The organism is Bacillus sp. 2205SS5-2 (assembly GCF_037024155.1).
GTDB lineage: Bacteria > Bacillota > Bacilli > Bacillales > Bacillaceae_K > Bacillus_CI.
On sequence record NZ_JAYKTS010000024.1, the window covers coordinates 1 to 57,671 of the forward strand.

Genomic DNA, 57,671 nt, shown 5'->3' on the forward strand with positions numbered 1-57,671 from the left:
GGATGAACAGTTTAATGCATCATTAAACCGCTAGACCCCATTTTCATTCATTGCGGTGTCTGACAGGACATGGGGTTTCGTATACATTGTTGCTCTTGACACAAAGAAAAAACAGGCAGTAGGGTTTTTTCGATTGATTTCTTCCTTTTTATGTAGAAATGAAGAATTTTTCATTAGGAAAAGAGCACGAAATCATATAAGTCAAGGGATTCCTTCATATTCGAAAAGCCACAATCTTTGCGAAAACAGCCTCTCTAAAATATCACTTTTTCAGTGGCCTACATCTAATATGGCTTTTTCTATTTTTTAAGCACAATGTGGTTACGATTGGCATAAATGGCGGCTTGTGTTCGATCAGAAACACCTAATTTACTCAAGATATTGCTCACATGCGTTTTTACTGTTTTAACGCCAATAAATAGCTCTTTTCCTATATCTTGATTCGATAAGCCTTCGCCAAGACAACGTAGTACGTCCATCTCTCTCTCTGTTAAAGCATGATGTGGTTTCTTATCCGGGCTACGAAACATATTCATCATCTTACTAGCCACCTTTGGTTCGATAACAGCTTCGTCTTTCATTGCTTTATAAATAGCTGCTGTGACCTCTTCCGCACTTGCCGTTTTTAACAAATAGCTAAAAGCTCCGGCTTCTAAAGCTGGAAAAACCTGTTGATCATCATAATAACTTGTCAAAATAATGATTTTACAAGATGGAAGAAAATTCATAATTTCTTTAGTAGCATCGATACCGGTTCCATTTTCCATTAACAAATCCATCAGGATGACCTCTGGCTTATATTGTTTGGCAAGATTAACTGCCTCGTGTCCACTTTTTCCTTCACAAACAAATTCAATCCCCTCTTCAGTAAGCAAGTAGGATTTCATTCCTAGACGAACCATTTCATGATCATCCACAATCATCACTTTTACTTTTTCCATCACTTACTCTCCTCATCAAATGGGATTTTCATTTTTATATACGTCCCCTCATTTTCTTTTGAACGCAATTGAAACAAACCACCAAGCTCCTCGCAGCGCTCTTTCATAGATTGAACACCGTAAGAAGTCATTTTATGCTGATTAACTGAAAACCCTTTCCCATTATCACTAATATACAAAAGAAGGTGATTTTCTTTTTTTTCTGATAAAATTTGAATTTCCGTAGCATTGGCATGGCGTAGAATATTAGATAAGGCTTCTTGGACAATTCGAAATAAATGGGCTTCCTTTCCCTTCGATACGCCATCCAGCCCAACTAATTTTTCTACAAAATTAATTGGTGTGCGACCTCTTAATTCTGAAACCAACTTTTGAATTCCTTGCTCTAACGTTTCTCCCCTTAAATCGATTGGACGTAAATGAAGGAGAAGGGCTCTCATCTCTCCTTGGGCTTTTGAGGCTATTTCTGCTACTTGTTTGATTTGAGTTTCGGCATGCTCACTTTTTTTTTCTACCGCTTTACAGGCAGCAGCAGATAACATATTGAGAGCAAATAATTGCTGACTCACTGAATCATGTAAATCACGAGCTAAACGCTGCCGTTCTTCAATAACCGCTGCCTGGTGGGCTTTGTCTAATAGTTGTGATTTTTCATCTGCTAAGCGTTGAAGAGATTTCACTTGATCTTGCATATAGGAAGCCAGTTCATTTAATTCCTCTGTTAAGATAGGAAACTGACCTCCTCCCTCAGAATTCATTCTTTCTGAAAATTTGCCACTGCGTAGGATAGAGACAAAGGTTAAAACATCCTGAAAAGAATGTTTTAATGACGTTCCAAATCGAAAGCCTACAATGATATTCACAGTGAGTAAAACAAGAAATAAGCAAACAGTTAACCAAAGAGACTCCACAAGCGAAACCATCGGATCTTGAGCTAGATACAAGAATAATTGTAGGAAAACAAAGAATACCACTGTTCCAAATAAGGCAAGAAATAAATACTGTTTCAGTATCCAAATAAACAAATTTTCAGTTCTCATCACCTTACCTCCTACACTTTATCCACTCGGATGGATCCGATGTTTAATTGTAATGTCAGTTGAATTTTTTTTACTGCCTCATCATAATTAGGAGAGCGATAATGAATTTTCGGTTTCACATCAGAAGATTTCAAATGCAGTAGTTTAATATCTCCCAGATTTACTTTAGCGAACACTTCTACTCCAATATCTTCTGGGATTAATATTTTGATATCTCCTATCCAACTTTTCACTTCAATCGGTGTTTCTCCATCAGGGATATAAGCCTTACCAAAATCAACAAATACATCACCAATAAAATGAGAAAGTGACATCGGTTCTAATGACCAATTATCTTCATTATATTTCAAATCCCCTATAAAGCCATTGTGGTGATTTTCTCGAATTTTTTTGGATTTCATTTTGTAAATATCCGACGATTTTTCATTTGTATCAATCACAATATTTATGTTTTTTTTATGAGGACTATATTGAAAATCATCCTTTTTTTGACTGAAAAATATACCTTTAACAGCAATGAAAATGATTAATAATGGCCATAATTTGAGCCAATGCGCATAAGAAAATGTCATGAGCTCATACAAATCCAAAAGAAGCAAACCACCGTAAGTACTTAATACCATTCCAATGAAGAGTTTAGTAGATGACCGCTGCCTAAATGCATTAAGAAAAAGGTAGACGCCTATGAAGGTGATGAAATATGGAAGTCCCCCCTTAAATATTTCTTCTAGTCCAAAAGAAATGACACCAATATTCAATAGTAATAGCACTACTCCTACTACTAATAGTAGAAGTAAAAAAAAACCATGTTTTCTTGATTTCTTTTTCATAATATCCTCCCACTTTCACTTTTCGCTACTTAAAAGGTTATACCTTTATTTTATTATAGTTTACTAATCTCTCATGGAAGAGAATCATTGGGTTGATTTTCTCTCCGTCTTGAGACTGAAATGAGAAAAATCACGTTCAAATCCTTGTTTAATTGCATTCAGGCTGAATTTCCTCTAGAATTATCAATACACATGCAATTTTTTCCGTTAGCAAGGAGTGGAATTTTGTTTTTATCCATCATAAAGCCATTACTAGTAAATTATACAATTATTTTTTCGTTGGCGATAAATATGAATCTTATCCTTCCATTTAAAGATCGTCAGTCCCCAAGTTCTAATATCAATTTTTTCTATGGAATAAGCTTTGGATTTACAGCCATTCTGTGCATGGTAAATCCAATCGAATCATTAGGTGAGACAAATTTCGACTTGCGCATGGTGTTAATAATAGTTTCCACTCTCTATTTTGGGTGGGCGGTTGGAGCTATCACTACAATTGTCGTCTCAATTGGCCGATATTTAATTGGCGGTGAATTTTTTCTTGTCGGAATTATGATTAACTTAATCGCGTTTTTCCTAGCCATACTCTTTCGAAAAAGCTTTATGAAGAGCGAAAAGAAATTCCAATATTGTATCGTTCTCTTCATTCCATACGTCATCATGACTACGCTTATCTTAAAAGCTACTATTGACTTTCTTGATAACGCCTTTTATTTTGTTTATAACTTTCTTTTTCTTCTCACTTTTGTAGCACTTGTCTATTTAATAGAGAAGTTACTGCAAGGAAACAAGCAAATTGATGAGGCCGCTTATTTTGAAAGATTGCAAACGGTTGGGCATATGGCTGCAGCCTTTGCTCACGAATTACGAAATCCACTCACTACAGTGCGAGGCTTTATTCAGCATTTAAGCGAAGCGGACAATCATCAGAAATTACCTGAATTTTCACCGCTGATTTTAGAAGAACTAGATCGAACTAACCGGATCGTTACAGACTATCTTTCCTTAGCGAAGCCTGGACAAATGAAGCATGAACTATTTCATGTTCAACTTGCTACCTTTGAAACCATTCAGCTATTAAAACCTGTTGCAAACCTACATAATGTTTCTTTACAATATCAAGATTCAAATGAAGATTTCATTTTAGGGGATAAGCATTATTTCAAACAATGCCTTCTTAATATCCTAAACAATGCAATGGAAGCGATAGAAGACCAAGGTAAGGTGACTGTTGAAACGAGGGCTGACAAATCACTAGACATGCTTACCATTACAGTAACGGATAATGGCGTAGGGATGAGTGCTAATGAACTTGAAAAAATAGGTCTTCCTTACTACACAACTAAAACGAAAGGCACTGGCATTGGCTCGATGGTCGTGAATAAAATCATACGAGACATGAATGGGTCGGTCCATTATTATAGTGAAAAAGATAAATGGACTCGTGTAGAGCTAACCCTTCCCCTTTCAAAAGAAAAGCCATTACAGTAATTAGAAACTCCCTCTCCCAAAAGAGGATGGGCCAAAAGTATTTTAACCAAAGGAAAACCCGAACTATCATGCGAATTTCTAATTTAGAATTTCGCATGATAGTTTGGGTTTTTTATTTATACCGCTTAATTAAATTTAAAATTATTCGGCTTAAAACTAGTCAATTTAGTTATGCCCCAGCCTCATTTTTGACCAACATTATTTTATTAGCATATTATCTTAAAAGGATATCCACCTACCTTTTGCTGTATACTCCTTAGTAAGTCTCCCTAGATTCAATCCATTAATTATCTATCACAAATAATGGATCCCCCTTCCCCGCTCGCATTCATATCATTTTATGACTGAAATTGCTCTATAAATTACCAAACTATAATGTTATACTATTCTAAATTTTACATCCATTAATCATTGGAGGACGATAAATTGAAAAAATTGTTTACTTTACTAGATTGTCGATACGAAGAAATGGTGCAAATCCGCCGACACTTGCACCAACACCCGGAACTGTCGTTTAAGGAAGACCAGACTGCTGCTTATATTGCGAATTTCTATCAAAAACTGGGTATACCTTTTCAAAAGAACGTAGGGGGAAACGGTCTAGTTGCAAGAGTGTCAACTGGTAGACCAGGAAGAACAGTCGCTTTACGTGCTGATTTTGATGCATTACCTATTCAAGACCAGAAAGATGTTCCCTATAAATCAACGGTTCCAGGAGTCATGCACGCGTGTGGGCATGATGGACACACAGCGACTCTTTTGGTATTAGCAAAAAGCATTCATGATCTAAAGGATGAATTGTTTGGCGACTATGTGTTCATCCATCAACATGCTGAAGAGTATGCGCCAGGCGGAGCTAAGGCCATGATTGAAGATGGTTGTTTAGACGGAGTGGATGCTATTTTTGGAACTCATTTATGGGCGACCGAGCCACTCCATTCAATCCTCTACCGATCCGGACCTATAATGGCCGCCGCTGATCGTTTTGAAATCAAAATTAAGGGATCAGGTGGTCATGGAGCACAGCCACATAAAACAAAAGATAGTTTACTTGTTGCTTCTCAACTTGTCGTACATCTTCAACAGATAGTCTCCCGAAGAGTTGATCCAATCGATGCAGCTGTGTTAAGTGTAGGGTCCTTCGTGGCCGATCATGCCTTTAATGTAATAGGGGATGACTGTAAACTAACTGGTACAGTGAGAACGTTCAAAAAAGAAACTCAAAAACTAATAATGGAAGAAATGGAAAGAATGATTAACGGTATCTGCAGTGCCTCTGGATGCGATTTTGAGTTTTCATATGAAAGTGGATATCCGACAGTCATCAACACGGAATCAGAGACACATCATTTGTCTTCTAATGCTGCAAAAATCAAAGATGTCCGATCCCTTGCCGAAGTGGAACCTCAAATGGGTGGAGAGGACTTTGCCTATTATCTTCAGCATGTACCAGGTTCATTTTTCTTTACAGGAGCAAAACCAGACGACGTGGAGATTGCATTCCCTCATCATCATCCCCAATTTGATATTAATGAGAAAGCGATGTTAATTGCTGCAAAGGTCCTTGGATTAGCAGCAGTAGATTACCAATAAGATACATTCAGCGGGCTCTAATTTTTAGAGCTTTTTTTTGCGTAAACCAATTCGAGAACATCGTTTAATGAAACATCTTTCATAGACTGGATGAGGTGAGTGTGTCCTCTAAATGCTAATTCTCTTGTCACGTTATTTGGGACAACAACACAAGATAAATTCGCTTTAACCGCCGCGTTTAATCCATTGAGTGAATCCTCAAAGACCATGATTTGCTCCGGTTGTACCTTGAGAGCTTCTATTGCTTGTAAATATAACTCTGGGTCCGGCTTCACTTTTTTGACATCATCTTTTGTTTTGATAACCTCAAAATAGTGACGAATATGAAACCTTTCGAGAAATCCCTCGACCCAGCTTTTGCTTGAACTTGAAGCTAATGCAATTCTTAACCCGCTTCTCTTCGCACTTTCAAGATATTCTTGAACTCCTTCTCTTAGGGTTAGCTCTTCCATTCTTCGGAAATATAATTGTTCTGTTCTCTCTTTAATCGACTCTCGATTTAGAATTTTCCCTGATTTTTTTTGAAGAGATTCAAACAAGATATCGTCAGTAGTTCCTATGCATGTTGCAAATTCACTCAAGCTTAGATCGACCTGATAATCTCTTAATACTTCTACAAATACGTCAAACCAAACCGATTCAGTGTCTACTATTAGCCCATCAAAATCGAAAATAATCGCTTTAATCATGGATATCATCCTCTTTAATCTAGCTTCTCTATTGAGAGCCTATTTTTGCAAAGATTGTTGCTTTTTGAACTAATCGATAAATTTTGATATGACTTCATTTCACAGCATTTTCTCTGAACGAAATTACTGAAAAAATGATAGTTTGTTTTGGACAATAAATTAATTAGAAAAAAGGTATGTGAAAAGTCCCATTATCATAGGCACTTTAAAATTAGCCAGTCTCTAAAAAATATCGTATCCGAAAGGCGTGTATAGCTGTTTCTCCTAGATGATCTAATAATTGATAATTTGCAATAGCACCTACAACGGCACCAAAACCGGGTAGCATCTGGAACATTTTAACAAGATCAATGTGATCCCGGTATTCTTGTTGCAATACTTGCCAATCCATGGAAATTAGCTCTGCTTTTTTCTCTTCCCATCCCTCTATTTGCCTTAAGGTTTCCAAACGATGTTCACCGTTTGAAAACGCTAATTGAAATACGAACAACAAAAACAAACGTTCTTCATAACTCTTAAAGGAATAGCCATATATTGCACTCACATGAAATAAGTATTTCATTTTAATGGCCAATAATAGCGGAAAATCCGCTAAACCTAAAAGAATACCTCCGGCACCAGTTCCAGCTCCTTCTAAGGCGGCTGTTTTTTGATATTTTTGTAAAGCCGATAACATCCTTCTTTCTTTCCCTTCAAGGGACATCGGAATGCTTTCAAGTGACTTCGTTGTGTATTCAGATCCAAATAATGTGACTTCAATCATTTTCTTTATACTTTCCGTTACCATGTCCTGCGCTTTTTCTGGAATCACTTTATGCATGGAAGATTGAACTTGTTTTGTATAGCGAGAAATCATTCCTGGTTTTTTCGTTATCCGCTTCTTCCAAGCATCGGTCTCCAATTTCGCCTTTTCTTCAAAATAAGTTTGCATAATTCCCTTTCTTAATCTTGAATTTTTTTCATTCGTTTCGGAATATAAACCGATATCATGACCACGACAACTACTAGATTGATGATAAGCACCATAATGCTGTGCTGCCATTGTCCCATTAGTGCGGGAATAACTGAAAACAAAATCGCTTGACCAACTAATAGTTTTTGCACAAGAGCTAAAAAAGCTTCTCTCTTTGCTCCCTTAGACAACGGATATAAGGTTAACCAAATAACATAGTTGTGTTTTTTTAGTAAAGGTATAAGCTGGAATCCAGTTAAATAAAGAAAAAGAACACTAATAAACACTTGAAAATAAATCCAGTCATTAACGTACAATAACAGCATAGACAGAAGGGTTAACCTTATATATAGACCAAAATATTCGCTACTTCGGAGAAATGTTCTGGTATACAAAAACGGATAAGACGATTCTTGTGTAAAGGTTTCTTTCTTCAAGAATGGATCTAACCATTTTCTTCTGTGAACTTGTCCTTTTAACTTTGGTACATCTGTAAACAGGTTTGCCAGGCGATAAAATCGTAATAACCTAGAGGCTTCCATATTAATTAAGCGCTCCCACTTTAAGGTTCTTCCCTTGGAGGCTAGGTAAAAATAGAGACCGTATGTAATGAATATAATGCCTGTTGCCAGAATAAAAAAAGTACCTGATTTCACAAAAATAAAGAACAATAAAATAATATTCAACATTGTCCTAATCAAATTATCCATCCAGATAATTTCGGTTTCTTGGAACTTCAACACATTCCACTTAATGAAGAGATTCCATCCTTTTATGACTAAAAAGATAAGTAAAATTGTAAAGAAAGTTGAGAATGAACCGTTTGTTACTTGAACATACATCGGCATAAATCCAGCTAGTACGAGTAACGGAATGTAAGCTTGAAAGAGAAAAGAAATCAGTATGCTTTTTCGGAAATATCCTTTCATTCTTCCTTCGATTGGCAGTAAGTATACCGAATCTGCCTCTTCTAAAAACGTATAAATTGGGGTGAATACTAAAAGACCACCTAAAACAACGGCCATGATTATTTCAGCAGGAAAAGTATGATCTAGAGTAGCAACCCATTCATTATATGTGTATGCCCCTCCTCCAAGAGCGAAGATGAGGACAAAAAGCAAATGGTCATTTAACATATAACGCAAATATTTTTGGAGTTCTCGATTATATTGAGTGACTCTTTGTTTCCATATGGATTCTATTGACTTCATTCGGTTTCGTCCTTTGTTAAAGCAATGTAGATATCATCAAGCGTAGCTGATGGCATGTTGAATTGAACTTGAAGTTGTTCTAACGTTCCCTTCGCTTTTACCTTTCCCTCATGCAAAATTACAAACGAATCACAATATCTTTCAGCAGTAGCTAAAATATGTGTGCTCATTAAAATCCCCGCACCTTTTTGTTTCATTCGTTCCATCCATTGAAGTAAGGACTGAATGCCCAGCGGATCAAGTCCAACAAACGGCTCATCGATAATATATAAATCAGGTTGTGTTAAAAAAGCACTCATAATCATTACTTTTTGTTTCATGCCCTTAGAAAAGTGAGAGGGAAACCACTTTAATTTTTTTTCTAAACGATATTCTTTTAATAAAGGGAAAATACGTTCTTCGTATTCCTTTTCACTTAAATCATACGCCATCGCGGTAAGCTGTAGATGTTCTTCTAACGTTAATTCTTCGTATAAAATGGGCGTTTCAGGAATAAAGGAAAATTGCTTTCGATATGCATCAGGATTATTTTTCAACTCAACATCGTTAATGGTAATACTCCCTGATCTCGCTTCCATTAACCCTATAATATGTTTGATAGTCGTACTCTTCCCAGCTCCATTTAAGCCAATTAATCCAACAATTTCTTTATGATTGACTGAAAAAGATACATCATTCAACACTGGTTTTCTCGTATAACCACCAGTGATACTTTTCAATTGAAGTAAGCTCATCTTCTACGCCCTTTCCAAAATGGTCTTTCCACCATTGTAGCAAAATTGAAAGCATTCCTCATTTTCTTTTCGTTTTTTCATTTTCTTGTATATTTTTTTCCGGCTTGGTTATCATAATATTCGAAGGGGACAACAAATTGCAAAACGGGGTGGTTGTTAAATACCAGGACCATTGCATTTCGTAGTATCAACAATAAGGGGATGGTTATTATGCACGAAGAAACCCTAGTTTATACACCATTTTTCTAAAATAAATTGAAAAATGAGGTGTTTGTCTCAGACTCTTTACATTTTTTTAAGCTAAAGTAGCTAAGAAAAACGAAAAGGGGATGGTCGCGTTGAACAAAGGTCAAATTCATTCTCAAAACACTATTTCTGCACATAAAATTATGAGCGAATGAGGTGTTTGTTAAAGAGAAGTTTGTATAAAAACTAAACCTTATGTTAACCCCTTCAAGGGCAGGATGTCATCGTCATCCTGTCCCTTTTTTTGGTTCTCTTTCATCCTTATGGTAAAATTAATATATTAAAAAGAGAGGAGATCGAATTATGAGTGACTGCATTTTTTGCAAAATTTTAGCAGGAGAAATCCCTTCCGCCAAAGTTTATGAAGATGAGCATGTTTACGCCTTTTTAGACATAAGTCAAGTAACAAAGGGACATACTCTGGTTATTCCTAAAATACATAAAGAGAATGTTTATGAATTGACGGGTGAAATTGCAGCCCACCTTTTCCAGGTTGTTCCAGAGATTGCGAAAGGAATTAAAGAAGCTTACAATCCAGTTGGACTAAATATTCTCAATAATAACGGAAAAGAAGCTGGACAAGCTGTCTTTCATTATCATCTCCATCTTCTTCCTCGCTATGGAAAGAATGATGGTTTTGGAGCGGTTTGGAAGACCCATACGAGTGAATACACCTTAGCTGATCTTCAAGAAATATCCACAACGATTTCGGAAAATATTCAATAACACCAACAAATGAGTTGGTGTTTCTTTTTTGTTTTTTCATATAGCTGTTTTCCTAGAGGGGTTTCTATTCGAATTCGTCTGTATATCAAGATAAAAAAGTCGTTGGACTTTTTTCGTATCAATTCAATAAGGATGTAGTTACCGATGAAAATAATTGAAGACATCTATTTTTGTTTTAATCGTCAATAACATTCACCCTATTGGCAGTAACTTCTACAAATAACAAAGAAGATTCCGAGAAACATATTTTTCAACATTTCATACACATCCGCTAAACCCTGCAACTTCGCTTGCAAAAATCCTTTGTTAAAATCTACATTATATTTTGGCTTTTCTCTACTAGTAAGTTGTGGTATACTATTGTAAACTTTTCGCCAACGATCAAAGGGTACGTTGGGAGAAGCAAAGTATAGTTTAGTTGAGAAGAGGAGAGGCAGAAAATGAATACGAAAAATTTGGTTACTTTATCCCTGTTTATAGGTATAGGAGCAGTACTGCACTTTGTGATTCCTGGTTTCGCTTCTGGCATGAAACCGGATATGATGTTACTTATGATGTTTCTAGGGATTCTTCTATTCCCAGAAACAAAAAGTGTTTTAGTATTAGGAATTACGACAGGTTTTATATCTGGATTGACAAGCACTTTTCCAGGTGGGTTTCTTCCTAATATGATTGACAAACCCATAACAGCCTTTCTTTTTTATGGACTGTTTTTGATTCTAAAAAAAATCCGATTTCCTTTAGTATATTCGACGATATTAACCGTTATTGGTACACTAACTTCAGGCTTAATTTTTCTTGGATCTGCCTACTTTATTGTTGGTTTGCCTATAGCCTTTTCCGCTCTATTCGTTGCAGCTGTTCTACCTGCAACCCTTTTAAATGCAGGAGCGATGTTTATTCTTTATCCTTTGATTACAAACATATATTCACGTACAACTCGAAACGCTCAAGTTACATTTTAATGTAAAGCAAAAAGGAACCCCATACAGTGGGTTCCTTTTTTAATGGCTCTTTTCGGATACATTGTGGCTTTTTCATTTTATTTTTGATTAAATCTTCCATTTCACTGTTGATTTCCAACAAAAATAGACGGACCCAGCTGCAGTGGCTTGAGGCATAGTGCGCCCTAGGCCAGTCCTCGTCTTATACTGGTCGCAGGTAAACGAGCGCATTCTGCTTTTCTTAGGTTGTTGCAAACCAGAGTAATAACCCAAGAATAAACACAATGCAGCCTCCGCCCGCTAAGACGCTAGCTCTCCTCTTCAATAGGTTCTTAGGCGGATACATTCCCGGCTTTTGTGAAGCAAGTATATAATGAAAAGTTCCAAAGAATAGAATAATACTTAATGCAAAAAAACCAAATACAACTCCATTCATCATTCCACCCCTAACGATGTCTATATTCACAATTTATGCAAATTAAAAGATGGATATGTAGAGCGCGTTTGTCTTTTTAAAAAATAGGGAAAGATTTAGAGAAGGAATTTTTGTAGAAGATGTAGAATTCCTATATAAATAGAATGATTGAGGTGATTTTATGAATAAGAAGTTATTTTCCTATGGATTATTGATTGGAGGAGCAATTGGCGTCTGCACAGCCTTAACGAATGCTCCCTCATCCGGACAAGAGATGAGAAAGCAACTAAAGAAAAATAGCCAAGAAGTAAAAGAGTACATTGATGAGCTTAAACATAATCTTCAAGATATTAAGAGGTCTGTTACTTACCTTTCGAAAGAAGGAAAAGAAACTCTTTCCCTTTTCATAAAAGATGTTAAAATATCTGTTCAGCAATGGCAAAGTGGTATCTCATATAACCAAGAAAACATTCAAAGAGAAGTTGAAGACATTCAACGTACAATTGAGGAGCTTGAAAGCTCAATTGGACAAAATAAATCATCATAAAAATAGTCAGATGCCTCCCTCTAGGGTGGTATCTTTCCTACTTTCTAAAAATTTCGTTAATTTTTCCTAGCTTCTTTTTTATTTTATTGGCATAATGATAGTAGAGGATTAACTATTTTTTACAAAAACAACTCTAAATCTATTAAAGAGGTGAGAAATGATGAATGAGACTTCCTCCATTTCAATGAAGGAAGCCATGCTGTTTAGTCAGCGAATGGCTCAGTTAAGCAAAGCATTATGGAAGGCAATCGAGAAAGATTGGCAACAGTGGATTAAGCCTTATGATTTAAACATAAATGAACATCACATTTTGTGGATTTCGTATCATTTAAAAGGTGCTTCCATTTCAGACGTGGCAAAATTTGGCGTGATGCATGTTTCAACCGCTTTCAACTTTTCCAAAAAATTAGAAGAGCGAGGATTTTTGGAATTCTCGAAAAAAGAAAGTGACAAACGAAATACTTATATTTGTTTAACGGATAAAGGTGAAAGCGTTTTATTAGATTTAATGGAGAACTACCAACCTGAGAAACACGCCGTTTTTAAAGGAGTCGGCCCATTAAAGGAACTCTACGGAAAGTATCCGGATATGATTGAAATGATGAGTATAGTAAAAAATATTTATGGATCAGATTTTATGGATATCTTCGAAAAATCATTTACGAATATTGAGCACGATTTTTTAGAAGAAAACGGAAAAATTGTGAAACAACCTCATGAAGAAGAACTTAGTCGCTAAAGATTTTTCTTTAACTGCAACATCAGCTCTGGATAAATACCTTGCTTCAAGCAAGCATCTATCGTTTCAATTAAGGATAGTTTTGGATGTAGCTGATTTTTAAAATCGTTAAAAAGCGGAGCGTAAAACACAAATTTTTCCGCTTTTTGCGCTTCTCTTTTCTTGTTCATTTGTTCACATAAATTATAGAAATGTTCTACCTCTGCTTGTGACAACCCTCTTGCAATGACTATATAGTCGAACTCCCGTTTGGTTTGATCCAACATATTCATCATCAATTTATGATGAAATTCTAGCTTTTCTAAACGTTCTTCAATTGAACTCATATTTTCACCAAATTCCCTTTTTTTACTATCTTCTCTTTCTCCTTGCAGAAATCCTTCTATTTTTTTACTCATTGTAACAAATGAAATGATTCATTTCAGATTAAAGAAACATTTTCCTTCTAATCTCTTAAAAACTTCTATTGATTTTTTTTATGTTTGAGCGTAAAGTATGTTAAGCGATTAATTCATTCGTTATTACTTTGTCTCAACGGGAGGCGTTTTACGTGCATTGTTGGAAATCAATTAATTTTGAAAAACAATTTGGTTTTGAACGATTGTTTTTACTATCCTTGATTACTGGATTATCTATTTTCACCTTGGTATATGTACCTTTTACATTACTTTTTTCACAGACATTATACGATACCCATTTTTCATTGTTTTTTATTAGTGTCTTATTAATCTATCCTTTACACAAAATTTTTCATCTAATTCCTCTGTTACCTGTTTGGAAACATGTGAAAATACAATGGGTTTGGCAGTTATCGTTTATTCCTATTATACAAATTAAAGTAAGAGAACCTGTTCCTAAAAATTTATATCTTTCTTCCATATTCAGTCCAATGATCGTGTTGAATACATTGCTAATTTTCGCATGTTTGCATCTACCTAACTATGTGCATTATTTTACGATTATAATGGCTTATCATTGGGCAATTTGTACAACTGATGTAATTTATGCAAAATATTTATTATTTTGCCCGAAAAATGCTATGATTGAAGAAAGTGATAGAGGATGTGAAGTTCTAGTATGTGAGTAACTTAGATTTTCCTGCTTTTTTACTCATCTGCCTAATTTCGTCATTTATTGCTCTATCCATACTCATCAAAATTTGGTATCGTATTGGATATAGACAACTTGGGGAGGGGTAAAAATGGTCTCCACATTTATAGTATTTGCCGTATTTATTTTGTATTTCATTAATAAACTCACAAATACTCTTTGTGTAACGAGAGATATTCCTGAAGAACGTCAGGTAAAGGTGTTTCGTACAATTAATGTACTTATTACCATCCTGCTTGTATCCTCTTATATTGAGGTACTCTTTACATAACGAAAGCCAGATTCTTTTTATTCGAATCTGGCTTTTTGTTTGTTATTATGATTGAATTCTCAAACTATGTTAGGGTCAAACTATAGAAGGCACTGAAAATACGCTTTCTTCCTGCTTTTCTTTAAACCAATTCAGGAACTTAGTTAATTTCAACTTAAAGTCAGCACTGAAAAATTTAAAGAGTCTATAGTTCTATCTAAAGTATCGATCTTTCTGAAAAACGTCTTATTAATATACCCAAGATGCTCCAATAATGATGAGCAAAATAAATAGGACTACGATTAACGCAAAGCCTCCGCCATAACCGTCAGACATATCCTACCTCCTCCTTTCAAAGGTGAAGCATAAGTCAATCATTGACTTACGACCTATTTGCTTAGCACAACCAAGCAGCACCTACTATGATTAATAAGATAAACAACACGACGATTAACGCGAAACCTCCGCCATAAGCGCTTCCACCCATATCGTTCCACCTCCTTTAGAAGTGCTACTGAACACTATTTCCATTCCATCTTCTTCCGTTTAAGAAAATTGCCGATATTTTTAAAATGTTAACAAATATAAGCTGTACCAATGATAATTAGTAAAATAAACAATACGACAAGTAAAGCAAAGCCTGAATTATATCCTTGACTCATCTTAACTACCTCCTTTATCTCTTCGTTAACATCATATGTTTATTTTTAAAATTGGGAAGGAACAATAGCCCATTTTTATACATCGATTTTGTGCATTTGTTTTAGTCTTTAGTATTTTATGTTATAGTAGGCAGTGGAGAATTTAACAGAAAATTATAGGAGTTGTTCAGCATGAAAAAATGGATATTATCCGTATCCTTAGCCGCAGGTGTTTTAGCGCTAAGTGCATGCAATAATGCAGATGAAAATGAAGTAGTAGTTAAATCAAAAGCAGGAGATGTTACCCAAGAAGAGCTCTTTGACGCACTTAAGACAAAGTTCACTCCTCAAGTCGAACAAGCTTTACAAGATCTTGTTCTTACTCAAGTTTTATCTGATAACTATGAAGTAAGTGATAAAGAACTTGATAAAAAACTTGAAGAAGCGAAGGAACAACTTGGGGAGAACTTCGAGACAACTCTTAGTCAATACAATTTGACAGAAGAGTCTTTTAAAGAGTATTTAAAGTTACAGCTTCTTCAAGAAAAAGCAGCGTTGAAGGATATTGAAGTTACCGATGAGGATCTAAAAGCCTTTTATGAAACATGGTCACCTGAAGCGGAAATTCGTCATATTCTTGTCGATGATTTAGCGAAAGCTGAAGAAATCAAAAAACAACTTGCTGAAGGAAAAAGTTTTGAAGACTTAGCTAAAGAAAATTCTAATGATACTGGATCCGCTCAAAATGGCGGAAGCTTAGGTTGGATTGATTATCAAGGCCGCCAAGGTTTTGTACCTGAATTTTCAGCAGCCTTAGATAAGCTTGAAATTGGGGAAGTCAGTGAACCAATTCAATCTCAATATGGCTACCATATTATTGAAATTACTGATATGAAAGAAAAAGCGCCATTTGAAGACATGAAAGAAGAACTGAAAGACATGTACATGACCACACTAGTAACACCTGAAACTATTCAAGCCGCGATGAAAGAAGAACTTGAAGAAGCAGATTTAGATATCAAAGATGAACAATTAGAAAACACCTTTAAAGCGATTCTAGATGCAGGAGCATTACCAGAAATTCCTGCCGAAGACGTGCCTGAAGAAGAATAAAAAAAGAGGTACCAGTATATACTGGTACCTCTTTCTTTATTGCACATTGGAAGAGTAAGAAAGCTGTAGAGGGCGCGTAGCTCATCAGTGGCAGGGTAACGATGGCTCATAGAAAGGTCCTGATAATCCCAGCGTTAATTGTCCCCCTAAGTGCTCACACACCGAAATGCGGAGTTGCTTGTTGAGGGAAGGCAGACAGTGAGCAAAACACAGAACGAAGCCTGAGAGTCAAGCAGTTGGCTGTAAATGCCCTGAGCTAGTTACTGAAATGCGAAGGTAGCTCGTCCTTTGACCGAAAACACAACTATCCAGAAATTAATTCTTAAGTAGAAGCCGTTAGGTCGACCTTTATATAGTCTCTATTGATGACTCAATTCACAGAAGAAGAGAGGTTACTCAGCTGAGTAACCTCTCTTCTTCTACTTCTTCTTTTGTATGTCGACGTTCTCGTTCTTGTTCCATTCTTTCTATATAGACTTCACCTTCTTTTTCGATCCATTCCTGTTCTAAATCTCGCTCTTCTTTTGCTGTTTTCAGCGTCATAAGTCCACTAAAAAAGATTCCTGCGACAATAAAGTACATCCAAATAGGCAGTGTCATTTGCTTTATTCCCTCCTACAGTTTGTCCTTTTTCTATATATGTATATGAATCTTTTTTGTAAACATGCACTCTTTATTCGTGAAAAGTAGGTTTATAAAACGAGCGATTTTCAAGCGCAAATACTCTTTCCGAAAACTCACCTGGCTTTGTGCGGTCCATTGTGCGATTGAGCATATTCATCTTTGCATCAATATTGTCTATATAATGTAGCATTTCAGCTTCTTTAATCATCGGTGGTTTCGGAGAACCCCATTCTGCTTTACCATGATGACTTAAAACCATATGCTTTAATACCATCACTTCTTCGCCAGAGATAGACAATTCCTCAGCAGCTTGGCCAATTTCATTGACCATAATAGTGATATGTCCCAATAAATTTCCTTCTATCGTATAGGTCGTTGAAACAGGACCAGAGAGTTCAATCACTTTCCCTAGATCGTGTAAAATAATGCCAGCATACAACAAATCAGCGTCTAAAGAAGGATACAACTGACAGAGCGATTTTGCCAAATCAAGCATCGATACCACATGAAATGCTAGTCCGGAAACAAATTCATGATGATTTTTTGTCGCTGCTGGATACTCAAGAAACTCTTGTTGATGTTTTTTTAATAAATGCCGAGTAATCCGTTGCACGTTTGGGTTCTTCATTTCAAATATGTATTGAGTAATTTTACTAGACATGTCTTCTTTATCCAAAGGAGCCGTCTCTAAAAAGTCAGAAACTTCTACTCTGTCTGAAGGATTTGATACACGAATTTGTCGAATCTTGAATTGGTTTTTACCACGATAATTGTGAATGTCTCCTACTACTTTTACAATTGTCTCTGCTTGGTAGCTTAATACGTCTTGTTCAGAGGCGTCCCATAGCTTCGCTTCCATATATCCGCTTTTATCTTGAAGAACAATTGTTAGAAACGGCTTTCCTGTGTTCGTTGTTCCTTTCGTAACTGATTTAATCAATGCATAAATTTCAACTGTTTGTCCTGCATCATAAAAATTTAACCCTTTAGTCATCAGGTATTCCTCCGATTCTTGATTTGATTACAGACAGTATATCACAAATACTCTATCTAATATTTACTGAGATTCTTCCCCGTAGAAGGTGAAGAGATCTCTGATATTTTCAGTGTTTATACGGATACCTATATTTTCAATTCGTTTTCTTTAGCTAATCTTCAATTCTCTATAGAGCCAACAATAGCCACAGTAACTGTGGCTATTCCCTTGAAGAGACTTATACTAATTGTTTTTTCATGTAATCTATAGGTCTTGCATTTCACCGGCTTACTCCACTTCTATGCAACGATGTTTATTTTTTCTTTTTGAGCAATCCAAATTTTTGTTGCCACTAAACCCACAATCATTACAAAAGCACCAAAAAGATAAGGGATCTGGATGTTAACTTCAAATAATGTTCCGGCAAGTAATGGACCAACGACATTTCCTAGACTTAAAAAAGAATTATTCAGTCCCATAACCATCCCTTGGCGATTTCCTGCTAACTTAGAAATTAAGGAGTTTAAGGATGGACGTAGCATCGAATTACCGATGAAGAAGATTGATGTCGTAACCAAAATCCAAACAAAACTTGGTGCTAAAGTCATGATAATAAAACCAAATGCACTAATAAGCAACGAGATTGTCACAACCCGTTCCTCACCAAATTTTTTCGTCATTTTTCCAACAACTACTCCTTGAACAACCGTCCCGATAATCCCGATAATTAAGATAATACTTCCTACTTCTTGTGGACCATATTCGTATCTCTTCAAAGCATAGTAGCTAAAAATAGATTGAAAATTGGCCAATCCGAAACTCATAATGAAAACTAAAATGAGTAAAAATCCTACTTGACTTGATAAGGCCTTTTTCATTAAGATAAATTGATTTTCCCGTTTTACTGAGCTCTCTTGTTCCCTGAGCTCTTTTGGATAGGATTCAGGTAAAACCACAACAGATACCAATGCAGCTATAGATGCAGCAATTCCAGCAAATAAGAAAGGATAGGATAAATCAAATTCAGCCAACCAGCCCCCAATCCCAGGTCCTACAACGATTCCTAGTCCCATTGCGGCTCCTAATATTCCCATACCTTGTCCACGCTTATCCTCATCTGTTACATCGGATACATACGCCATTGCAGTCGGCATTAGAGCAGATCCGAAGATACCAGCTAACATTCGTGAGAGGAATAACATCCACAGCCCAACCGCAAAAGCAAATATAAATTCAGCCACAGCAAAGCCAATTAAGCCAATTGTAATTAGAGGTTTTCGTCCAATTTTATCGGACAACCTCCCCCATACAGGAGCAAATAAAAATTGCATAAACGCGAAGACCGCAATGAGGGCACCCAGTACTTGTGCATTGGCATTAAATTTTTCCACATAAAAGGGAAGTATCGGGATGACAAGTCCAATTCCTACCATGATGATAAACAAATTAAAGCTTAGTATGAGTAATGGACCACGCTTTTGCTTCCATTCTACATTATTTTTCATAAAAGAATCCTTTCTTAGCATTTACTCTCTTGAGGTCAAATTCACGTTTCGATTTTTCAACTAGTGCTAATATCTCCTGTTAAACAGGCGTGAATATCAGAAGTTGACTCAGAAGATATGCATCCTTTTCCATTTGTTAGTTTCTCTTCACTTTTTGAGGAATATTAGAGTCCCTTAGCTTGGAATTAAAAAAATCGCAAGGCGGCTAGAGGTAGATACAAAAATCATTTAAAAAGTATGTGCTCTTTTTTGGTAAAACCTCAGTTGTGTGAAGACTCTCTACATTTTACCGAAAAAAAAATAGAATGGGAAATGTTACGGTGCAAAAACTACTTTGCACATCACATTTCTTACAGAAAATCGACTTGAACGGTAGGGCATGATATTCCATCACTCTGATTAAGTTTTTACTAGTGCAGATAAATTTAGTATATTTTCTTTCGGAAACTGTTCCACAATATGATCATGACATGTAAAATAAATGACCTGAGTCTTCTCACTGCACTGTTTTAATGTCTCAAGTACAGATTGGGTTCTCGCGGCATCAAAGTGAACAAACCCATCGTCGATTAACAAGGGGTAAGGATACTCCCGACATAAAGAGGCGACTAGAGCTAACCGAATGCTTACATACACCTGTTCTTTCGTGGCCTGACTTAGTTGGTTTGGTGAAAAGTAAACATGATCTTTTCTCTTTATTATTAGTTGCTGCTGATCATCTCGTTGAATTTGAATGTATTGACCGTTTGTCAGTTCATTTACTAAAGCATTTGCTTCTTTAATCACTTTTGGTAAACGTTCTTTCTTATAAGAAGCCATTGTTTGAGCTAGAGCTTTTTGAGCGGCAGCAAACTGTGCCCATTGGATTGCATATTCTTGGAATTCCGTTTTTTTCTCGTAATAACGATGTAGCAGAGCTGTATAGTCCTCGCCTTCTTCTAAAGTAGCTATTTCATAATTTATTTTCACGATTTCTGCTCTGGTTATTTCTAATTCCGCTTCTCTTTTTTGAAGATTCTTGTCCCAGGTTTTAATCTTTTCTTTTATTTGTGAACTAGTGAGAGTTTCTTTTTCTTCTTCTACTAAAGGAAGATGTTGTTGAACTAAACTCAGGCGCTGAATACATTCTTTTCTTTCCTTCGCTTGTACACCAAGTATACGAAATTTTTCTTCGGTTTTTACTTTGGCAAGCTGTAGTAAATGATCAATTTCTTTTTGAATTTGTTGACTTTCTACCCGCCATAACTGAGATTCTTCCAATAATTCACTTACTTTTTCTTTATATTGAGCTTGTTTATGCAGAAATTCATTTAAGTTATCCAAGAGAGAATGCATTTGTGAAAACATTGTATTTGCATTCGTCCATGGTTCAGGAAGACGCTGCTTCCACTTGTCTTCAAAATCCTTTATTTCGATTTGAATTGATTGAACTAATTGTTGTTGAATCTTTTTCTTTCTTTGCTCTTTTAAAAGGTTTTCCAATTCATCGAACGCTTCCTCGAGAACACTCCATTGTAAACTTAATGGAAATCCTAATTTTCGTTTTAATGATTGGAAATTCTCTTCATTGATATGTTGCTTTTCATCCCAATCCGACTGAGTATTTTTCACTTGCTTGAATCGAAATTGCTGCTCATCTGAACGAATTATTTTTTGTTTCCATTCCATTCTTAACTGACGTTGTTCTTGCAAGAGATTCTCATCCATTTTTTCTGGATAGTCCCTAATTTGTTGATCAAGCTGTTCTAGACGTTTTTGCACCTTTGAAACATTTATGTTGTTTTTTTGACGAGAATAAATATAGCCAGAAAATAAAGCTATACCACTAATTAGGAAAACAATCGTAATGATAGTTTGATTCAACATTAAGCCAAGTGTCATTCCAGTAAATATCACCAGACTAACCAATAAAATCCAGATAAGTGGAGTTGTGACAACAGATTCTTGCTGCAAAAGTAGCATTCTTTCTTTTTGTATCTCTTTTCTTTTTTCCACTTGATGAGACTGCTCTAGCAGCTCATTGAACTCTTTTTCTTCTAACATTAAGGCTTCAACTGAAGCGCACTGTTGCTCCGCCATCCGTAAGCCTTCTCTCTCTCTTTGATAGCTAGCTTGAATATGAGTATAGGAGGATTGGAGAGAAATATGCTCCTGAAGTAATTGTTTTACTTCATGCTTAACCAATATTCCCGTCTCCAGTTTGGCTAATTCATCTTCATCAAACCTTAAGTTCAGCTTATTAATACGTTGGGAGATACTTGAATGAATGACTACTAAATCTCTTTGTACCGCCTCTAGCTCTTGTTGCAGCTTTCGAAAGCTTTCTTCTTGCTGTATGAACGAGTGGATCTCTTGTTTATATGGAAGCAAATGTCTTTGCGATTCATAAGGACTCATTTCTTCCTGTAGCGAGGTTTCCTTTTCCCTATTCCGTTGCAGCTTTACGGCTATAGTTTTAGCGGTTTGACGGTATCTTTCTAACAATTCAAGTCCATCTATAGGGAAATTCACCGCATTTTCCAATAGAGCTAGATTCTCTTGAAGTTGTTGTCTTTCTTGATATAAGGGTAGTTTTTCTTGATACGACAATAGTTCCTGCTTTTCTTTTAGCATCTGGTTTTGCATTTCTTTTAATTCAGAGAAAGATGCCTCTCTTTCTGCTTTCCGTTTTATTAGCTCAAGATACTGACCATTTTTCTTTTTTTCAATTTTCAACTCCTTTTCAAGCTCCTTTAACTCATTGAGAAGCACGTTAATAATAGGTTTTTTCCCACTTTTACGATAAAGTTGGTTTTTTTCTTTTTCCCAACGATTTTCTAGTTGGAATACCTCATCTGTTCCATTTACGGCTGCTGAAAACAGATAACGACTGATTTCCTCATCGGACAATCTAGAGAGATTTTGTAGGCCGTGAATATCAAATGAAAAGATATTTTGAAATGTTTCCTTTTCAATTCCATTTAGGATAGTAGCTAGTTCTTTTTCTCCCCCAATAGTTCCATTTTCTAAATAGACCGAAACGTCCCCAGTTGCTTTGCCTTTTTTGCGTTCAATTACTATTTCACCATAAATATCACTTTGAAAAATGACTTTTCCTCCATAGGCGGTATGATGTAAAGGTTCATACCTTGGCTCATTCTGAACCTTAGTTGGAAAGCCAAAAAGTACACTGTGGAAAAAATGTTGAATGGAGCTTTTACCTGCTTCATTTTCGCCATAAACCAATTGAAATTGTTGGATATCCTTCACTTCTAAATCATTAATTTTACCGTACCCATAAATATGGAATCCTTTGATTCTCATCTTATTCGTCCTTTGCTTTCATAGTCGATTCTAATAAGATTGCTGTCTTTTCTTTTAGTTTACTTTTGCTATTAAAATTATCATCATTAAGATAGCGACTTGCTTGTGGATGAGTATACAAATCGGCAACTGCCTCTTCCCAGTCTTTGTCACTCCATCCTTCCATTGTTTCATGTAACTCTAATAATATTGGAGAGTTCTGTACACTTTTTGACACTGTTTCAATCGATAGAGAATGAATCCAAACAAATCTTTCTTCAACATCTTCTCCATCTTGTAAAGATTGAAGTAATTCACCATTGTGTATGGAACTAGCAATCATTGAAGAACAATTTCCATTAATTTTTATTTCAAGTAATGTACCAGTATACAGCTCTCGATAACCTTCTTTTACTCTTTGAAGCATAGAATAGAATTCTGAAAAACTAATTTCTTCTTCTAAATTAACATTCTTTTGTACCCAAACAACTTCCTGAGTTGGTACAAATTGAAGATTTGTCTCGTCTTTTGAAAGTATCACATGATAGCAACCTTTTTCACCTATCTCATTTCGATGACGCCCCTGTATATTGCCAGGATAGAGAATAAGCGGTGTTGAAGAGAGCTTCTGAGCTTTGTGAATATGCCCAAGAGCCCAGTAATCCATTCCTGTGTTAACAAGCTCTGAGAGCGTAAAGGGAGCATATGGTTGATGAGTGCTCCCTAATAAGCTCCCCTCGCTCCCATGCAGGAGCGCTATATGAAAATCTGCTGAATTTTTGATGAGCGGATATTCCTTGATTTTCCGATCATAAATATGCCTCTCACGATAACTAAATCCATAAAGATGAACTTGTTGATGTTGTTTTGTTTCCAATTTCAATTCTTCAACATGTTCACCAAAAATATGCACGTTGCCAGGCATGGATAGTTCGTGCCAGTTGCCGGACAAATGATCGTGATTTCCATGAATAATAAACACTGGAATCGATGCTTCTTGCAATAGACGAAATTGTTTTTGTAAACGAGCCTGTGCTTTTATGCTTCGGTCCTCCCCATCATATAAATCTCCACTGATGAGTAAAAAATCAACCTCCCGTTGAATCGCTTCCTTTACTATCCGTTCGAACGAGAGAAATGTACTATTACATAGTTTATTGAAAATCTCTTTTGGGAGAGATTTCAATCCGGTAAATGGACTATCTAAATGCAAATCTGCTGTGTGAATAAATTGTATAGTGGGCACTTACTAAACCTCCTAATGATACGAATGCACGTTCTCTCTTTCTTCCATTATAGCCTAAATAAGGGCAGAAATTCATTTCATTTAGCAAAGAATCTTCATTTTAATCTAGAAAAAATTAAGAAAAAACCGCTTGAATAGTTTTATTCAAGCGGTTCAGAGAAATGAAATCAAGAGAGTTACTCTTTTTTAGATAATTGTAATGCTTTACGAATATTTTTAAATGGGGTTGATTTCCCGTACATCAATACGCCACCTCGATACACCCTCGCACCAAAAATAGCAAAAGCAAAGATCGTCCCAGCCAATAGTGAAATGCTAAGCAATATTTCCCAGGCGGGGATATTTAGCATACCTACCCGAAGAAACATAACCATTGGTGTGAAAATTGGAATAAACGATGTAATCGTAATAAATGGAGATTCAGGATCCCCCAAGCCAACCATGGAAATCAAAAACCCTATAATGATTATAAATGTCATCGGCATAACTACTTGCTGTACATCCTCGACTCGACTTACTAAAGAGCCAAGAAGTGCTGCCAATGTAGCAAATAAGAAATATCCTAGTAAGAAAAAGACAACCGCATAAAATATTGTAAGTGGCGGAGTATTTTCAAAACCCATAAATTCGAAAAATCCACCAGACAATTCACCTTTTGCACCGGAAATGGCAAAATATCCTGCTCCTAACCAAACGGCCATTTGTGTTAACCCTAACAAACCAATTCCTAAGATTTTTGCAAACATTTGTTGAACAGGTGATACACTTGAAATTAAGATTTCCATCACACGTGATGATTTCTCATTTGCAACATCTACTGCAATCATATTGGCGTACATGATCACCGCAAAATAAATAAAGAATAAGAGAACATACACTAGTCCACGTGCTTGATTTAATTCTTCTTCGGTTTTCGCGCTCTCTGATAAAGCTACTTTCTCGAACGGAGCAATGGAACTTAAAACTGCCAATTTCTCAGCTGAAAGATCTAGTTTTTGAGCAGCGATGGATGAACGCGTAACCTGTAATGCTCTTCGGAGTTCCTCAGATAAAGAAGAGTCCGTTACCGATATTGCCTTATACACTCCCTGTGGGAGGTTTTGTTCATCATAAGAAAGAATTAGGTATGCTGAGTAGTCTCCTGCTTCCACTTTCTTTTCCAACGATTCTTCGTCCGCACTGGATTTTTCTAAAATAAGCTCCTGATTCATTTCACTTATTTGAGCTTGATAGCTATCAAATAATTCATTCGTATTATCCAACACCGCAATAGTTTGGGATTCCCCTTCATCGTCCAAAGCTGAAATAATATTCTCAAAGTTTACAAGCAAAAAAATAGCTCCAGCTATAAGTAATGTCGTAATTAGAAATTGTTTGGATTTGAATTTTGTCGAATACGTTTGCAAGAGCATAATAAGAAAATTATTCATAGGAAGCACCCACCTTTTCAATGAAAATATCATTTAATGAGGGCTCTTCCAGTTCGAACTTTGTTACAAATCCTTTTCCTGTAATTTCCGATAGAATTTTTTGTGCAATTGCTTCAGCTTCTACCTGTAACACGACACCTTGTACATTCTCGCGAAATTTTATTACACCAGGAACCTCTTTTAAAAATGATAAATCAAAATCGGCTTGCACTATAACATTCTTTTTCCCGAATGACCGCTTAATTTCTTTTAGATTTCCATGTACAATTGGTTTTCCATGATGCATTATGCATAAATGCTCACAAAGTTCTTCCACGTGCTCCATTCGATGAGAAGCAAAGACAATCGTAGTCCCGTTGTTCTTTAACTCAATAACCGCTTCTTTGAGCTGTTCAACATTGACAGGATCTAACCCACTAAATGGCTCGTCTAAAATTAGTAATTTAGGTTTATGTATAATAGCAGCAATAAATTGAATCTTTTGCTGATTTCCTTTTGATAACTCTTCTACTTTTTTATCCGCATTTTCAGGCACATTAAAGCGATTTAGCCAATACATTAATTCTATTTCAGCAGCTTTTTTATCCATCCCACGAAGCCTTGCTAAATAAATGATTTGCTCTTTTACTTTTATTTTTGGATATAATCCGCGTTCTTCAGGTAAATAGCCAATTTGTGAACTTGTACCATAATTAATTAGGGAATCCTTCCACAAAATCTCCCCTTCAGATGAATCAAGTAAACCGATAATCATTCGAAATGTTGTAGTCTTACCTGCTCCGTTTGCGCCAAGAAATCCAAAGATTTCTCTTTCGGGAATAGCTAATGAAAGATTATCAACCGCGGTGAAACTCCCGAAGCGCTTCGTTACATTTTTAATCGCTAATGTCATCTTTACTACAGCCCCTTTCCTCTACATTCTACGATATTATTCAAAATAAGGTTTCACTTTACTATTATATAAGTTTACCAAAGTTAAATTAATAATGAAGAGATTTTTGATTTCTAAATAAAAAATGTGAAATAACTCAAAAAAACTCACTGCCTATTTTTTCTACACGCAAGGAACAACAAAGGTTACGAAAAGTGCTTTTCAAAATGAGGAAATTATGCAAAAATAATAGTAACTATCAGATTTTTCATTTTGAAAGGAGAGAAACTAATGAATGTATATAAATTAACTGTTTTTGAAAAAAATGGTGAAAAAATTTTAGAAGAAAACGTAAATGCTACCGATGATTCTCAAGCTAAACAGCTGGGGGCGGCTCTCGTAGAAGAAAAAGGATTTGCTGAAAAAACACACCGTTTTACTTCTCCAAAAGGAAAATTACTATTATTTCACGTCTAAATGAAAGCGTTTAAAAAAGAGTCTTGGGTATATCCAAGACTCTTTTTTTTATTCTCCTTGAAACTTTGGCTTTCTTTTTTCAATAAAAGCTTGTACTCCTTCTTGATGATCTTTTGTTTGGCGCATTGTCCATTGACCTTCTTTTTCCATTTCTAACATTTTTATTAATTTTGGTGCATGATTGGTTGTAAGGATATTTTTTGTTTTAATCATCGCTTGAAGAGGACTATGTAAACATTTTTTAGTATAGCTTTCAACAGCCTCATCTAATTTCCCAGCAGCCACCACCTCTTCCACCATTCCTTTGAGGAGTGCTTCTTGACCACCTATGACTTTCCCTTTCCAAATCATTTGTTTTGCTTTGGCAACACCTAAGCGCTGCTCCATAAAGAAATGTCCACCACCATCAGGAATCAACCCAATGCCAATAAAGTTCATCGCTAGTTTGCTGTCTTCTTCACAGATAAGATAATCACATGCTAATGCTAGTGATAAGCCTAAACCTGCTGCAGCACCATGAATACCGGCAATCGTCACCTTTGGCATTGTATAGAGCGTAACCGCAATATTACCGATGGTTTCCATGATACTATGAAATTCTTGCTCGGATGCCATAGCAAGCATTTCCTTAATATCTCCCCCCGATGAAAAGGCTCCTCCTTTTCCTTTCAAAATAAGTATTTGAATGCTCTTGTCCTTTTTTAATTCGGTTAAACAGTTTAAAAGTTCTCTTAATAATGGAATGTTCATCGCATTCAATGATTTCGGACGATTCAATTCTATGATCGCAGTTTTCCCTTCAAGAGTTACGTGTAAAGTATCATAATCCATTTTCGTTTGCAAAATAATTCCCCTCCCATAATATAAGAGTAACGTAATTTCCATTTTAAATAAACAAATTTTTCTAAAAATACAATAAATAATAAATTAAAAAAATTGCTTCATATGTTTTTGTTGATTTACACTCGATATTATTTCTGGTTAGCTACGTCTAACAATGTACTTCCTTAGTATCTTCGCCTCAAATGTCATTCCGGTTTCATCTGGAGCCTCATGTAAATAAAATTCTTCACTTTAACTTTCTTGAACATGTGAATAGAAAGTTTTTATTCTCAACTCCATATTTTGATTTTTCGCTTAGTTTAAAATCCTATTTCTCTTTTTGTTTGAATATTCACACGAATAAATGTAGGGGACAACACCTAAAAGGCGCGTCCCCTACACTATGCATGATTATTTAAGAAAATAATTCATTCAATATTTCTATCTTTTTCTCTGTATATTCTTTGAACCCTTCATTATACGACTTAGGGTCTTTCGGATTCGCAAAGTGAGTGATTTTTCCCGTCTTTGGATCAATGAATTTTGATGCCGCTCCACATCCGATTCCAATAATGGTTTGAAGTTCCTCCATAATCATAATATTATAGATGCTTTCCTGACCGATTAAGGAATAGCCAACATTCTCCAAGTTTCCTAAAATATTTTTCTGACGATATAAATAATAGGGATGGTAATCATGATTCTTCGTCCAGTCCTCTGCTAAGGTCATCATCGATTCAATTTCCTTTCGCTGAGCTACCTTGTATTTCTCTTTATTTTTCGTCATCTCAGACGCTCGTTTAAATGAAAGGGTATGGACGGTTAAAGATTCAGGCATTAATTTTTCGGTTTCAGCTAGCGTATGTTGAAACTCTGGTATTCCTTCACCTGGAAGACCAATGATGAGATCCATATTAATATTATTCATCCCCATTGAACGGGCAAGATGGTACTTTTCAATCGTCTCTTCTACCGAATGATGTCGACCAATCGCTTTCAGAGTTTCATTACTATATGACTGTGGATTAATTGAGATACGGTCAATATTCCATTTATTTAGTACTTCTAACTTTTGAGATGTAATTGTATCTGGTCGCCCTGCTTCGACTGTGATTTCGCGAATATTCTTCACATCTGGGAACGAATCGTACATTTCTTCATACAGCATGTCCATTTCTTCTGCTGTAATGGAGGTTGGAGTCCCGCCTCCGTAATATACAGTCGTTATGTTGATGCCTTTTTCCTTCATCCATTTGCCCATTTCACGAATTTCATAATGCAGACCCACTAAAAAGGAATCTACCTTCCCTTGTTTCCCCTGAATAGCATAAGCAGGAAATGTACAATACGCACATTTTGTAGGGCAAAACGGAATTCCTATATAGATACTCACTTCATTTTGAAGTTGATATAAATCGGGAACAACTTCTAATTGTCGATCCACGATTCGTTGCATTAACTCGATTTTTTCATTCGTTATTAAATATTGCTCTTTTAACTCTGCATGAGATTTTTCTTTTGGTACTCCCGCTCTTACCCGGTTGTGAAGAAGCTTGGTAGGACGAATGCCTGTTAAAGCACCCCACTTCTGGTAAATACCCGTCACCTCTTGTAAAACCGTTACGTAGACATGAGAGACCGCCATTTTCACCTTTTTAAACAGTTCCTTCTCAGATAAAAAGGAGTCAAATTCAACCTCATAGGAAGCTGCATGTGTAGCCTCTGATTTTTGTTCTGTTAATATTGCAGTCACAGAAATTCTCTCTTCGACTGCCAGCTGAATTTCTACCGTGAGCTCAGCATCCGGTCGATTACCAATTTTCACTGTACACTCTTCAAAGAAGAGGTTGGCAATATGATGGAGTGGTCTATGAAGTCTTTCATCTTTAGTACCTATTATATTTATATTCAACCTAATCACCTTTCAATTATAGAAATCTTTCTAAAGTGTACAAAAACAGAGACAGATGGTCAATCATTCAGTAATTGACAATAATAATTCACTATAAATAAGGCTATTTTCAAAAAAATTGTTACTTTTCAAACCAGTCAATAAACTGTTAGATTACTTTGCACCGGGCAACTTTTCGTCTATTTTTGATGAATATAAACAACAAAATAAAAGATTGGATCAAAAATTACATGAAATAGCAACAATGTATACGATAAGAGCACTAAATATAAAAGCAATATCGATCCCATTGTTTTTAACATAATTGTTTCACTAACTTATAAGAGAAATGAATAAGTGTTTTTTCTAGGTTAGTTTTCATAATAGTATCCCCCTAACCTATACATTTTTTGATAAAAAAATAATAACAACATCAAAAAACAACAAAACAAAAGACAGAGTATGCAAACTCTGTCTTTACCACTCAATCTATAAGGTTCATTCGCTTTAAAAACTCTAAGGTTTGTTGTTTCCTAAAACATTCTTTTATCATATAAGCAACGCCATTATCTCGATTTGACCTGGTGATCCAATCAGCTTTTTTCTTCACTTTATAGGAGGCATTTCCCATCGCTACCCCTTGACCAGCCCATTCGATAAGTGGAAGATCACAATCTCCAACCCCGATCATAACAACTTGATATCGAGGAATGTTTAATTTTTCACTCAAAAGCATGAGCCCCTTTAGTTTTGACACACCGTTAGCAACAATCTCTAAGCGACAGGTATCATTGACAAACATATCAATTTCATCGTACATCCCTTTTAGCATTTTCATAACTTTAATGGCGTCTCTTTGATGTTCAAAGACAACATCAATTTTTGTTGGGTTGAATTTATTATCCATTAAGTATTCAGAAATCGAATCAACGTATTGATTTGTAGATATAAATCGAGAATCTCGTTCCCACACTTTTTTCCCTAACAAACTTTCGGGGAGTTTTGCCTTATTCATGATCGCATTATTTTCATCTGCTAATCGAATTTGACAAGAAAATGTGGAAAGGAACTGAGCAATATCAAAGGTGATGTTATCTTCAAGTTTCTTCATGTATATTGGTTTTCCCATTTCTGAGCTAATATAAGCTCCTTGATGGGTAATAAGGTCACCTTTGATTTTTAATGCTTTCGCTACCTTTTTAGCTGCCGGAAAGCTCCTACTAGTAACAAGGGTGACATAAATTCCTTTTTCTTGTACATACTGTATAGCTTCTTTTGTTTCCTTGCTTATTTTCCCATTTGGTTGAATTAACGTATCATCAATATTAATAGCCAATAGGCGATAGATCATAGTTGTTCCTCCTTCTAGAGATGCATGCACTTTGTATACTTGTATGTCCTGTAAGGAGGAGTTAGAACAATGAAGAATGAAAACACTGATTCTCAATTTTATCTTTTTTCTATATACTGTTATGGACATGCATACATTCATATGAAGGGTGAATAATCTTGAAAAAACAATCATGGCTCTCAATTCAGTTCTTTTCTTTCTTCTTTACATGGGGTGTATTCGTTCCGTACTGGACCGCTTGGCTCGTAGCGGGCAAGCAGTTTTCGGTATATGACGCCTCAACACTGATTGCGATTAGCTTTATTGTACGTTCCATTTCTACATTTTTTGCATTTCCTTATTTAAGTCAAAAACAATCATTACTTCACCTTGCTCGTGGACTTAGTATTATAACTTTGTTGTTTTTTGTGTTCTTTTGGCCATTCAATGGATTTTTCAATATGTTAGTCATCATATTTCTTTTTAGTTTTTTTTACCCGATGATGATGCCATTGACAGAAAGTGCAGCTTCACTATTGATGAAAAAGGATGGAATTTCTTACGGAAAAAGTCGTTTGTGGGGATCAGTAGGCTATACTCTTGCTCTTCTTGTAACAGGAGCAATGATTTCATTTTTCACAGAAAGTAGTATTTATTTTGTTATGTTAACAGGCTGTGTTTTGATGATGATCGGCACTTTTCTCCCAGCACCTTCGACAATTCAAAAGAATGAATCGAGAGCGGATTTTTCTTATAGAGACTTATTTTTTTCAAAAGAGTTTATGCTAGTTCTCTTAGTCTGTATTTTGATTCAAGGTTCACATGCCTCGTATTACAATTATGGAGTTCTCTATTTACAAGAACTCCATGTCAGTGGAATTGCGATAGGGATTATCTTAAATCTTGCGGTACTAGCCGAAATTGTCTTTTTTTCTAAAAGTGATGCGTTTTTTCTAAAAGTACCCATTTCATTGCTGCTACTTTTAGCTTCGACTGGAGCAATCTTACGGTGGACATTGGTCTATGCCTATCCTGACACTTTAATTTTTATTTGTTCACAAGTGCTACACGCTGTGACATTTGGTGTTGCTCACTATGCATTTATCCGCTTCATTTCTGAAAAAATGGACCCAAAGTTAATTTCTTCTGCACAAGGAATTTACGCCTCTATTGGAATGGGGCTTAGCACAGGATTATTATCTTTTTTAGGGGGACATCTTTATGCAATATCACCCGGGAGTGCATTTTTAGGAATGGCAGTTGTCACTATTCCATGTTTCTTTTTGTCTATTTTTCTGTATGTACATTATGATAAAACAAAATACATTACTTGAGTTTTCTCAGCGAAAAGTGATGTTAATTGAAGCATTGCCTTTACTCATTTTTAATTAGGATCTATTTGTATAGTATGTTGCTATTGAATGAAAAAATAGAAATCTTCAATTACTTTCAATAATAAATGGCTCTTTTCATATACATTGTGGCTATTTCATCTGATTTTTGATTAAATTGCCCCTTCACTGTTGATTTCCATTAAAAATAGACGAATTGATGCCCGAAACAAAGCTATATCACCGTTTATAGACTGGTGCGAAAACAGCCTAGTAAATACATGTTTAAAGATACAAAAAGAGGCCGTAAACCCTTGTTTATCGTGGTGAACAGACTAAAGCGAAAAGAAACAATCCTTGAGAATACAGCCTTTATATATTTACAAGCGTTCAAGGTATTTTTTGAAGGAGTGTTTGTAGAGCAGAGGATAGTATAGCAAGATATTCCATCGTCTAACCTTGAAAAGAAGTCCAAATTTAATAAAAATCGCTTCTATTTTTTACGGACTATATCTAGCTGTGGAAACAGCCTAGTGGAAAGATCCGGTGTGAAAATTGCACAAATAATTGGGGATACAAAAAAGTTGACATGATTTCCATGTCAACTTTTCTAATTTACTGCATAGAACCATAAAGTTCTTCAAGTGGTTTCATGATGATTCGGTTTAAGTCATTGATTAGCATACTCATGCGTTGTTCCGCTTCCATAAGTTTAGCGATTTTTTCCTGTTGTTGCACAAGAGCGGCGTATTTTTGCGCATGTTCTACTTCTTCTTGTGAAATTTCTTCGCCTGCCATTTGTTTTTGCTGAAGTTTCATTTGAATATCACGGAAAGTTTCAAACATCTTTTGTGCTGTTTCATCCGCATTTACTTCTGCATACATCTTCATTAAATATGCATATTCATCACTTTGTCTTAGTGCTTTTTCTAATTCATTCGCATGGTCATGTAAATTTACTGCCATTATTAATCCCTCCTCAATTTTTACTAACGCTGTGAGTTTCTTATCTTTGCCTCAGTACTTTACAAAAGAACGGTACATTTACAAAACAGAGTTAATCGAAGCCATAAATGTCTTCTTCCCCTGAATACTCCCAGTAAATCTTTATTCACTATAACAAACTATGAGTAGGAATGAAAGAACATACCTCTCTTTTAACGCTTAAAGTAACTCGTTTCTAAAATTTTATTGATTATGCTTAGTTAAAATTTTTTGGGGGATAGTTCTATTCCTAATCGAAAGGAAATATAAAATGAGTTTTTAATTCTCAAGATAAAACAGCCTAACAGTAAAACTTCGTGCCGGAGAAAATAGTCGCCTTCTCCATAAATAGTTAATACGGAACAAAAAGAACGACAAATCCTTGAATTAAACCAATGACCCCTCCCAAGAGTGCTCCTAAATAAGTAATCATCTTTAATTCATTTCGGGAAATATCTAATACCATTTGTTCTAACCTTTTGGTCGAGAAAGAATCTACTTGCTCCTTCACAAGTTCTTGCACTTTTAATTTTTTAAGTAGTTGAGGCAACCGCTCCGATAGCTTTTCCATCCCTGCTGAAATAACTTTTGGAATAAGTTTTTCTATAAATTTACTATCCACTTTGGTAAATAGTTCACCTAAAGTTGTTGATAAGAGCTCGTTAACCTCGACAGCTTTTTTCATATATTCTGCGCCTGTGTTTACAATGGTATCGTCTTCTACTTTCTCAAAAACGAAGCTCCATGTTGTCTCACTTACTTTATTCCACTCCGTTGTGATAAGGCGAATAAGTAATTGTTTTGTACCCTCATGTTGAAGGAATTTAATAAGCTCAGGCTGTACTTTATCTACAATAGATGTGTTACCCAAAAACATTTGGAGCATACCACCTAGCATGCCTCTTTCCGCTAAGAAGTCATCCATCATTACTTTGATTTTCTCTTTTCCTTCATCAGATGAAAAATATTGAATACCTTTATCAGCAATTAGATCCGCAAAATATGGAAGTTTGTTTTCAATCTGATCTTCAATATTGGACGGGAGCGTTTTAAGAATTGGGGTATCATGATAATCCCGTTTAAAATTTTGATACTTACCGGCTAGCCAGTTCTTTGTGAACGTTTCGACCTTTGAACCTGGCTCTTCTATTTCCAGCTTTCGGAGTAATTCAGCTAACGTCAAAGAGGAAAATTGAAGTTCCCTGAACTCATCTTTCGTCCACTGAATAAGCTCGTTGGTGAAAACATCATCCATAATTCTTTTTTGGATACTCTCAGGTGTCAATAAGTGGTCTACAACCATATTCCCTAACTGGTCAGCTAGTTCACCTCGACGTTTCGGTATGAGTCCCGGCGTAAAAGGGAGTCTCCATCTACCCAAATATATTGGAATATAAGGACGGAATAGCATCTTTATTGCTAATGAATTTGTAAAACCACCAATTACAGCTCCTATGACTACCATAAAAAGAATCATTATTATTTCTTGCACGATTTCCTCAACCTTTCCTTTTGCTTCAAACACAACTTCAATGAATATCACATAATATGGACTATCAACTATAGCCCATTCACACATTATAATTTTAACAGACGGGTTAAGCAAATGGGGAATCTCAAGATGAATTCACGTGTTTTTATAACAAAAAAACAGTTAGAACGATGCAGCCTCCTGCTTCATCCGTCGCTTCTTGAAGCAAATCGTCTATCTGAGGGGGAAGAAGTTGAGCTCTTTTTCGGAAAAAAAAGTTCCCAGCTTAAAGTGGGGGTGTCAACAGATGTTGAGAAGCATGAAATACACCTTTCTTCAGTCTGTTGGGATGAACTCCATCTTCCTGAACAGCACAAAACGTATCAGTTAACCTTTAGTAGCTCCCCTTTGAGGCTAACTCTCGGTCCACTTGTTGTCGTCTTAACCGGAATTCCAAAATCAATTCATTCTCCTTATTTTCACTCCCTTGAACATTTTCTCGTGGAATTTCATGAGTTAATTGAAGAAAAGGGAGGATTTGTTTACATTTCCGACTTTTCAAAGATAGAAAAAGGACTAGTGAAGGGATATTACTATTCAAACCAAGTAAAAAAATGGGAGGAATCTCTTTTTCCCATACCCGATGTCATCTACAACCGGGTTCACTCTAGGAAAAATGAAAGAACTCCTGCTTTTAAACACTTTATCACTTGGTGTGACTCACATAACATTTGGATATTTAACGAAAGGTTTCTGACAAAATGGGAGGTTCACGAAGCTTTAAACACTGATAAACTAATTTCAAAACATCTTCCTGATACGATCCTATATAAGGAGAGTAATCAAGTTCTTTCACTTCTTGATCACTATGGTGATATTTTTATTAAGCCCATCGACGGTAGTCAAGGACGAAACATTTTCCGAATTCAATCACAGAAGGAACAGTACATTTTATTTCATACTGAAAAAGAGCACGAAATATTTTTTTCTCAATCTAGTGAGTTGATTCAAGCACTAACGCCGTTACTCACCTCTTCCCGTTTCCTTATTCAACAAACCCTACATCTTCACCGAATAGAGGAAAAACTGTTTGATTTTCGTCTGATACTCATGCCAGACCAACACAAGTCTTGGCATGTAATATCAAGCGTTGTTCGTCTCTCAAAACAAAACGCTATTGTTACTAATTTAGCGCAAGGAGGAGAAATGGAAAGGGCGTACTCTTTTCTACACAGACAGTTTGGTTCACTAAAATCTCATCAACTTTGGAAGGAGATGCAGACACTTTCTTTCCAAATTGCTGAATCGTTAACGAATGAGCTAAATATTCGCCTAGGTGAACTTGGAATTGATTTAGGAATAGACGAAAACGAAAAAATATGGTTAATCGAAGTAAACAGCAAACCGTCCAAAAACTTTGCTCGAGAAGGATTTACTCGTCCTTCAGTGAAGGGACTCTATCATTATATTGAATCTGTATGGTTAGAAAGGAATGATAAAAATGACTAAACTTGGAATTATGACGTTGAACCCGTTACCAATTCCTCTTTCTATTAATCAAATTAAGAAACACTGCCTAGAGGAAGAGGTAACTCTTTTTGTTTTTTCCCCTTTGTCCATTGATCCCTATTCAGAAAAAGTGACAGGATATGAATATGCTCCAATAGAAGATAGTTGGCACGAAAAAAAATTTCCAATTCCTAACCTTATCTACGATCGCTGTATTTATGCCCTAAACCAAAATTCACAACAAGCAAAACGGATTGTCCAGTGGTTGAAACAAAGACAGGATACGGTATTTATCGGCTACGGACTTCCTGATAAGTGGAAAACACAACAAGCCCTGCAGAAAAATCCCGTAATTGCTCCTTACTTAATTCCGACAGAAAGGGTTACCACTGCCGATGAAGTGATTTCCTTTTTACAGATTCATCCTCTTTCTGTATTAAAACCCGTTGATGGAGCAGGAGGACATGGCGTATATGGTCTAACACTTGATACTCAAAATATTACCATAATTTACACAAGAGATATGAAATCCTCTCAGCGGACATTGCCACTTCCTTCTTTTACAAAATGGATAAACAATCTTCTAAAGAAGCATGATTTTATTGTTCAAAAGAAAATACAAAGCCTCTCAAAAAATAATGAACCTTTTGACATTCGCATTTTTCTCCAAAAAGAGGAAAAGGGAAAGTGGATAAGTCGCGGGGCAGGAATTCGTTGCGGAAAAGAAGGCTCCCTATTAACGAATCTTCACGCAGGAGCTGAGTTAGTATCAATCAAAGATTGGAAACAGAAGCAGAAACATCTTCTTTGGGATTTTATCATGAGCGAGATTAGAGAGGTGATAGCTAAATTACCATCTACTCTTGAAGAAACCTTTGCTCCCCTATTCGAGGTAGGCTTAGATATCCTTATTGGTGAAGATAGTTCTATCTGGATATGTGACATTAATTCAAAACCTGGAAGAACTCTAATTGAAAAACTTTATCCTGATAAATCAGATGACATATCCGTCTCGTTATTACGATATAGTAAACATCTTGAAAGGAATTGGGTAGATCGTTCTCCCCTAATATAGGAGGTGATAGCATTGAGAAAACCCTATCCTCTTATAATGAGGAAGGAAGATACACCTGTTTGTTACTATCCTGTTTCCTTCCAACCTAACTCTGAACTACTGGCTGTTTCGTTTGGGTCGAAAAGAATTTATACCACATGCCTTCCACATCCAGATAAAAAAGATGAAATCATAATCACCACTTCCCTAGCAGAGCAGTTGGGGATTCCAGATTTTATTCAACAATTATATGTTTTCTTTCATCAACAAACGTTTTCCCTCGGTCCATTGATCGGAATTTTCACCTCGGGTTTTTCTTCTTTTCCATCAAAGCCGATTGGCGAACGTTCTGACTTTTTTCAAAAGCTTTTAAGCATTCAAGAGACTCTAGGAGTAGTCCCTTTTATCTTCGGAGAACAAGATTTACATTGGGAAAACCAACTAATCAATGGTCTCTTTTTTGCAGGGGGGAAATGGATAAATTCTGAAGTACCATTTCCTCATGTTGTGTATGATCGGCTACCGAATAGACAAAGTGAAAAAAGGAAGGCATCTCAAATTATCAAGGAACGATTACAAGATGAGCATGTTATTCCTTGGTATAACCCTGGTTTTTTTAATAAGCTAGAAATTTTTGATCGTCTAATTTCAGATGATGATGTCATTCGATACCTCCCTGAAACCCAACCATTTATTTCCTTTTCACAAGCAGAAAAAATGCTAAGTCAGTATAAGAGCATTTATTTAAAACCGAAAAACGGGAGCCTTGGGCTAGGTATTCATCAAATTTTGTACGACCGCAACAAAAATTATTACTATTGTCGTTTTCGTGAAAAAGATGAAAATAAATTAATCAAGTGCTCTTCATTTGAACAACTCTATGATAAGGTTTTGCGTACTAAAAGTCCTGAAAGGTTTATCATTCAACAAGGAATTTCACTTCTCCGAGTAGAGAATTTACCCATTGACTTTCGGGTACACACGAATAAAAATCAAGATGGAAGATGGGAGGTAAGTGCGTACGCAGCTAAAATTGCGGGGAGTGGAAGTGTTACAACACATGTACACAGCGGAGGTGTAGTAAAAAGCTTAGCTCAGCTTTTTTCGCAAGAAGAGCAACAAATCTATGAGTTACAACTAAAAGAGGCCGCATTAGCTCTCGCTCATAGCATTGAAAAAAACGTTGAAGGTATTATTGGAGAAATTGGCTTTGATTTAGGCATCGATAAGAATGGGGAAATATGGATGTTTGAAGCAAATTCAAAGCCAGGACGCTCTATTTTTCTTCATCCAGATTTAAAGCATTTTGAATTTTTGACCAGAAAACTGGCACTTTCCTTTGGAATTTTTTTAACAGAACAGGCGATTAAACAGCCAAAGGAGTCGTCCGTATGACTTTACATTATGATTCAAAGAAGCAAATCTGGTTTCATCAAACTGATGAGAATAGCATTATACCTTTTGGAGCAAGTTACTTACTCTCCCATGGTTCCCCGAGTATGATTTCTCTTCCAGTTACATTATTGAACAAATCTGCTATTCCATTAGTCGGCATTCTTACTTCTAGAACAAAGGAAGGAAAACTTTTTGGAAACAGTCGTCTATTTAAACAAATTCAAACAGAGCTACTTGATCATGGAGGCCTGAGCTTTATTTTTTCCCTTCAAGATATCGAACAAAGAGAAATAAAAGGTTGTGTGTATCATCCCGAAAATGATTGTTGGCACGAAGCTCTCTTCCCTCTTCCATCAATGGTGTATAATCGCATTCCGCTTCGAAAAGAAGAGCAATCAGATGACTTTTTGACCCAAACTTCCTTTTTTACTGAAAATCACATTCCCTTTTTCAACCCTTGCTTTATGAACAAATGGGCGTTGTATAGAGCTTTTCAAAAAAACGATATACTAACTACTATTCTTCCGAACACTGACTCCATTCATTCTGAAGAAACAATCGCTCATTTTCTTTTAACTCACTCTAAGGTTTATATAAAGCATGTTGCGTCTTCTCGAGGAAAAGGGTTGGCTTTCATTGAACGCAAAGAGGACGGGAGTCTTTTTTATCAGAGTATCAGCAAAGAAAAAAAATACGCTTCTGTTTCTGATCTTTGGAATGATCATCCTGAATGGAAAAAAGATTACATTGTTCAAGAACAGATTATGACGGATTCCTATCAAGGAAGAAAATATGATTTGCGTGTAATGTGTCACCGTCAAAAAGAATCATATAAAGTGACCGGGATCGGCGTCCGTGTAGCTGGAAAAAGAAACTACATCACTCATGTGACCAGTGGGGGTAGTGTCGTCTCATATGAAAGAATAAAAAATCGTATTAACGAAGAGTTTATTCAAAAAATCGTTACACATTGTGGCCATTGCTTAACAAATGAATTCGGCTGGATGGGGGAATTTTCAATGGATCTTGGGTTGGGAACTGATGGAAACCTCTATCTATTTGAAGTCAATAGCAAACCGATGAAGTTTGATGAAGAAGTTATCGAAAAAGATCGCATTCGTTCCCTGCTAGACATTTTTCTTTCCATTTAAGATGAATTTCTCATCCTCAAAGATAGGCGCTATTTTTTACATTGTTTTACATCATTCTATTGGTAGCGCTCTTAACACCTAAATATCAGTTGCAATATTCGAATGGAATTTCTATTTTTCATTTCCATTGAGAGAGGTTACAATGGAAATGGAGGTGATGCAAGATGATTCAGCATTTTCAATATAAATCTCTTTATCAAAACAATCAGCTTCCAGGATGGGACATTTCCTTTTATTTCAAAGGGATGAAACACTCCGGAAATTATCTTAAGGACGGGACGATTGAATGGACTTCTCCCTCGCCCCCGAAGGATGATGAACAAAAAGTGAAACAATATATTCATGATCTTATGCTTTTCCACGTCTACGAATAAAACTTTTTGCATGAGACTACCTCTATTCAGTCAGACTATGAATAAAGGAGGTAGATGAAATGAAGAAGAACGAAAAAAAACCTCAATTTCTCCCTGATACAAATTATGAAGGAAAAGAAAAAGCTTATTTAGATGTGGATCGGTTTATCAATGAAGGAATGTCAGGGGGATCGGTTCATATGGGCGTGAACAAATCCACTTTGGAAGAGTCGGTAGATATTTTTACACCGGAATCACCTCCAGAGGAATACAAATAAGAGTGGGGTTTCCCACTCTTATTGTTTTTAAGTCTGTTTTCGCAAAGATTATTGCTCTTAAAAGCAGTATAAATCCCGTTAAAAGTATTAGTATTGGAGTGTCCTTACTTCTATTTTTCACGAAATCCATACCAGAATAAAGTATTCCACCAAGAATTAAAATAACTAGCAATAATGTTAGCCAAGAGTTTTTCTTAACGACTCTTGACTAACATTTTCACCGCTTCTTGAATAGCTTCCTCGGCATTTTGTCCTGACTCGTTTGCCTCTAAAATACAACTTTCTAAATTTTTAGCTACAATTAATCCAATCGAACGATCTACTGCAGAACGAATTGCTGAAAGCTGTGTTACCACATCTTTACAGTGCTTCTCTTCTTCCATCATCCGCAAGACGCCCCTTACCTGTCCTTCTAATCGGCGTAATCGATTTTTCACATCTTGATTATAATCCACTTGTAGACACCTCAATTTCAGTCTATTACCCCATAGTGTATAAAAACTCCACAAAAAAAGCAATTGCTATCCTTTGAAAACTTCACCATATTCTATACAATAATAGTAACTTCACAGTAAAGAGGGGTTATTATGTTTAACAAACTAAAAGAAAAATACCCAAATGCCATTCTTCAGAGAACGATTCCTGGGAGAGAACTGAAGCATTTTAGCTGGTTTACAACGGCAAGTCAAAAGCAATTTATTGGTCTCCCTAAAGAAGAATTAACTACCAATGAGGAAGAAATATTATCGTTGTTTTTAGAGCCTGTTACTCCGTCTTCATTCTTAACTTATAGTCCTCTTCAATCACAATGGCATCAATTTCTATTTGACTACGATTACTCTCAACAACCCCTTTCAAACGGAGAAGAATACCGCTTGATTCATTTTCATTTATCTTCCTTTATTGATGGGGAATTATTTATCGAAGCTCTTTCTCATATTTTTTCAGGAGAGACAACCGTTATTTTCCATGAACAAGGTTTCGGACTTATTATTGAAAAAAAATCAAATTTTATGATTACATTAGAAGATTTATCCTCCTCTGTTCAAATATTAGAAAGTGATTTTCTGACTGGGATTTCTTTTTTTTACGGGAAAATACATAAGGTGGATGCAACACTTCCTCAAGAGATGTGGAAAGAACAAAGCCTCTTTTCATTTGCCCTTACTCTCATGCCAAGGAACAAAGTGCTGACCTTTGAAGAAATTTTTCCAATTTATTTGATTAAACAGCTCTCTCCTTCACAAAAGGAAGCCGTATTCTCATCTGTTCAACAAATATTTTTGGATGAACCCGAATTACTAACGACTATTAAACATTTCTTAGAAAATCAATCTAATGTCAGCTTGACGGCTAAACAGCTCTATATGCACCGAAATAGTTTACAATATCGAATTGATAAGTTCATAGAAAAAACACAGATTGATTTAAGGAGTTTTAAAGGCTCCCTCACAGCGTATCTTGCTTGCATCGACTATGAGCTGCAGCTCCAGACGAACAAGGTGCACAAAGAAGACTAGTTCTTTTTGTGCACCTTGTCTATTGGAAAATGAAAGTGCTTTCGTTACAATTAACTCAGATGAAAACGATTGCATTCCAAGGAGGACTCACCAAAATGGCAGAATTAAAGTTAGAGAACATTTACAAGATTTATGACAATGAAGTAACAGCAGTCACTGATTTCAACCTACACATCAAGGATAAAGAATTTATCGTATTCGTAGGACCATCAGGTTGCGGTAAGTCCACAACTTTACGAATGATCGCAGGACTTGAAGAAATATCACAAGGGGATTTCTATATTGGTGACAAACGCGTGAACGATACAGCTCCAAAAGATCGTGATATCGCTATGGTATTCCAAAACTATGCTTTGTATCCGCATATGAGTGTATATGACAATATGGCTTTTGGCTTGAAGCTTCGTAAATTTGATAAAGCTGAGATTGAACGACGTGTAAAAGAAGCTGCAAAAATTCTTGGTTTAGAACCACTTCTCGATCGTAAACCAAAAGCACTATCTGGTGGACAACGTCAGCGTGTAGCACTAGGACGAGCAATCGTTCGTGATGCTAAAGTATTCCTAATGGATGAGCCTTTGTCTAACTTAGATGCAAAACTACGTGTTCAAATGCGTGCTGAAATTGCTAAATTACACCAACGTCTTCAAACCACTACGATTTACGTAACACATGACCAAACAGAAGCTATGACGATGGCCACTCGTATCGTAATTATGAAAGATGGCGTAATTCAACAAGTAGGATCACCAAAAGAAGTATACGATAAACCAGATAACGTATTTGTTGGAGGATTTATTGGGTCACCAGCTATGAACTTCTTTAGTGGAAAATTAGAAGAAGGCATTTTCAAAATAGATAATAAATCTATTGAAATTCCAGAAGGTAAAATGAAAGTCCTTCGTGAACAAGGTTACGTTGGCAAAGAAATCATTCTAGGTGTACGTCCTGAAGATATGCACGATGAGCCTGTATTTATTGACTCTTCTCGTGGATCAACGATTTCAACAAAAATCGAGGTAGCTGAGCTTACAGGGGCTGAAATGATGCTTTATTCTGCTCTTGGCGGTCAAGAATTTGTTGCCCGTGTCGACTCTCGTACAATAATCCAAGCTGGAGAAACAGTAGACTTAGCATTTGACATGAACAAATGTCACTTCTTTGACACTGATTCCGAACTCCGCATTCGATAGTGCTTAAAGATAAAACCCCTGGTCTCAGTACCAGGGATTTTTATGTTTCTGTTAATGAGATACATCTTAAAATCGACTGTGAACAATTTAAACAAGTAAAAACATGAACACACTCTTCATTTTCATTCTTTTCATCGACTACCTTCATAGTTTCCATATCCATATAAGCACTATAGTCGTCATAAAAATCAGACATTCTTCCATTATTATGCATACCTTCTCCACAGACTGAACATCCTATTGTAGGTTGACTAATTCCATTGCAAAGTGGACAAATATTCATTTTCATCACCAACAATTCTTTGTTTAGTTCTTCTCTTTATCATTTCTGTACAGCCGTAAAATTATGTAGGATTCTTCCTTCTTCGTAAAGCTTAAATTTTCAAAAATTGATCAAGCTCTTATTTGTCAGGCAAAGGACTAGGAGCCGAGAGATAGACACAAAATCTTTTCAATAGAGGCTTTTTCATAATAGTATTACCCCCCGTTACAATGATAGGATCAAAGATATCCTTTCGTCTACTTGAACAAAGCCATCATCCACCGAAGGAATTTCGTTTTAGTGTTTAGTTCAATAGCAATAAAAATTAAGAAAACTTCTTGACGGCGATCTCATTGCTACTAAGAAAAGCTAATTTAGTCCGATAATGGGTAATGACTAATTAATTATGTCTCTGTTAGGATACATTGTAGCTATTAATTTTGCTGTTGATTTCCATTAAAAATAGACGAATGGATGCCCCGGAACAAAGCTATGCCAATGTTTCAAGACTGATTTGAAAGACAAAAAACTTTGCGAAAACAACCTTTATTAAAGATAATTTAAATAATTTTGTGATGACTAAGTATTCCGTTTTCCACACAAAGTACCCCTAGGGACTGAAGCTATTCGTTCTCGAACTTCTCCTCTTCAACTTCATGTTCTCCTGCATCTGATTTTTTGCTGAGAAGACTTCTATATTCGCTTGAACGAAATACAGGAATATATTACCTCTTACTTGTTTTGCATATTCTCTTTGGAACTAACCATAATAGAGATTAACAACAGCAAAACAACTTCCACACAACATTGGGTTACATCATAATTAGATGATCGCATCCAAGCGCGCTGGTGCAAACCCGGCTAACCCAACCATTAAAATGACATCAAGGAGATGACAAAACATGCAACAACCAACAAATAGTTCTTCAAACAAATTAGTGGCTCCAGGAGCACAAGCAGCAATTGATCAAATGAAGTATGAAATTGCATCTGAATTCGGTGTACAGCTTGGTGCTGATTCAACAGCTCGTGCTAATGGTTCTGTCGGTGGAGAAATTACAAAACGCTTAGTACAAATGGCTGAACAACAAATCGGCGGCGGATATCAACAATAATCGTACAACTTAATATGATATGGCTTAGCCCCTGCTAGTAAGCAGGGGCTTTATAATTGATTTCATCTGTTACAACGAGTGTTATTTATCAATAAAATTTCATTCTAAATGCCAGTTTTTCAAAGGTTGTTATTTTTATCAACAGCCTGACCATCTCGTTGTGGATTGACTTAGGATCATCATTTCAATAGTGATTTTGACAGAAAGGCTCTTCCTAAGCATTTTTACAAAGCATTGCAACAATTTATAAATAAAGCGGCTCCTTAAAAAGAAGAGGACTACTAGACAGTTCTTAGCAAATAAGATATACAGTTTTGTAAGGACTTGAGAAAATGAACTAAAGTATTTTTCTAGCGTTAAGAAAAGGCTCTTTGTATGAAAAAAGGAATATTTAGGCATCGCCAAATTAGTAAGTTTGCCCCAAACATACCGGGTTTATACCATTATTGGGGTTGAAACTACTTTTCTTCATGATCGGCGGTGGCAGCGTGACGTGAGCGCTGCCATCGAGTTTTTCGTATACATTTTGGCTAAATCATGTAAAATTTGATGGAATCGTCCATTCACTGTGTATTTCCATAGAAAAAGACGAAATGATACTCGTACAAAGCTATAGGATAGATACTAAACAATTTTAAAAAGTCACGATTTTTGCGAAAACAACCTTGCTGAAATGAGTTCGTTTAAAAAACTGAGACACGCTACTCTCCTTGATCTGCTAGGTTAACCATATTGATTGGTTGAATTAACTCGTTATATTGTTCTTCTGTTACATACCCCAATGTTAAAGCGGCTTCTTTGAGAGTGACATGATTTTGAAAGGCATGTTTGGCAATTTCAGCTGCCTTTTCATACCCGATGTGTGGGTTTAATGCTGTTACGAGCATCAAAGAATTTTCTACATGCTTTTCAATGACTGCATGATTAGCTTCTAAACCTAGGAGACAATTATTAGTAAACGAAAGAATAGCATCTGAAAGCAACCTCACACTTTGCAAGAAATTATAAACTATTACTGGCTTATACACATTCAATTCAAAGTTGCCCTGACTTGCAGCAAATCCGATCGTTGCATCATTTCCAAACACTTGAGTCGCTACCATCGTAATGGCCTCACTTTGAGTAGGATTGACCTTCCCTGGCATAATCGAGCTTCCTGGCTCATTGGCTGGAATGGATAGCTCCCCAAATCCACTTCTCGGGCCACTTGCTAACCAGCGGACATCATTTGCTATTTTCATGACGTTGGTGGCTAAAGCTTTTATTGCTCCATGAACATATACCATTTCATCATGACTCGTTAACGCATGAAATTTATTCGACGAGGAATGGAATGGATACTTCATCTGAGCCGCTAATTGACTGGCTACCATTTCTCCAAACTCTTTAGGAGCGTTAATTCCAGTACCAACTGCTGTTCCTCCTATGGCTAATGAAAGCAATCGTTTACTGCTCTGTAAAATCATTTCTATTGTATTTTCAATCATTACTCGCCAACCACTAATTTCCTGACCAAGCGTTAAAGGTGTTGCATCTTGTAAATGTGTTCGACCAATTTTTATTAGCTTCCAATACTTTTTTTCTTTTTGTTGCAGGGTTTCTTTCATTTTAGTTAAGCTTGGCAGCAAAGATGAATAAATTTCATGGTAAGCAGCTATATGCATCGCTGTTGGAAATGTGTCATTAGAGCTTTGCGACATATTCACATCGTCATTTGGATGAATCTTTTCACCACCTTGATCTTTGTTAGCTAAATACGCGATCACTTCATTCACATTCATATTGCTTTGAGTCCCACTTCCAGTTTGCCAAACTGATAGTGGGAAGTGCTCATGAAGCACGTCAGTCGCTATTTCATCACAGGCCTGAACAATTTTATTTTTTTTATATGTAGACAGCTTTCCAAGTTCATGATTAACTTTTGCTGCCGCTTTTTTTAATTGAACAAAAGCAGTAATCACTTCAGTTGGCATTTTTTCATCGCCGATTTCAAAATTCTCCTTACTTCTTTGCGTTTGTGCCCCCCAATATTTATCACTTGCCACCTTTACTTCACCCAGCGTATCTTTTTCCATTCTAAAATCCACACAGATCCCTCCCGTTATATTCCTCTTTTACGTTTTCCCTTCTCTTCCTAAAATAACCTTAATGACATCAAATAAAAAGAAGAGATTTACTCGTTTGGTTCTAGCTAGACATAGGTGCGGTTTTTTAAACGGATGTTTTGAAAAGTTTGTTGCCTTTCGTACCGTTCTATAAAAGATGACATAGCTATGATTCGGGGCATCCTTTCGTTTCCTATTGGGGTAAAACAATAGAAAAATGGCCGATCCCATCTAACATTAAATGAAATAGCTACAATGTATACAAAAGGCTGTTTTCGCAAAGATTGTGGCTTTTCGAATTAGTCCCTATTTCGTGATGTAGAGTGATTTCGGGCATCTTTTCGCCTTATTTTTAACTCAAAATGAGGAAAGAAAAGTGCGTTTACATCTGTTTTTATATGCCAGAGCCACAAAGTATGCGAAAAGAGCCATACAAAAAGAGTAGTCTACTTAAATGGATGTCACTTATTCACACATCTTCCAGCCTTCAAAATTTTCCAAAAGGAAGTACATTATTTCTACCTATTTCAACACAAATAAAGGCAGCTCAATTTTGAGCTGCCTTTATTTGTGTGCGTTTCACCTTTTCTAGTTTGAGAAAAAAACTAAACAATATCAATCAAATAGGGAATTGGTCAGCAATATCAATGAATCATTTGGAGGAATTGCTTCGTTCTTTCTTCTTGCGGTTGATCAAATATTTGCTGAGGAGTCCCTCTCTCAACAATATATCCTCCGTCCATAAAGATGACTTCATCTGCCGCTTCTTTGGCAAACCTCATTTCATGCGTTACGACGATCATCGTTAACCCCTCTTCTACAAGGTCTTTCATCACCTTTAAAACTTCCCCAACAAGCTCCGGATCAAGCGCCGAAGTAGGTTCATCGAATAACATTACTTTCGGTTCTATCGCAAGGGCACGAGCAATACCTACACGCTGTTGTTGGCCTCCTGACAACTGATGAGGATAGAAATCGACTTTATCCCCTAAGCCTACTTTTTCAAGTAAGGACATCGCCAGCTTCTTAACGTCATCTTTTCCTCGTCGTTGAACAATGATTGGACCTTCCATTACATTCTCGAGGGCAGTTTTATGAGGAAAAAGATTATAATTTTGAAATACCATGCCTGTTTGTCTTCTTAAGTTCAAAATATCTGCTTGATTTATTTTATTATTAAAATCAAGTTGAAGTTCTTCTAAATTCACTTTTCCTGAATTCGGAATCTCCAAGGCATTAAGACAACGAAGAAAGGTCGTTTTTCCCGAGCCAGAGGGACCAATCAATACAATGACTTGCCCTTTTTCCACATGTAGATCTAGCCCTTTTAACACCTCTAATGAGCCAAAGCTTTTTTTCAAATTTTGTATGGAAATCATCAATATTATACCCTCTTTCTATTTCGCTACAAATCGATCTAGACGGTTTTCGAGACGTCCTTGAATGATGGATAGAATAAAACAAATTACCCAATACATCATCGCAGCTTCTATATACATCAATAAAAATTCGTAATTCGTTGCAGCGATTTCTTGCGCTTTACGGAAGAGTTCTGTAACAAGAATTAAGGATGCTAATGACGTGTCCTTCACAAGGCTGATAAATGTGTTTGACAAGGGTGGTATCGATACACGTGCTGCTTGAGGAAGAATAATTCTCCTTAAAGCCTGACGATAGGTCATGCCAATGGAATAACCAGCTTCCCATTGTCCTTTTGGAATAGATTGGATTGCAGCACGAACAATTTCTGACGCATATGCGCCAACATTTAGAGAAAAAGCAATTACCGCTGATGGAAAGGGATCAAACTTCAAGAAATCTACACCCAGTGTCGGCAATCCGTAGAAAATAATAAACAATTGGACAAGAAGAGGTGTCCCACGAATTGCGGAAACATAAACTCTTGAAACTATTCGAAGTATTTTGCTACCAGATAGACGAGCTAGAGCGATTAAAATTGCTAGAATCATTCCAAAAATGAAAGACCAAATGGTTAGAGGAATTGAATAATACAAAGCCCCCTTTAGCATAGGCAAGAGGGAGCTTTGCATGATGTCCATCATTCTTTGAGGATCCTGAAAGATACTACCTAACATCTTCTCCAAACCATTTTTCAGAGATTTCTAAGTATGTTCCGTCTGTTATCATATCCTCTAACGCTTTATTCACTTCTTCAACAAGCTTTTCATTGTCTTTTCGAAACATGAAACCACTTTCAGAGGCATCATCTGCTGTTGATGCAATTTTAATATTGCTATTTGGTTTTTTTTGCATGTAGTCCAATATTGATAACTTATCATTGATCGTGACATCAACGCGACCTGCTACTAATAATTCTACCGCTTGAGCTAGTCCGTCCACTCCCTGGATTTTTGCACCGTAGCTCTCAGCAATATCTCTGTAGTTACTTGTAAGAGATTGAGCAGATGTTAGTCCCTCAATATCTTCGAAATTCTCGACTTCGCTATCCTTAGGAGCTACTAGGACAGCCGCTGAGGAAATATACGGAGAGGAAAAATCATATTTCTTTAATCGATCTTCGCGAATTCCCACTTGATTGGCTATCATATCAAAACGCTCGGAATTTAATCCTTCAAACATTGCGTCCCACTGAGTTTCTTGAAACACAGCTTCTACTCCAAGACGTTTAGCTACTTCACGCGAAATTTCAACGTCGAAACCAGTTAAATCACCAGACTCATCATGAAAGGTAAATGGAGGATAGGTTCCTTCAGTACCTACTAGTAGTTCTCCTTCTTCCATTACTTTTGCATAGAGTGATAGTTCATCATCGCTTTTATTTTTGGTTTTATCTTCGGTGCCACAAGCTGCTAATAAGAGTATGCTAATCACAACACCAAATAAAATTGTCCACTTCTTCATATTAAACCCCCACTATTCTTATCGGAATTAATCAGTACAAGTGTCATAATACGACCATTAAAAAAATTTGTCAATAAATTTGTTTTGCAGATAATCTTCATCCTGTACAATATAAACATATAAACGTAAAGGAGAATTCCCGTGAAAATTTGTTTATTGGGTGCTACAGGCCGTGTCGGCTCAATTCTTTTAGAAAAGATGATTAAAGCTGGTTATGAAGTAAGTATTCTTGTTCGACAACCCTTAAAAGTGAGGATTTCGTCAACAAATCTATCCATTATACAAGGTGATGTTTTAATAGAAGCAAATGTCGAACAGGCAATGACCAATTGTGATATGGTAGTTAGCTGCCTTGGTACGGATGGAAAAGACACTCTTTCCAAAAGTATGCCTCTTCTCCTTAAAACCATGCGTCAAAAAAAGATTAAAAGCATTATTTCAATTGGAACAGCTGGAATCCTCCAAGCTAGGTCATACCCTACTACTTATCGATTCTTGACCAATGAATCAAAGAGGAAAAGCACTAAAGCAGCTGAAGATCACTTAAAAGTCTATCTTATGCTACATAAATCAAAAATGAACTGGACAATAGTCTGCCCAACGTACTTACCTAATGGAGAAAGACAAGGTCACTACCGGATAGAAAAAAATATGCTTCCAGAGAGTAGTCAATCAATCTCCATTTATGACACAGCTGACTTTATGTACGATTTACTAATATCAAACGAATTTTTAAAAACACGTGTTGGAATTGCCTATTAACTACATTGATTCTCCTTATAGCATCAAGAAAACAGCTATTCCCTTTTCTGCTGGGGTTGTTTTTTAATACGCTCGACTTAAAGGCGTATTCATCTCACCTTGGCATGGTTCACTCTTACTTAGTGTGCAAAAAAAAGCAGCTAGAACTTTAGCTGCTTTTTTCATTTCTTCGAAGAAGGCTCCCTCTGCAAATGTGTTTAGATTGCATCCATTTATGAGTGAATATCAATACAATACCCAGAAGGATTAGTTAAACCAGTTGATTTCCATCCCAAGCCATGCACCTGCCTCTTGCCGACAAACGCGGCTCTTTTCGTGTAGTTAGTTGCTATTGATTCGTTAAATTGATGTCTTTAATTATTTTCATCAGTAACTACATGTTTGATGAATCGACAAGATGTCCGGAACCCTAGTTTATCGCGATGTACAGACCAATGCAATTAGCAACAATCCTTGCTATGATTTTACAAATTTAAGGGTGAAGTGAAACAGCTCAAGACATACTACTTTTCATTTCTTTTCCTTGTTGTAATTCGTACATTTGATAGTAGCGACCTTTTTGGATCATTAGTTCATCATGGTTTCCTTTTTCGATTATTTCCCCTTGATCTAATACAATGATTTGATCAGCGTTTTTAATTGTCGACAATCGGTGAGCAATAATAAAAGTAGTTCTACCTTTTTTTAATACTTCCATCGCCTCTTGAATAATGGCCTCTGTTTCAGTATCGATACTAGATGTCGCTTCATCTAGTATCAAAATGGACGGGTCAAATGCAAGGGCTCTCGCAAAGGAAATTAGTTGTCGCTGACCCGAAGAAAGCGTGCTTCCCTTCTCTACAACCTTTGTATCATATCCATTTTCTAAATTATTCAGCACATGTTGAGCACCGACATCCTTTAGTGCTTTTTCCATTTTCTTAAATGAAATGTCCGGCGAATTTAAAGTAACATTAGTGGCTATGGTTCCTGTGAACAAATAAGGATCTTGTAAGACGATTCCCATGTGCTCCCTAATCGTTTGGTGATCCACACTTGTGATATCCAATCCATCTATTAGAATTCTACCTTCATTAGGATCATAAAAACGAAACAATAAATTCATTATGGAACTTTTCCCAGACCCCGTATGCCCAACTAGCGCAACTGTTTCTCCCCTTTTCGCTTCGAAATGAATATCTTTTAAGACGAAGTGATCAGGCTTGTAGCCAAACGAAACATGCTCGAACGTTACATTACCATCATATCGAGGAATCGACGTATCACTCACTTCAATTCCTTTTTCATCCAGTAAACTAAACACACGCTCTCCTGCTACTAGTGCTTGCTCTAAATTGGCCAGTTGGTTCACAATACCTGTAACTGGTTGAAACAATCGATTAATGTAATCGACAAAGGCATATAGTACCCCGAGAGTAACAAAGCTACCCGTTCCAATAGATCCGCCCCCGAAATACCAGATAAAGGCGACAAAAGTGATATTTCTTAACACACTTACTAAATTATGAGATGTTAATGAATTTAAACTGAGAAGTTTATTTTTGTATTTAAAATGCGTTTCATTCAGTTTTTCAAATTCAGTAGCTGTTTTTTCCTCGCGACGGAAAGCTTGGATAATGGTCATACCTTGTATTGATTCATTGACCATTGCGTTAATTTCACTAACTTTAGAACGAATAATTTGGTTATAAGAAGATGCGTATCTTCGATAGAATAGAATCCAAATATACAAAATCGGAATTAATACTAAACACATTGCCGCTAAGGTTGGATTCAAAATGAAAAGCGCGACATAAATTCCACTAATGTATATAGTACTAGTAAAGAACGTTGACAATACTGTAACATAAAGTTCACGAATAGCTTCCGTATCATTCGTAATTCGAGCGACTACTTTCCCTGCTGGTAAATTGTCAAAATAGCGAATCGGCAAACTTTGGATATGCTGAAATATATCATTTCGCATTTTTTGTATAATCCGGTTAGAGGCTGTTTTCAGATAGAAACTTTGCCCATATTGAAAGATCGAGGCAAAGACCAATAAACCAAAATAGAACAGAATCAACTGGATAATCCGTGATATTTCCGGTTCATAAAATGCTAATAGTTCATCTTTTGTAAGTTTGTTGGCTGGATACCTTTCAACTCGATTTCCTTTTTCAATCGTTAGAACATTATTTTCATAGCTTCTTTTCCCATCTAATTCTACTTCCTCTTCAATAAAGAAAAAGTTTATTCCTGACTGTAAAACACGAATCTGTTTCCCCTTAGGATCCTGTTCGGTTAAATATTCTTCTCGTTTATACCACCTATTTTGATAGGACACCGCATCTGTTCCCTCAGTGGTTTCATACCATGATCCTTCAATCCCTAAAATGTGGTCATCTATCATCTTTTTAGCAATAAACGGCCCCGTTAACTCTGCAGCTACGGAAATCGTTAACATGATTAACGCTAACAGAATAGGTTTTTTGTAGACTAGAGCGTATCGATATAGTCTCTTTCCAACGTTCATCGAGACACCCCCTCAATCGTCGTTTCCTCTATTTGTTGTCTGGTCCATTGCTCTTTATACCAACCATTCTCGTTCAGCAGTTGTTCATGGGAACCTTCTTCTATCACGCGACCTCCGTCAAATACAAGAATCCAGTCCGCATGTTGAACAGCAGACAAGCGGTGTGTTGTGATAATAGTCGTTTTTCCATCTCGCTCTTTTCGTATGTTTTCAATAATTCTCGCCTCCGTTTTAGCATCAACTGCAGAAAGAGAATCATCCAAAATAAGAACTTCTGGATCTTTCACAAGAGCTCGCGCAATCGAAATCCGTTGCTTTTGTCCACCAGACAACGCTACTCCTTTTTCTCCAACTAAAGTATCTAGTCTTTCCGGAAGACGTTCCAAATCCTGTCGAAAGGCTGCTATGTCAATTGCCTGTTGTAATTGTTCTTCTGTCTTTCCTTCTGACCCAAATAAGATATTCTCCCTAATCGAACGAGAAAATAGGACGTGATCTTGCGGGACATAACCAATCCAGTTACGCGTAATTTCTTTCAATTGCCAATGAATCGGTACATCAGAAATGGTGATATTCCCTTCACCAGAAGGATATTCTCTTAACATTTGTTTCACAAATGTCGTTTTTCCACTTCCTGTTTTCCCGACAACTCCTAATGTCTGACCTTTTTGTAAGGTCACCTTCACATTAGAGAGATTCTGTAAAGCAGAAGAAGGATATTGAAACGAAACATCATCATACTTAATTGAAGTTGGTTCTTCTACATAAATAGGTTTTGTAGGATTTTTCACGTCTTCTTCATAAGCCAATGTATCTTGAACACGATCTAAAGAGGCATTCCCTCGTTGCATAACATTGATTAGTTCACCTAGAGCAAACATTGGCCAAATGAGCATCCCTAGATAAACATTAAATGAGACCAATTCCCCCAGTGTAATCGTTTGGTGAAACACAAGATGCGCACCGTACCCTAGTCCGATTAAGTAACTCATACCAACTAATACTTTGATTGTCGGTTCAAATAATGAATCGATTTTCGCAACTTCAACGTTTTTTCGATAAACGTCCTCCGTCATATTGGAAAAAAGCTGTTCATCCTCTCGTTCTTGGACATAAGCCCGAATCACTCGAACTCCAGCGACAGATTCAAGCACGCGATCATTTAATTCACCAAAAGCGTCTTGTGCACTTGTAAATCTTTTATGAATTTTCCCTCCATAAATTTTCATTAAAAAAGCCATAATTGGCAAAGGTAAAACTGCTGCTAAGGTTAACTTCCAACTTACAAAAATAATCATTGTGAGTAAGATCGTAATCATGTAGATGGTTGAATCGATTAATGTTAAGACACCAAAACCTGCAGTAATTGAAATCGCCTGCAGGTCATTTGTGGCTCTTGCCATCAAGTCACCTGTCCGATTTCTTTCAAAAAATGTTGGAGTCATCTTCAATAAATGCCCCATAAATTGAGAACGAATTTTCTTCTCGATTAAGTGAGATCCACCGAATAACTGATACATCCAAACATAAGTAATGGCATAAGCCATTATGGTAATAACGCCGATCCAAACTATATAGTCCCATAACTTACTAGTTGTTAATGTTCCGATATAAATATTATCAATCGCCATCCCGATAATGCGTGGAGGAAGAACTTCTAAAATCCCAACGATGATTAATAGAATTATGGCTACACTATACCGCTTCCATTGTTCTTTAAAAAACCAAGATAATTTCGAAAATATGCTAAACATATGCTGTCATCCCCTTTTTTCATATCCATTAATTCATTTGGCTAGCCATCCTCTATATCCAGTGCAATTATCATCACTTTCTTAAATACGTTATTCACCCTAATCTCCTCCAATTTAGTTTTATCTATGAGAAACAGGCTTACCTGAAATCTCCATGAGAGATTCATCATACTTCTAGAGCTAGAAACAAAACCAAATAAAATTTTCACTCTCTAACCTTATTAAAAAAGCATTAATTGATCGATTCCTAAACCTACGTAAAGTCAATATTCATACTTTCTACTACACTAAAAAAGACACGCTGTGCATGACAGCATGTCAAAAAATAAGCACAGATTTCTATAGAAATCTGTGCACATGTATATAAGCCGTTATATCAGAATTAGCAAGAAAAGTTTAGGTTATACGAGAACAGATTTCATAACTATTCAATTGTATGACTTTGAACGTTCCATTAACTGGTTTTTTCATCACGAAATCCTCCTTCTCTGTCTAAAATCTTTCTATAGATTACCACCATAGGAAAACACTGTCAAACATTTTTTGAAAATTTAAAACATAGTATACACTTTAGCCCTCATTATTCAAGGATAATAGCCGTTCCATATGCAATAATCTCTGAAGCATTTTGCATTATTACTGACGTTTCAAATCTTGTAGTGACAATTGCATTGGCTCTAGTTTCTCTGCTTCTGCTGACATTCTCTCAACAGCATTTGTTCTCGTCTCTTCCATCAATTCACTATATTCACTTATTTCTCCTCCTACAATCGTTTAAACGATGCGATTATGTCCTTGCCAATATGCTTTGCTTGAACTGTACTCCCTCTAACAATTCCTTTTAATTCAACCGTTTGTTTACCTTGTACAGTTTCTGTAGTGACAATAATCATGTCTTCATCTCCCTTTAAAATATTGTTTTCCAAATATCCCTATCAAGGTATCGGGCAAAAACATATAAAAGAATGTGGGAGTGGAAACTGAATCAAACCTAATTTCCCTAAAACAAATAACTGTGTCTTTTTTTCTTGCATCTAAATAGCTAAAAAGGCTTTGCGTTAATAGAATAATTATGATGATTTGTACTAGTGTCCATTCATTTCCACTCATTTGTTCTGCAACCGCTCATACAACTAACCGCTCCAAAAATTCCATCCAATGGAAAGAGGACTCGTTTAACAAGACTATTTTCGCAATCCTTTTTGCTTTTCGAACCCGTTTATAAACGGTGATAAGCTCTGTTTCGGGTCATCTTTTCCTCTGCATTGTTGTAATTGCATTTAAACATCCATACTGTCCTCGATTTTGGTATTGATTTTGATCAAGAATAGACGAGAATATGACCTTCAGCCTATCTATCTAAAGGAATATCTACTGGTGTGAAAGCAAGCTAAACAAAAAATAAAAGCCCCTTATTAAGGGCCTTTTTTAGACACTAGAAGATATAATTGTTGATTCTTTTACAGTTTGTTGTTGCTCACTCAATCGAGGTAACACCATCCAGTAAAAGAATGATACGAGCAATAAACAAGTTCCTACAATCCAATAAAGTGTTTCAATGGACACAAACTTTGGATATCCAATCGCAATGAAACCTAATGTTATGGACTGAGAGAACATCATAAATGGGCTTATCCACCCTTGAACCCGTCCCATCATTTTTGGATCGATGATCCCTGGTAACCATCCTCCAATCGCAACATTAATAAAGGGAATTGCCAAAGCTAAGACAAACATGAGACAGAGAAATAACCAAACTGACTCTACGATTGAAGAGGCAATGATAGATCCTCCTGTGACCGCTAATCCAAATACCGCCAGTTGATAAAACTTGAATTTTTGCACTATTATAGATGCTAAAAAGCTTCCAATTAACATCCCAGATCCAATCACAATCCCTAGAATAATGGACATCTCTTCATATGTAGACGGAACTAATTTATATTTAAGGATATATATTGGCATCACAGTAAAGCCACCATTAACTATCCCCAAAACAATAAACCCTCCGAGTAGAGCCAGTAACAGTTTATAATGGATAATGTATTGAAATCCGTCCTTAAAATCTTTTAAAATTATGCCAATTTTCAAATCCTTCCAAGAATGTTGCCCGTTGGGAATTTTCGCTTTTTCAGAAAACACTCCCGCTTTAATAAATAGAGCGGATACAAAAAAAGACAAAGCATCCACAATAATAGCTCCGTAAATGCCCACTAACCAATAAATCAACACACCCATTCCAGTGCCAAATAAATTAAACATACTACCAACCATTTGATTTAATCCCGCAGCGGTTCCGTAATCCTCTTTCGGTAACGTTCCTTGAATCAACCCTTGTTCTGCTGGAAAGAAGAACTTTTGAACTCCACTGCGGAAGAAAAGGATTGCAAACATAAGTGGCATCCAACCAAGATAAAGTGCCCCAAGGAGAAAAATCGATAAAATTACACTGATGATATCACAGTAATAAGCAACCCTTTGTCGATTCATTCGATCAGCAACTACACCAACAAGAAAAAAGATGAATAAGGTTGGAAGCGAAAACATTAGCTCTGTAATCGTTGCATACAGCGGTTGACTTGAAAATCGATCGAGTAAATAAAACGTAAACGCAGTTAAACCAATAACACTCCCAATTTGAGAGGTTAAGTTTGCTAAAAACAACTTCAGAAATGCGGTATTTCTGAAAATTCCTATAAATTTATGCATATACGAACTCCTTTTTAGATTATTTACACAAAAAGAAAATTCAGTTATTTCAATCTATTCCTTGATTAAGTTTCAATATCTCGTGATTCCCAAGGATATAAGATTTCAAACACACTTTATTTCCCTAGTTTTTCCACTTATTCTTTTATTCTACATTTTTCTAGAAAAACCTTCTTTCTTTTTATTATTAATCCAAATTCAGTAACATTAAATACACCGAGCAAACATTTCAAGAAAATTATTAAGATTGAGTGGGTTTAATTCCTTTCTTATTGGGTATTTATATATTAATCGGTTAGAAGAAAATATCTTCTCTTGGAAAGATAAATAATTGGTTAATGCAGGAAGAGAGAGGTGAGCATTTTGGTTAGAACAATTCTAATGGTTATTGGTGCAATAGTTGTGATTGGAGCAATTCTTTCACTAATCTAACACCCAAAATACATTTAATGTTAAATGTGCTTATATTTAGAAATAACAACAAACGCCCCCTTTACACCAGGAGGCGTTTGTTGTTATTTCTTCACTTGGTTGTTCTATGTTAGCGAGGAGATTAAAAGGTCAATTTTATATGAAAGCTTCATCAAAAAGAAAACTTAAATTCAAACTATATAGTTTAATAATCAAGATCTGAACCTATGTCAGAAATGATTTTATATTA

54 protein-coding genes and 1 pseudogene are annotated in these 57,671 nt (G+C 36.2%); 21 read left to right on the forward strand and 34 right to left on the reverse strand.

Going from position 1 to position 57,671, the window contains the following annotated elements:
- Positions 1–299 precede the first annotated feature (299 nt).
- From U8D43_RS15075 to liaF, 3 genes are read right to left on the reverse strand one after another with little or no spacing between them, the layout of a single operon-like run.
- On the reverse strand, positions 300–941 hold the full coding sequence (locus U8D43_RS15075) for a response regulator transcription factor (protein ID WP_335872013.1): 642 nt from the start codon (positions 939–941) through the stop codon (positions 300–302).
- A complete protein-coding gene (locus U8D43_RS15080) occupies positions 941–1,981 on the reverse strand; it encodes a sensor histidine kinase (protein ID WP_335872014.1) in 1,041 nt (346 codons plus the stop codon). The genes U8D43_RS15075 and U8D43_RS15080 overlap by 1 nt, the downstream gene beginning before the upstream one ends.
- 11 nt (positions 1,982–1,992) lie before the next feature.
- Positions 1,993–2,811 (reverse strand): cell wall-active antibiotics response protein LiaF, encoded by an 819-nt coding sequence (gene liaF / locus U8D43_RS15085; RefSeq protein ID WP_335872015.1) that lies wholly within the window; start codon positions 2,809–2,811, stop codon positions 1,993–1,995.
- Positions 2,812–3,036: 225 nt separating this feature from the next.
- On the opposite strand from liaF, the gene U8D43_RS15090 reads away from it, so the two are divergent.
- Both U8D43_RS15090 and U8D43_RS15095 read left to right on the forward strand, forming a co-directional pair.
- Positions 3,037–4,302 carry an ATP-binding protein gene (locus tag U8D43_RS15090; protein WP_335872016.1) on the forward strand — a complete coding sequence of 422 codons (1,266 nt, stop codon included), beginning with the start codon at positions 3,037–3,039 and terminating at the stop codon, positions 4,300–4,302.
- A gap of 468 nt (positions 4,303–4,770) precedes the next feature.
- A complete protein-coding gene (locus U8D43_RS15095) occupies positions 4,771–5,895 on the forward strand; it encodes an amidohydrolase (RefSeq protein ID WP_335872068.1) in 1,125 nt (374 codons plus the stop codon).
- Between the two features lie 17 nt (positions 5,896–5,912).
- On the opposite strand, the gene U8D43_RS15100 is transcribed toward U8D43_RS15095, so the two are convergent.
- The 4 genes from U8D43_RS15100 to U8D43_RS15115 form a co-directional block, all read right to left on the reverse strand.
- Positions 5,913–6,584, reverse strand: a complete 672-nt coding sequence (locus U8D43_RS15100; RefSeq protein WP_335872017.1) for an HAD family hydrolase — start codon at positions 6,582–6,584, stop codon at positions 5,913–5,915.
- Positions 6,585–6,795: 211 nt separating this feature from the next.
- Positions 6,796–7,515 carry an EcsC family protein gene (locus tag U8D43_RS15105; RefSeq protein ID WP_335872018.1) on the reverse strand — a complete coding sequence of 240 codons (720 nt, stop codon included), beginning with the start codon at positions 7,513–7,515 and terminating at the stop codon, positions 6,796–6,798.
- 11 nt (positions 7,516–7,526) lie between these two features.
- Positions 7,527–8,747, reverse strand: a complete 1,221-nt coding sequence (locus U8D43_RS15110) for an ABC transporter permease (RefSeq protein WP_335872019.1) — start codon at positions 8,745–8,747, stop codon at positions 7,527–7,529.
- A complete protein-coding gene (locus U8D43_RS15115; protein ID WP_335872020.1) occupies positions 8,744–9,481 on the reverse strand; it encodes an ABC transporter ATP-binding protein in 738 nt (245 codons plus the stop codon). The genes U8D43_RS15110 and U8D43_RS15115 overlap by 4 nt, the downstream gene beginning before the upstream one ends.
- Positions 9,482–10,030: 549 nt before the next feature.
- Here U8D43_RS15115 and U8D43_RS15120 point away from each other — a divergent pair.
- Positions 10,031–10,453, forward strand: a complete 423-nt coding sequence (locus U8D43_RS15120) for an HIT family protein (protein ID WP_335872021.1) — start codon at positions 10,031–10,033, stop codon at positions 10,451–10,453.
- Between the two features lie 440 nt (positions 10,454–10,893).
- Positions 10,894–11,418, forward strand: coding sequence for a tryptophan transporter (locus tag U8D43_RS15125; RefSeq protein WP_335872022.1), 525 nt, complete (start codon positions 10,894–10,896; stop codon positions 11,416–11,418).
- A gap of 220 nt (positions 11,419–11,638) precedes the next feature.
- Here the strand turns inward: U8D43_RS15125 and yhzF are convergent, their stop codons facing one another.
- Positions 11,639–11,833, reverse strand: coding sequence for a membrane protein YhzF (gene yhzF / locus U8D43_RS15130; protein WP_335872023.1), 195 nt, complete (start codon positions 11,831–11,833; stop codon positions 11,639–11,641).
- A gap of 160 nt (positions 11,834–11,993) precedes the next feature.
- Here yhzF and U8D43_RS15135 point away from each other — a divergent pair, with 160 nt between their 5' ends.
- Together U8D43_RS15135 and U8D43_RS15140 are read left to right on the forward strand one after the other, a co-directional pair.
- Positions 11,994–12,359 carry a YtxH domain-containing protein gene (locus tag U8D43_RS15135; protein ID WP_335872024.1) on the forward strand — a complete coding sequence of 122 codons (366 nt, stop codon included), beginning with the start codon at positions 11,994–11,996 and terminating at the stop codon, positions 12,357–12,359.
- A 160-nt stretch (positions 12,360–12,519) separates the two neighbouring features.
- Positions 12,520–13,098 carry an HTH-type transcriptional regulator Hpr gene (locus U8D43_RS15140; protein WP_335872025.1) on the forward strand — a complete coding sequence of 193 codons (579 nt, stop codon included), beginning with the start codon at positions 12,520–12,522 and terminating at the stop codon, positions 13,096–13,098.
- Here U8D43_RS15140 and U8D43_RS15145 read toward each other — a convergent pair.
- Positions 13,095–13,424 carry a DUF1878 family protein gene (locus U8D43_RS15145; protein WP_335872026.1) on the reverse strand — a complete coding sequence of 110 codons (330 nt, stop codon included), beginning with the start codon at positions 13,422–13,424 and terminating at the stop codon, positions 13,095–13,097. The genes U8D43_RS15140 and U8D43_RS15145 overlap by 4 nt on opposite strands.
- A gap of 224 nt (positions 13,425–13,648) precedes the next feature.
- On the opposite strand from U8D43_RS15145, the gene U8D43_RS15150 reads away from it, so the two are divergent.
- Together U8D43_RS15150 and U8D43_RS15155 are read left to right on the forward strand one after the other, a co-directional pair.
- The gene (locus U8D43_RS15150) at positions 13,649–14,185 is read left to right on the forward strand and encodes a DUF3267 domain-containing protein (protein WP_335872027.1); all 537 of its coding nucleotides are present in this window, start codon (positions 13,649–13,651) and stop codon (positions 14,183–14,185) included.
- 114 nt (positions 14,186–14,299) lie between these two features.
- A complete protein-coding gene (locus U8D43_RS15155) occupies positions 14,300–14,479 on the forward strand; it encodes a hypothetical protein (RefSeq protein WP_335872028.1) in 180 nt (59 codons plus the stop codon).
- Positions 14,480–14,707: 228 nt separating this feature from the next.
- Here U8D43_RS15155 and U8D43_RS15160 read toward each other — a convergent pair whose 3' ends face one another.
- The 3 genes from U8D43_RS15160 to U8D43_RS15170 form a co-directional block, all read right to left on the reverse strand.
- Entirely contained in the window at positions 14,708–14,794 is an 87-nt protein-coding gene (locus U8D43_RS15160) for a YjcZ family sporulation protein (protein ID WP_335872069.1), read from the reverse strand.
- Positions 14,795–14,855: 61 nt separating this feature from the next.
- Positions 14,856–14,945, reverse strand: coding sequence for a YjcZ family sporulation protein (locus tag U8D43_RS15165; protein ID WP_335872029.1), 90 nt, complete (start codon positions 14,943–14,945; stop codon positions 14,856–14,858).
- 88 nt (positions 14,946–15,033) lie between these two features.
- Positions 15,034–15,120 (reverse strand): YjcZ family sporulation protein, encoded by an 87-nt coding sequence (locus tag U8D43_RS15170; RefSeq protein ID WP_335872070.1) that lies wholly within the window; start codon positions 15,118–15,120, stop codon positions 15,034–15,036.
- A gap of 171 nt (positions 15,121–15,291) precedes the next feature.
- Here U8D43_RS15170 and U8D43_RS15175 point away from each other — a divergent pair, with 171 nt between their 5' ends.
- Entirely contained in the window at positions 15,292–16,212 is a 921-nt protein-coding gene (locus U8D43_RS15175) for a peptidylprolyl isomerase (RefSeq protein ID WP_335872030.1), read from the forward strand.
- A 396-nt stretch (positions 16,213–16,608) separates the two neighbouring features.
- On the opposite strand, the gene U8D43_RS15180 is transcribed toward U8D43_RS15175, so the two are convergent.
- The 7 genes from U8D43_RS15180 to U8D43_RS15210 all read right to left on the reverse strand — a co-directional run bounded on the left by U8D43_RS15180 (position 16,609) and on the right by U8D43_RS15210 (position 26,167).
- A complete protein-coding gene (locus U8D43_RS15180) occupies positions 16,609–16,812 on the reverse strand; it encodes a sporulation YhaL family protein (protein WP_335872031.1) in 204 nt (67 codons plus the stop codon).
- Positions 16,813–16,885: 73 nt separating this feature from the next.
- Positions 16,886–17,830 (reverse strand): 3'-5' exoribonuclease YhaM, encoded by a 945-nt coding sequence (yhaM, locus tag U8D43_RS15185; RefSeq protein ID WP_335872032.1) that lies wholly within the window; start codon positions 17,828–17,830, stop codon positions 16,886–16,888.
- A gap of 281 nt (positions 17,831–18,111) precedes the next feature.
- Positions 18,112–19,317, reverse strand: coding sequence for an MFS transporter (locus U8D43_RS15190; protein ID WP_335872033.1), 1,206 nt, complete (start codon positions 19,315–19,317; stop codon positions 18,112–18,114).
- Positions 19,318–19,716: 399 nt separating this feature from the next.
- Positions 19,717–22,620: an ATP-binding protein gene (locus tag U8D43_RS15195; protein ID WP_335872034.1), complete on the reverse strand. Its 2,904-nt coding sequence runs from the start codon at positions 22,618–22,620 to the stop codon at positions 19,717–19,719.
- 1 nt (position 22,621) lies between these two features.
- Positions 22,622–23,845 (reverse strand): metallophosphoesterase family protein, encoded by a 1,224-nt coding sequence (locus tag U8D43_RS15200; RefSeq protein WP_335872035.1) that lies wholly within the window; start codon positions 23,843–23,845, stop codon positions 22,622–22,624.
- A gap of 176 nt (positions 23,846–24,021) precedes the next feature.
- Entirely contained in the window at positions 24,022–25,275 is a 1,254-nt protein-coding gene (locus tag U8D43_RS15205) for an ABC transporter permease (RefSeq protein ID WP_335872036.1), read from the reverse strand.
- Positions 25,268–26,167, reverse strand: a complete 900-nt coding sequence (locus U8D43_RS15210; protein ID WP_335872037.1) for an ABC transporter ATP-binding protein — start codon at positions 26,165–26,167, stop codon at positions 25,268–25,270. Before U8D43_RS15210 ends, U8D43_RS15205 begins: the two co-directional genes overlap by 8 nt.
- Positions 26,168–26,437: 270 nt before the next feature.
- Between U8D43_RS15210 and U8D43_RS15215 the strand changes: the two genes are divergently transcribed.
- Complete coding sequence (locus U8D43_RS15215) at positions 26,438–26,623, forward strand: YhzD family protein (RefSeq protein WP_335872038.1); 186 nt, start codon at positions 26,438–26,440, stop codon at positions 26,621–26,623.
- Between the two features lie 48 nt (positions 26,624–26,671).
- Here U8D43_RS15215 and U8D43_RS15220 read toward each other — a convergent pair whose 3' ends face one another.
- From U8D43_RS15220 to U8D43_RS15230, 3 genes are all read right to left on the reverse strand, one after another.
- A complete protein-coding gene (locus tag U8D43_RS15220; protein WP_335872039.1) occupies positions 26,672–27,466 on the reverse strand; it encodes an enoyl-CoA hydratase in 795 nt (264 codons plus the stop codon).
- 394 nt (positions 27,467–27,860) lie between these two features.
- Positions 27,861–29,357 carry a coproporphyrinogen III oxidase gene (locus tag U8D43_RS15225; protein ID WP_335872040.1) on the reverse strand — a complete coding sequence of 499 codons (1,497 nt, stop codon included), beginning with the start codon at positions 29,355–29,357 and terminating at the stop codon, positions 27,861–27,863.
- A 463-nt stretch (positions 29,358–29,820) separates the two neighbouring features.
- Positions 29,821–30,687 carry a Cof-type HAD-IIB family hydrolase gene (locus U8D43_RS15230; protein WP_335872041.1) on the reverse strand — a complete coding sequence of 289 codons (867 nt, stop codon included), beginning with the start codon at positions 30,685–30,687 and terminating at the stop codon, positions 29,821–29,823.
- 158 nt (positions 30,688–30,845) lie between these two features.
- Here U8D43_RS15230 and U8D43_RS15235 point away from each other — a divergent pair, with 158 nt between their 5' ends.
- The gene (locus U8D43_RS15235; protein ID WP_335872042.1) at positions 30,846–32,000 is read left to right on the forward strand and encodes a 3-phenylpropionate MFS transporter; all 1,155 of its coding nucleotides are present in this window, start codon (positions 30,846–30,848) and stop codon (positions 31,998–32,000) included.
- Between the two features lie 612 nt (positions 32,001–32,612).
- Here the strand turns inward: U8D43_RS15235 and U8D43_RS15240 are convergent.
- Together U8D43_RS15240 and U8D43_RS15245 are read right to left on the reverse strand one after the other, a co-directional pair.
- On the reverse strand, positions 32,613–32,963 hold the full coding sequence (locus U8D43_RS15240; RefSeq protein ID WP_335872043.1) for a YlbF/YmcA family competence regulator: 351 nt from the start codon (positions 32,961–32,963) through the stop codon (positions 32,613–32,615).
- A 370-nt stretch (positions 32,964–33,333) separates the two neighbouring features.
- A complete protein-coding gene (locus U8D43_RS15245; protein WP_335872044.1) occupies positions 33,334–34,473 on the reverse strand; it encodes a DUF445 domain-containing protein in 1,140 nt (379 codons plus the stop codon).
- Between the two features lie 129 nt (positions 34,474–34,602).
- Between U8D43_RS15245 and U8D43_RS15250 the strand changes: the two genes are divergently transcribed.
- The 6 genes from U8D43_RS15250 (at position 34,603) to U8D43_RS15275 (ending at position 40,192) form a co-directional block, all read left to right on the forward strand.
- Positions 34,603–35,961 (forward strand): YheC/YheD family endospore coat-associated protein, encoded by a 1,359-nt coding sequence (locus U8D43_RS15250; protein WP_335872046.1) that lies wholly within the window; start codon positions 34,603–34,605, stop codon positions 35,959–35,961.
- Positions 35,954–37,036 carry a YheC/YheD family endospore coat-associated protein gene (locus U8D43_RS15255; protein ID WP_335872047.1) on the forward strand — a complete coding sequence of 361 codons (1,083 nt, stop codon included), beginning with the start codon at positions 35,954–35,956 and terminating at the stop codon, positions 37,034–37,036. The genes U8D43_RS15250 and U8D43_RS15255 overlap by 8 nt, the downstream gene beginning before the upstream one ends.
- A 3-nt stretch (positions 37,037–37,039) precedes the next feature.
- The gene (locus U8D43_RS15260; RefSeq protein ID WP_442893616.1) at positions 37,040–38,410 is read left to right on the forward strand and encodes a YheC/YheD family endospore coat-associated protein; all 1,371 of its coding nucleotides are present in this window, start codon (positions 37,040–37,042) and stop codon (positions 38,408–38,410) included.
- Positions 38,407–39,561: a YheC/YheD family endospore coat-associated protein gene (locus U8D43_RS15265; RefSeq protein WP_335872049.1), complete on the forward strand. Its 1,155-nt coding sequence runs from the start codon at positions 38,407–38,409 to the stop codon at positions 39,559–39,561. The genes U8D43_RS15260 and U8D43_RS15265 overlap by 4 nt, the downstream gene beginning before the upstream one ends.
- Positions 39,562–39,725: 164 nt before the next feature.
- Positions 39,726–39,935 (forward strand): YheE family protein, encoded by a 210-nt coding sequence (locus tag U8D43_RS15270; protein ID WP_335872050.1) that lies wholly within the window; start codon positions 39,726–39,728, stop codon positions 39,933–39,935.
- Positions 39,936–39,994: 59 nt separating this feature from the next.
- Positions 39,995–40,192, forward strand: coding sequence for a hypothetical protein (locus U8D43_RS15275; RefSeq protein WP_335872051.1), 198 nt, complete (start codon positions 39,995–39,997; stop codon positions 40,190–40,192).
- A 194-nt stretch (positions 40,193–40,386) separates the two neighbouring features.
- Here U8D43_RS15275 and U8D43_RS15280 read toward each other — a convergent pair whose 3' ends face one another.
- The gene (locus tag U8D43_RS15280; protein ID WP_335872052.1) at positions 40,387–40,647 is read right to left on the reverse strand and encodes a metal-sensitive transcriptional regulator; all 261 of its coding nucleotides are present in this window, start codon (positions 40,645–40,647) and stop codon (positions 40,387–40,389) included.
- Positions 40,648–40,779: 132 nt separating this feature from the next.
- Between U8D43_RS15280 and U8D43_RS15285 the strand changes: the two genes are divergently transcribed.
- Positions 40,780–41,712 (forward strand): PucR family transcriptional regulator, encoded by a 933-nt coding sequence (locus tag U8D43_RS15285; RefSeq protein ID WP_335872053.1) that lies wholly within the window; start codon positions 40,780–40,782, stop codon positions 41,710–41,712.
- Between the two features lie 95 nt (positions 41,713–41,807).
- The gene (locus U8D43_RS15290) at positions 41,808–42,905 is read left to right on the forward strand and encodes an ABC transporter ATP-binding protein (RefSeq protein WP_335872054.1); all 1,098 of its coding nucleotides are present in this window, start codon (positions 41,808–41,810) and stop codon (positions 42,903–42,905) included.
- 40 nt (positions 42,906–42,945) lie between these two features.
- On the opposite strand, the gene U8D43_RS15295 is transcribed toward U8D43_RS15290, so the two are convergent.
- On the reverse strand, positions 42,946–43,188 hold the full coding sequence (locus U8D43_RS15295; protein WP_335872055.1) for a hypothetical protein: 243 nt from the start codon (positions 43,186–43,188) through the stop codon (positions 42,946–42,948).
- An 881-nt stretch (positions 43,189–44,069) separates the two neighbouring features.
- On the opposite strand from U8D43_RS15295, the gene U8D43_RS15300 reads away from it, so the two are divergent.
- Positions 44,070–44,282 (forward strand): alpha/beta-type small acid-soluble spore protein, encoded by a 213-nt coding sequence (locus U8D43_RS15300; protein ID WP_335872056.1) that lies wholly within the window; start codon positions 44,070–44,072, stop codon positions 44,280–44,282.
- Between the two features lie 701 nt (positions 44,283–44,983).
- On the opposite strand, the gene fumC is transcribed toward U8D43_RS15300, so the two are convergent.
- The 4 genes from fumC to U8D43_RS15320 form a co-directional block, all read right to left on the reverse strand.
- Positions 44,984–46,369 (reverse strand): class II fumarate hydratase, encoded by a 1,386-nt coding sequence (fumC, locus tag U8D43_RS15305; protein ID WP_335872057.1) that lies wholly within the window; start codon positions 46,367–46,369, stop codon positions 44,984–44,986.
- Between the two features lie 662 nt (positions 46,370–47,031).
- Positions 47,032–47,766, reverse strand: coding sequence for an amino acid ABC transporter ATP-binding protein (locus U8D43_RS15310; RefSeq protein WP_335872071.1), 735 nt, complete (start codon positions 47,764–47,766; stop codon positions 47,032–47,034).
- Between the two features lie 18 nt (positions 47,767–47,784).
- Positions 47,785–48,483: an amino acid ABC transporter permease gene (locus U8D43_RS15315; RefSeq protein ID WP_442893617.1), complete on the reverse strand. Its 699-nt coding sequence runs from the start codon at positions 48,481–48,483 to the stop codon at positions 47,785–47,787.
- Entirely contained in the window at positions 48,473–49,270 is a 798-nt protein-coding gene (locus U8D43_RS15320; RefSeq protein WP_335872058.1) for an amino acid ABC transporter substrate-binding protein, read from the reverse strand. The genes U8D43_RS15315 and U8D43_RS15320 overlap by 11 nt, the downstream gene beginning before the upstream one ends.
- A 141-nt stretch (positions 49,271–49,411) precedes the next feature.
- Between U8D43_RS15320 and U8D43_RS15325 the strand changes: the two genes are divergently transcribed.
- Positions 49,412–50,032, forward strand: coding sequence for an NAD(P)-dependent oxidoreductase (locus U8D43_RS15325; RefSeq protein WP_335872059.1), 621 nt, complete (start codon positions 49,412–49,414; stop codon positions 50,030–50,032).
- A gap of 493 nt (positions 50,033–50,525) precedes the next feature.
- Here U8D43_RS15325 and U8D43_RS15330 read toward each other — a convergent pair whose 3' ends face one another.
- The 4 genes and pseudogenes from U8D43_RS15330 to U8D43_RS15345 form a co-directional block, all read right to left on the reverse strand.
- Complete coding sequence (locus U8D43_RS15330; protein ID WP_335872060.1) at positions 50,526–52,547, reverse strand: ABC transporter ATP-binding protein; 2,022 nt, start codon at positions 52,545–52,547, stop codon at positions 50,526–50,528.
- Positions 52,544–54,301 carry an ABC transporter ATP-binding protein gene (locus U8D43_RS15335; RefSeq protein ID WP_335872061.1) on the reverse strand — a complete coding sequence of 586 codons (1,758 nt, stop codon included), beginning with the start codon at positions 54,299–54,301 and terminating at the stop codon, positions 52,544–52,546. The genes U8D43_RS15330 and U8D43_RS15335 overlap by 4 nt, the downstream gene beginning before the upstream one ends.
- Before the next feature lie 580 nt (positions 54,302–54,881).
- Positions 54,882–55,194, reverse strand: a pseudogene (locus U8D43_RS15340) (YbjQ family protein).
- A gap of 535 nt (positions 55,195–55,729) precedes the next feature.
- The gene (locus U8D43_RS15345) at positions 55,730–57,010 is read right to left on the reverse strand and encodes an MFS transporter (protein WP_335872062.1); all 1,281 of its coding nucleotides are present in this window, start codon (positions 57,008–57,010) and stop codon (positions 55,730–55,732) included.
- Between the last annotated feature and the right edge of the window lie 661 nt (positions 57,011–57,671).

Bases quoted from the DNA above. Each gene is read 5' to 3' on its own strand.
- U8D43_RS15155 (WP_335872028.1), top strand. From the start codon at position 14,300: ATGGTCTCCACATTTATAGTATTTGCCGTATTTATTTTGTATTTCATT.
- U8D43_RS15115 (WP_335872020.1), bottom strand. From the start codon at position 9,481: ATGAGCTTACTTCAATTGAAAAGTATCACTGGTGGTTATACGAGAAAA.
- U8D43_RS15255 (WP_335872047.1), top strand. From the start codon at position 35,954: ATGACTAAACTTGGAATTATGACGTTGAACCCGTTACCAATTCCTCTT.
- U8D43_RS15110 (WP_335872019.1), bottom strand. From the start codon at position 8,747: ATGAAGTCAATAGAATCCATATGGAAACAAAGAGTCACTCAATATAAT.
- U8D43_RS15105 (WP_335872018.1), bottom strand. From the start codon at position 7,515: ATGCAAACTTATTTTGAAGAAAAGGCGAAATTGGAGACCGATGCTTGG.
- U8D43_RS15330 (WP_335872060.1), bottom strand. From the start codon at position 52,547: ATGAACGTTGGAAAGAGACTATATCGATACGCTCTAGTCTACAAAAAA.
- yhzF (WP_335872023.1), bottom strand. From the start codon at position 11,833: ATGAATGGAGTTGTATTTGGTTTTTTTGCATTAAGTATTATTCTATTC.
- U8D43_RS15275 (WP_335872051.1), top strand. From the start codon at position 39,995: ATGAAGAAGAACGAAAAAAAACCTCAATTTCTCCCTGATACAAATTAT.
- U8D43_RS15290 (WP_335872054.1), top strand. From the start codon at position 41,808: ATGGCAGAATTAAAGTTAGAGAACATTTACAAGATTTATGACAATGAA.
- U8D43_RS15165 (WP_335872029.1), bottom strand. From the start codon at position 14,945: ATGGGTGGAAGCGCTTATGGCGGAGGTTTCGCGTTAATCGTCGTGTTG.
- U8D43_RS15140 (WP_335872025.1), top strand. From the start codon at position 12,520: ATGAATGAGACTTCCTCCATTTCAATGAAGGAAGCCATGCTGTTTAGT.
- U8D43_RS15080 (WP_335872014.1), bottom strand. From the start codon at position 1,981: ATGAGAACTGAAAATTTGTTTATTTGGATACTGAAACAGTATTTATTT.
- U8D43_RS15180 (WP_335872031.1), bottom strand. From the start codon at position 16,812: ATGACACTGCCTATTTGGATGTACTTTATTGTCGCAGGAATCTTTTTT.
- U8D43_RS15100 (WP_335872017.1), bottom strand. From the start codon at position 6,584: ATGATTAAAGCGATTATTTTCGATTTTGATGGGCTAATAGTAGACACT.
- U8D43_RS15145 (WP_335872026.1), bottom strand. From the start codon at position 13,424: ATGAGTTCAATTGAAGAACGTTTAGAAAAGCTAGAATTTCATCATAAA.
- U8D43_RS15160 (WP_335872069.1), bottom strand. From the start codon at position 14,794: ATGTCTGACGGTTATGGCGGAGGCTTTGCGTTAATCGTAGTCCTATTT.
- U8D43_RS15315 (WP_442893617.1), bottom strand. From the start codon at position 48,483: ATGTTAGGTAGTATCTTTCAGGATCCTCAAAGAATGATGGACATCATG.
- U8D43_RS15215 (WP_335872038.1), top strand. From the start codon at position 26,438: ATGAATGTATATAAATTAACTGTTTTTGAAAAAAATGGTGAAAAAATT.
- U8D43_RS15270 (WP_335872050.1), top strand. From the start codon at position 39,726: ATGATTCAGCATTTTCAATATAAATCTCTTTATCAAAACAATCAGCTT.
- U8D43_RS15120 (WP_335872021.1), top strand. From the start codon at position 10,031: ATGAGTGACTGCATTTTTTGCAAAATTTTAGCAGGAGAAATCCCTTCC.
- U8D43_RS15320 (WP_335872058.1), bottom strand. From the start codon at position 49,270: ATGAAGAAGTGGACAATTTTATTTGGTGTTGTGATTAGCATACTCTTA.
- U8D43_RS15210 (WP_335872037.1), bottom strand. From the start codon at position 26,167: ATGACATTAGCGATTAAAAATGTAACGAAGCGCTTCGGGAGTTTCACC.
- U8D43_RS15285 (WP_335872053.1), top strand. From the start codon at position 40,780: ATGTTTAACAAACTAAAAGAAAAATACCCAAATGCCATTCTTCAGAGA.
- U8D43_RS15205 (WP_335872036.1), bottom strand. From the start codon at position 25,275: ATGAATAATTTTCTTATTATGCTCTTGCAAACGTATTCGACAAAATTC.
- U8D43_RS15345 (WP_335872062.1), bottom strand. From the start codon at position 57,010: ATGCATAAATTTATAGGAATTTTCAGAAATACCGCATTTCTGAAGTTG.
- U8D43_RS15310 (WP_335872071.1), bottom strand. From the start codon at position 47,766: ATGATTTCCATACAAAATTTGAAAAAAAGCTTTGGCTCATTAGAGGTG.
- U8D43_RS15295 (WP_335872055.1), bottom strand. From the start codon at position 43,188: ATGAATATTTGTCCACTTTGCAATGGAATTAGTCAACCTACAATAGGA.
- U8D43_RS15175 (WP_335872030.1), top strand. From the start codon at position 15,292: ATGAAAAAATGGATATTATCCGTATCCTTAGCCGCAGGTGTTTTAGCG.
- U8D43_RS15300 (WP_335872056.1), top strand. From the start codon at position 44,070: ATGCAACAACCAACAAATAGTTCTTCAAACAAATTAGTGGCTCCAGGA.
- U8D43_RS15230 (WP_335872041.1), bottom strand. From the start codon at position 30,687: ATGATCTATCGCCTATTGGCTATTAATATTGATGATACGTTAATTCAA.
- U8D43_RS15170 (WP_335872070.1), bottom strand. From the start codon at position 15,120: ATGAGTCAAGGATATAATTCAGGCTTTGCTTTACTTGTCGTATTGTTT.
- liaF (WP_335872015.1), bottom strand. From the start codon at position 2,811: ATGAAAAAGAAATCAAGAAAACATGGTTTTTTTTTACTTCTACTATTA.
- U8D43_RS15240 (WP_335872043.1), bottom strand. From the start codon at position 32,963: ATGGCAGTAAATTTACATGACCATGCGAATGAATTAGAAAAAGCACTA.
- U8D43_RS15075 (WP_335872013.1), bottom strand. From the start codon at position 941: ATGGAAAAAGTAAAAGTGATGATTGTGGATGATCATGAAATGGTTCGT.
- U8D43_RS15190 (WP_335872033.1), bottom strand. From the start codon at position 19,317: ATGAAAAATAATGTAGAATGGAAGCAAAAGCGTGGTCCATTACTCATA.
- yhaM (WP_335872032.1), bottom strand. From the start codon at position 17,830: ATGACTAAAGGGTTAAATTTTTATGATGCAGGACAAACAGTTGAAATT.
- U8D43_RS15335 (WP_335872061.1), bottom strand. From the start codon at position 54,301: ATGTTTAGCATATTTTCGAAATTATCTTGGTTTTTTAAAGAACAATGG.
- U8D43_RS15125 (WP_335872022.1), top strand. From the start codon at position 10,894: ATGAATACGAAAAATTTGGTTACTTTATCCCTGTTTATAGGTATAGGA.
- U8D43_RS15250 (WP_335872046.1), top strand. From the start codon at position 34,603: ATGAATTCACGTGTTTTTATAACAAAAAAACAGTTAGAACGATGCAGC.
- U8D43_RS15195 (WP_335872034.1), bottom strand. From the start codon at position 22,620: ATGAGAATCAAAGGATTCCATATTTATGGGTACGGTAAAATTAATGAT.
- U8D43_RS15095 (WP_335872068.1), top strand. From the start codon at position 4,771: ATGGTGCAAATCCGCCGACACTTGCACCAACACCCGGAACTGTCGTTT.
- U8D43_RS15265 (WP_335872049.1), top strand. From the start codon at position 38,407: ATGACTTTACATTATGATTCAAAGAAGCAAATCTGGTTTCATCAAACT.
- U8D43_RS15135 (WP_335872024.1), top strand. From the start codon at position 11,994: ATGAATAAGAAGTTATTTTCCTATGGATTATTGATTGGAGGAGCAATT.